Genomic DNA, 42,120 nt, shown 5'->3' with positions numbered 1-42,120 from the left:
GGTTTCAAGGCTTTACTGATAAGATTTGAAAAACTGGATATTACCTGGAAAAGCCTGCACTTTTTAGCATTTTCATTAAGACTAATCAAAAAATTAAAAGTTTAAACAACTTCAATAACATTTATATGAAATTTCTTTTTACTTTCTTATTCTTTATAATTTTTCTCGCCCAACAGTCACTGACTGCACAGACTACAAAATGGGCAGTCAGTATTGGCGACGTATATATAGATACAGCTTCAGATGTTGCGATAGATGCTACCGGTAATGTATATGCTGTCGGCTACTTTAAAGGTGTTGTTGATTTTAATCCAGGACCGATATACAATCCAATCAATACTTTAAATCCTAATCAGACTAAAGGAAATCTGTACTGTGTAAAACTGGATCCTAATGGAAACCTGATCTGGGTGAAACAGGTAGGCGGAGTATTTCAAAACGATGTAAGTGTAGTCGATCAGAATCTTGACCGATTTCCTAAAATAGCTTTAGACGGTGCTGGAAATGTTTATGTAAGCGGCATCTACGATTATCGCGTCAATTTTGACACCAGCTCAAACAGCTCGTTTTACCTGCCAAATACTTCAACAATGTATACATCATTCCAGTTTGTTTGCAAACTTACTTCTAATGGAGGTTTCGTTTGGGCAAAGCAGGTTGGTGGGAATGACATTTCCAATTGCAGGTTTAATAATATGAAAGTTGACACTGCCGGAAATGTTTATATGGCAGGAAATTTCATCACAACAATAGATTTTGATCCGGGAGCAGGTAGTTTTAATATGACCTCTGATAATTTGTCGGATATATTTTTTATGAAACTTGATACTAACGGTGACTTTGTCTATGCAAAACAGATTGGTAATACCGGAAATGAACAACGACTCGAAGATTTAAGCGTTGATGGTCAAAATCTATATCTCACTGGTGCTTACAGCGGAACGGTTGATTTTAACCCAGGAAGCGAAGTCAATAATTTAACTTCTTCAAGTGCAGCTAGTGATATTTTTGTAGCAAAATACAGCCTTGCCGACGGAAGCTACCAATGGGCCAAAACTTTTGGTTCTCCTACAGGTTGGGACTCTGGTTATGCGATTGATACAGACAGCAATGGCAATGTATACTGTACAGGTACTTTTAGAGAAACTGTAGATTTCAATCCAAATTCTGTTGCCGTTAACAATTTGACTTCAATCGGAGGTTTAAGCACCTATATTTTAAAATTAAACAGCAGTGGTGAATTTGTTTGGGTAAGGAATTTTGGAGCCAAGCAGGGAATCTACAATTATGAAGCAAAATCGAAAGATTTGTCAGTCAACGGAGACCGTGTTTTTGTTACAGGCTATTATTTAGTGCAAATGGTGGACGGCAACGAGCAACCCCTATTCTCATCAACCTCAGGCAATTACGACATTTCCATCATTGCACTTACAACAGATGGTGATTACTTCTGGGGGAAAGGTTTTGGCGGACAACTGGAAGATCGTGGCTTAGCAATCCGTTTTCGAAAAAATACCAACGATATGGTATTGGTAGGTCAGTATAAAGGTCTTACTGATTTCTCGGGAATAACGTTAGGATCAGGGATTATAAGTAATTATGACGGATTTATTTTAAAAATGAATTTTGATAATTTACTGGATGTGAATGAAACCAATAAGCAAAATAATATCACCGTATATCCTAATCCCACTTCTGATGTAATTAATATCAATTCTAAGTCTAAAATTTCAAAAATAGAAATACACTCCGCAGACGGTAAACTTATTTTATCAAAAGATATTCAGGGAATTTCAGCAAGTGTGAATATTAATACATTGCCAAGCGGCGTCTATTTTGTAAATACATTAACCGGCAAAGAGAATAACTACCAGAAAATAATTAAAAAGTAATATTTTATCTACAATAAACACATAGAAATTCATATCCAGCAGATATGAATTTTTTTTACCTAAATTTTTTGACATCATTTATTTTAACTAATTCATCATTTCCCCATCTAAAATTACGAACCATTGTAAAAAAATGAAAATGAAAGAAATGCTATCTGTTATTATGTTGAGTATTTTTACTTTAGGATGTGCTCAGGAAGTTCCTAGGGTCTCACAAACTGAGTTTTCAAAGGAAGCTCTTAGCCAGAAAATGGAAGATGAACAAGGAAAAAGCATATCTATCCAACAAGTCCTGGATCAGCATAAAGGAAAAATAGTCGTTCTTGATTTCTGGGCAGGCTGGTGTAGGGACTGTCTTAAAGCACTTCCCAAAGCAAAGGAACTTGAAGAACATAATAAAGGGATTGATTTTATATTTTTTTCCCTTGACCGTTCAAAAGAAGGGTTTGATAGAAGCCTGGAACGTTTTGATATGAAAGATAAAGAAAATTACTGGTTTTCTTCCGGATGGAAAAATGATTTCAATAATTACATTGATTTAAACTGGATTCCGAGATATATGGTCATCGATCAGAAATCCACTATTGCCAAGTACTACGCTATTTCTCCGGAAGACCCGGACATCCAGGCGACCATTGACCGTCTTTTGAAATAGGATTTGGTATTTGCAATTTAAGTGGTAAAGTCCATTACTTAGAATAACAGGTTAATATAAAAATTATGAATCCATATCTTTGCGGTATGGATTCTTCTTTTCCGATACGAAAAATTATTCACGTGGATATGGATGCATTTTATGCTTCTGTAGAACAGCATGATAATCCTTCTTTAAAAGGAAAAGCTATTGCCGTGGGCGGGCAGCACCGTGGCGTGGTAGCCGCAGCCAGCTATGAAGCGAGAAAATTCGGAGTGCGTTCTGCCATGCCCAGCAAAACGGCAAAAGAAAAATGCCCGCATCTTATTTTTGTATCTCCGCGCTTTCCGCGTTATAAAGAAATATCAAGGCAGATCCGTGAAATTTTTTACGAATATACCGATCTGGTAGAACCTTTGTCGTTAGATGAAGCCTATCTTGATGTTACAGAAAATAAGAAAGGAATAGAATCGGCCAACCAGATTGCAAAGGAAATCCGGCAAAAAATTTTCGAACAAACCGGCTTAACGGCTTCTGCAGGGATTTCCGTAAATAAATTCCTTGCGAAAGTAGCCTCAGACATTAATAAGCCGAACGGACAAAAAACCATCCATCCCGATAAGCTGGAAGGCTTCCTTGAAGAATTGCCCGTCGAAAAATTCTACGGCGTAGGAAAAGTAACGGCCAATAAAATGTTCAGTTTAGGTATTTACAAAGGAAAAGATCTTAAAAAAAGATCGATAGAAGATCTTACCACGCTATTTGGAAAATCAGGAGCCTACTATTATAATGTCGTCCGCGGCATCCATACTTCTGAAGTAAAACCTCACCGGATCCAGAAGAGTGTCGCAGTAGAAAGAACTTTTCTGGAAGATCTTTTTGACGAGCTGCAGATCAATGAAAAGCTGCAGAGCTTAAGCGAAGAACTCCATACCCGACTACAGAAAAACAACATTCAGGGAAGATCACTAACTTTAAAAATAAAGTACAAGGATTTCTCACTCTTTACCAGAAGCATAACAAAGGAAACTTATTTTTCATCACCGGAACAGTATTTCAATACCGGAAAAAAACTTTGGGAACTTAGGCCTTTCGATAAACCCGTCCGTTTACTGGGATTATCCCTTTCCCATCTGAATACGGAAGAAAAGAAACTTGTTTCCGTTCAGTTAAAAATCCCGTTTACCGAATTTGAGGACTGATGGTCTGATTTTTTCACTATATTGTAGAAACCAATTTACAATTTATGAATGAGACGATGATTCAGTATTTCCACTGGTATATAGAAGAAGGTGGAAAACTGTGGAAACAGGCAGAAAAAGAAGCAGATTATTTAGCCGAACTCGGAATTACTTCCATATGGTTCCCACCGGCTTATAAAGGCGCGGGCGGGGAACATTCTGTAGGATATGATACATATGACCTTTTTGACTTGGGGGAATTTGATCAGAAAGGAACAGTAGCTACAAAATATGGAACCAAGGATGATTACCTCAGCGCGATTAAAGCAATGAAAGAACGTAACATCAAGGTGATTGTAGACATTGTACTGAACCATAAAGGAGGTGGTGATGAATTGGAAACGTTTAAGGTCGTAAAAGTAGATGAAGAAGACCGGGAGAAAATTATTTCAGATGAATTTGATATTCAATCCTATACAAAATTTAACTTTCCTGCAAGGAATAAAAAATATTCTGATTTTGAATGGAACTTTACCTGTTTCAGCGGCGTAGATTATGCCGAAGGAATGGATTCCCATATTTATAAGATCAAATCCGAATACGGAGACGGCTGGGAAGAAATGATTGATGATGAAAAAGGAAATTATGATTACCTGATGTTCAATGATATCGAACACAGGAATCCTCATGTTCGGGAAGAACTTAACTATTGGGCCAAATGGTACTTCGACCAGACCGACTTTGACGGTGTAAGACTTGATGCCGTAAAGCATATTTCTTATGATTTCTATAAAGAATGGCTTACCCTGTTACGCTCCAATACAGGCAAAAATATTTTTGCCGTCGGAGAATATTGGGCTCCGGGCCGTTTGCCATTGCTTCAAAAGTACATTGATGTTACCGAAGGGTGTATGAGCCTTTTTGACAGCTCTTTACATCATAACTTCCATAACGCCTCTAATGAAGGAAGCTCTTATGACCTGAGAAGGATTTTTGATTCAACCTTAACAAAAGAGGATCCACTTCATTCAGTAACCTTGGTAGACAATCATGATACTCAGCCTTTGCAGGATTTGGAAGCTCCTGTGGAAAGTTGGTTTAAGCCGTTGGCCTATGCACTGATTCTATTGAGGCAGGACGGATATCCGTGTATATTTTACCCTGACCTGTACGGAGCCCATTATGTTGATAAAGACCGGGAAGGCAATGACCAGGAAATATTCCTGGATAAAGTGGACGGGATTGAAGAATTGATGAAAGCTCGTAAACATTATGCTTATGGTGAACAAAGAGACTATTTCGAAGATGCCAACTGCCTGGGATGGGTTCGTGAAGGAGATGAAGAGCATTCGGGATGTGCCATAGTACTGAGCAATAAAGACGCGTATGAAAAGCCTATGGAAATGGGTAAAAAATATATCGGAAAAACATTTTATGACCTGTTAGGCAGAATTGAAGATAAAGTGACTGTCGATGAAAACGGCTGGGGAAATTTCCCGGTTCCTGCCGGTAATGTAAGCGTTTGGATTGCTGAATAATATTCACTTTTCAAAGATTATAAAAGTTGTTATTCTGTAGTACTGGTAGTATTCGATACTACAGAATAATAAACTACTTTTATCGTTTAAAGATGCTGCTAAACTTTAAGAAGATTGAGAATCTCCGGTTTTTCAGAATGGTCTGAAATGTTTCCGTTTCTGGCAAACTCTGCCCAAAGGGCACGAATCTTTTTACCGTTTTCAAAAACATATTCCCACGGAACATCTTTTAAAAGTTCAGAATCTTTCCATGCAGATTCATTGGCAAAAATTAAAGGCAGGTCTACGCAGTGTGATGCCCCGATATAATTATTCTTAAGTTTTGAATGAATTCTGAAAAGATAAATATTTCCTCCTCCTTTTGCATAATTTTCCGAAAAAATCTGAGCCGGCTTTTCGTAGATTGATTTTGTAGTAGACCGGACAATAAAATTGAGTATCTTTTCATTTAAATAAGTATAGATTCCCTCTTGTGCCGTTTTTACATAAAATGAGGTCTCATCCTGATTTGAACCCATTAACACATCATATTTACCCGCGTTTTCCCTCCATTTTACGAGGCTGTCTTCTTCTTTACATAAAGGAGGGTAGCCATATTGGATACAAAACGGCATCGAAGTTTTTAAGCCATATTTTTTGAAAGAGGGTAAAAACTTCACATATCCTTCCACCATTTTTAAAGGATCAAGCTCGTTTTTGAGGCTTTCTGTTTTCAGGAAAAACTCGTAAGACATTTTCTGCCTTTTGTGCCTGAATCCCAATGGTGCACTGTGAATAATCGCCCGATGAAACAATCCTTCAACTCCTTCGGAAATCATGAGATGAGCAATGGCATCACCTCCTGAAGACTGCCCGAAAAGGGTAATATTACCAGGATTTCCTCCAAAAGACCGTATATTTCGCCTGATCCATTTCAAAGCTTCTATGATATCAAACAATCCCAGGTTTGCCGGCCTGTCATTGGTCCCACCCAAAAAACCGAACAATCCCAACCGATAAGAAACCGAAACGACTATGATATTCTGCTCCTTTACCCAAACCGATGGATCGGAAGTCGGAAGGTCGCCACATCCTATTTCATACGATCCTCCGTGAATCCAGACGATCACAGGCAGTTCTTCATTTTCATTAATATATTCAGGACGTGTTATCGTCAGAAACTGTGTCGATTCATCAGGCTCAAAATTTCCCAGCACTGTTTTTTGGATCAGCCTCTCCAGTAATGGACTTATATTTTGTGGACAAACAGGTATCTTATCTGCAATCCCTTCTGAATCAGCAGACTGAAGAGAGACAGGTTTTTTAAACCTCTCAGAACGTGCATACCGGATACTCCTGGCTCTTATAACACCATGTTCCTTCAATGCTGGAATTTTCCCGAAAGGCGTATTAAAAATATGTATTCCTGTATTCTGTTGTGCAGTCATACCTTATATCAAATTTATTCTTTAATAAATTTACTATTTTTCTATTTCAATACAACAGATTCAGGCTTATTATTATGTAAAGATGAGATTCCTAAAAGAAAATCCAGAAAACACTTGACTTTTACGACCAGTATATTATTATTTCTAAAATGGAAGGCACTAATTATGCCTATAAACACAATGATGAAAAGCGATGTGAAATACCCGTTTGTGGCTGATATAAAACCTTATCAGTATCCGAATCTCTTTAATGGAAAATCTCTAAATTGAACAGCCTTCTTAGTAGATGTACTTTATACAGCTACACCGGTTTCCAATGATGAGTCCCTTTCATATCTTCAAAAGCCCAGTCTGCCATTGCATCGATAACGGGTGCCAGTTTATTGCCTGCTTCACTTAATTCATAGGTCACATGGGGCGGAACAACAGGCCTTGCCGTTCTAATGATCAGTCCATCTGCCTCCAGCTGCTTTAAATGTTGAATCAACATTTTTTCAGTTACTTCCGGAATGGCTCTTTTTAGCTCACTATACCTCTTACTTCCTGTTGAAAGCTGGAATAAAATGATAGGTTTCCAAAAGCCGCCGATCCTTTCCATCACATACATAACAGGGCACTGGTCTAATATATTTCTTTTATTTTCCTGAATGGTAGAGCTCTCTTTAATTAATGTCATGATACATACTTTAGGGTAAGTACTTGTATAAAAGTAAGCACAAATATACCTTTGTTTACAGAAATAAAAAATATTTATATATGAAAATTGTCATCACAGGCTCATTAGGAAACGTAGCGAAACCATTAGCCCAACAATTAATTAAAGAAGGACATGAAGTTACTGTCATCAGCAGTAATCCATCTAAAAAAGTTGAAATAGAATCCTTAAGAGGAAAAGCTGCAATCGGCTCTATTACCGATCTGGATTTTTTAATGAGAACATTTAGAGGAGCAGATTCTGTTTTTGTCATGACACCTCCAAATATGGGCAACATAAACATTGTTGAAAATACAGTAAATGCAGGAAAAAATTATGCTGACGCCATTAAAAAAGCCCATGTTAAAAAAGTGGTTATGCTCAGCAGTGTAGGTGCAGAATCTCCTGTAGAGACCGGTCCGATCAAAGGTCTCCATCACATTGAAAAATTATATTCTGATTTAGAAAACGTATCAGTGACCTTTTTACGCGCCGGATATTTTTATATTAATTTTTTCAATGATATTCCGATGATTCAAAATGCCGGAATCATTGGCGGAAATTATCCGGAACATACAGGTATCCCACTGGTGCATCCGAATGATATTGCAAAAGCAGCAGCAGAAGAACTGTTAAAAATTTCTGAAGGTAAAAATATAAGGTATGCCGTAAGTGATATTCGTACCCCTTCTGAATTTGCTGCCATTCTGGGTGCAGCGATTGGTAAACCCGCCTTACCATGGATAGAATTTACAGATGAAGAATATATAAATGGTGCCCTCCAGGCAGGTCTTCCTCAGGAAATGGCTGAGCTGTATGCCGAAATGGGAAAAGGCATGAGAACAGGAATTGTACAGGCAGATTTTGTTGAGCATGGGTCACCGGTTATGACAGGCACTACATTAGAAGATTTTGCAACGGAATTTGCTTCCCGATTTAATTCTTAAATGAAAATTCATATTAGCTTTAAATATAGTTTCGGCGAGCCTTTGGCTCGCCGAAACTATATCATTTTAGCTTAAAGATGTAATTTTATTTTTGATCTTTTAATGTCTTTTTTAAAACTTTTAATTTCCCATCAATGGGCTGATCAATATTCAACCCTAAAATCTCAGCTACCAGAGGATAAACATTGACATTGCCAAATTCATCAATCACCAGATTATTTTTAAATTCTGGTCCCCAGGCGAAAAATGTGGCTTTCATTTCAGGAACAAGTTTGGGATCATACCCATGTTTTCCTATGGATGCTTTCTTTCCTTGTTCCAAAAATATTTTCGGGGCTTTCGGAACTAATAAAATCTGTCCGATCCTGCTGTATTGATCATCTCTTGTACTAAAATGAAGATAGCCGGGAAGCTTTCTATCCAGATAGACTTCGTAGTTTTCTGTTTTGCTGGTCTTTAATTCTTTAAAAACACGTTTAACCTCATCAGGGTTTTTAACGTACACCCTTAATAAAGTCTGTGAATTATAAAAATCAAATCTTTTTTTATCAAATAAAACAGCAGGAACTTCCAAGGGGTTTCCGCTGTCTATTTTTATCATGCCATGGTCTGAAACAAAAATAAAATTCACGTTTTTAAGTCCTGTATCATTTACTTTCCGAACCAGTTCCCCAATGGCCTGATCTACCAGATGAACGGCATTTTCAGTTTCTTTTGAATCCGGGCCGAAATGATGTCCGCTTCCATCAACTTCAGGAAAATATAAGGAAATAAAATGAGGTCTTTTATCAGCGGGTAATTTTAGCCAGTTCATTACTTTATCGATTTTCTCTGAAGGACTAAATTTTTCATGATAAGGATAATAATACGTCGGCCTTTTTCCACCTGCATCACTCGCAGAGCCTACCCACATTAAGGAAGCCGAAACCATTCCCTGCTTTTCAGCCAAGCCCCAAAGCGGAGTGCCGCCATACCAGCTTCCGTCTTCTGCATTTTTTCTGTCGCTCATGGCATAACTTTCTTTCTTCTTGTAATCATAGAAATAATTATCAATTAAACCATGGTGAGAAGGATAAAGGCCGGTGATTAATGTCCAGTGATTGGGGAACGTAATGCTGGGATAACTCGGAATCATGGCTTTTGCCTGAACGCCTTCATTTGCAAACTTCAGAAGATGCTCAGCATTATATTTTTTAGCATAATCATAGCGGAAACCATCTGTGGAAATCATGATTACGTAAGGTTTCGCCTGCGCTTCAATACTATTTATACGATCGGGAATGACTACCTGAGCAGTATCCGTATTCCCTTTTTGAGCAGAAACGGTTAATGAAAAGATGAACAGTAAAAATTGGAATCCCTGCTTCATTATGTAAAATTTATGCAAAGGTACCGGCCGAAATTGGGACAAAGAAATTTCATAGGTTAAAAAATCATTAAAACCATATGCTTTCTGTAATAAAAAAAGCCACTTTTCAGTGGCTCTTGCTTATTCTTTGATTAATTGCTCGAAAACTGTCGAACCATCTTTCAAAGTAATTTCGAAATAATAATTTCCGGATTTCAGGTCGGAAACATTGAGTTCTGTTCCTTCCATCTTCACGGTTTTGATTTTTCTTCCTGTCGATTCAAAAATATCAACCGATTTAATAGTATCGGCATTTTTGATGTTTACCGTTTCTTTTGCAGGATTAGGATACAGGACTACTTTTTTGCTTTGTGATGCCACTTCTCCGGTTGCTAAAACGGAAGTTCTTGACAATGTAGCATAATCTCTACTTGAGCTATGATATCCTAAATTGGTATTTCCTGCTCTTCTTGCATAAAAAATATTTATATTCGAATTCGAATTAGATATTGCAAAATCACCCGTTCCTCCTGCAAGGCTCCTTGTAGCAATAATTGTTCTTGTACTTCCTGAAACAGTATTAGAGGTTACTGTCCAATCTTGTGATGCATCCGCAATTGGTGCATTTCCTATTCCATCAAAAGTATAATCTCTACTTGCAGCAGAATTGTAAATAAATCCGTCCGCACCATCTGCCATTCCTGATGATCCAAAACCAATACCCAGCATTGAGTTGCTGTCTCCAGTTAAAGTCATGGTCACCGTAGTAGGATTAGTAACTATTTTTACGGTCATAGAAGCAGTGGGTAAATTCACTGTGCCTGTCGAAAAAAATTGTGCTCCGAGCGAAGTTGCCAGAACCATTGATGCTAATAGTAAAGCTTTTTTCATTTTTTTAATTTTTTAAAAGATTAATAATTTCTGTATTGTTTGTCTGTAAGGCATATTCAAAAGGGGTCATTCCCTGAGAATCTTTTACTGTTTTATCTGCTTTGTACTGAAGCAGCATTTCAGTCAATTCTTTATTTCCGGACTTTACGGCCCAGAACAGCGGTGTCGTTCCACTGGCATCTGCAACATTCGGATTTGCATTTTTCTTCAGAAGATATTCCACCAGTTCCTTATTATATCTGAAGGCAAGCCCTGACAAAGCAGTTCCTTCCTGGCTTTTATAATTTACGTCTTTTACGTTGTCGATCAGAAACTTAGCTACCTCAACATTTCCTCTGTAGCAAGCCAGGATAAGCGGTGAAAAACCGGCCTCATTGGTTTGGTTGATAATATCCGGATTCTGTTTCATCAGTTGCTTAACTTCTGAAACGGTTCCTGTACGGGCAATATCAAAAATTGATTTTGCTTTTTCCTGAGCATAAGTAAGTGTGAATCCAAGAAACACACTTACTATTATGATGAGATTTTTCATTGCTTAACTAAAACATAATTGTATTGAACATTTACACTTTCAGCCACTTTTTTCATTACCATTTTTGGAATGGTTACTTTATGATCAGCAGCCCTCACAACAAATCCTCCGCTGATGTAGATTTTTCCGTCTTTGGAAGAAACTGTTGCATTTGAGGTATATGCTTTTGCTACCCCATGAAAGTTGAGAGTACCCTGCACCGTATATTTCTGAGGCGATGCAGAAAGTTTTGACTTATCAAAATTTAAAATTTTACCAGTGAATGTGGTCTTCGGATATTTTGCCGTTTCTGCATAACTTTCATTGAAATGCTCCTCCATAAGCTTTGTCTTGAAATGAAAATTTTTAACAACAGAGACAGAGGCTATATCACCATTGTCAGCATTAAGAACAACAACATTGTTATCATCCTGTGCAAAGACATCTTCGAAAAGCGGTACAGATGCTTCAAATGTTACTTTTCCTGTTTTGGACATGTATTTCTGTGCAAAAATAAAATTGCCGGAAATCAACAAAACGATTAATACGATCAGCTTTTTCATATGAATGATTTTTAATTTTCAGTAAGCCCATCGGCTTTCCATTTTGTAATGATATTGATTTGTGCAGGTGAAAGGCTACCGCCCTGCGGCATTTTTCCGGGATCTCCGTTAGGTCTGTTGATCCTGTCGATAATATTATCGATGTTACTTTTAACCTGATTATAATTAGTCAGGGCCTGTGGTCCCGGAGAATGGCAAGCCACACAATTGGTCTCAATAATGGCTTTAACATCCTTATTATAGGTTATCTTTTCCGTAATAGGAGCAGTATCTGAGATTTCTTCATAAGTCCTGCTTTCACAAGCTGCCATTAATACTGCTGATGAAACGATATATATAAACTTTTTCATATTAAAAAACTCTATAAAGGTTAAACCCAAAGAAAATCTGTCCTTTTTCCCACTTACCGGTAGCATTCGTAAGATATCCGATATCTGAATTGATCTGGGAATTCGTAAATAATAGCTGGAATACGTGTCCGCCGGTTTCTATATCCATTCCTAATGACAAAGGATTTTTATAAAAACTGTGATTATCGAAATTCACAAAATATTCTGCATTAATAGATATTCTTTTTGAGATCTTATACCTTCCGCCAAGACCGGTCAGAAACTGGTTCTTGTCTTCTACTTTTGGATCATAGAGGTTTTTATGAACATAGGACGGCGTAAGCTGTAATGAAAAATCATCACTGAACCTTCTTGAAATTAAAGCCTGCGTCAGATAAGAAAGCCTGTCACCGAACTTAAGATGAGGATAATTGTCTTTGCGAAGGTCTGTATTTACTGCCATCACATTATACCCCACTACATCTACCGGGAAATTGTCGTTTTGTTTTAACAATCTGTATTTGGCTCCTCCTTCAAAAGTTTTTAAGTTCGTTTCTCTGGATAAATTAAGAGAGAGCCAGTCAGTAGCTCCATAAATTACCCCCAATTTAGTGGAAGCATCATCCAATCCGAAAAAATCTTTAAATCCTTTGCTTACATCGCCGAAACGGTGTGCCACAACAATATACCATTCATTTTTTGCAGAAAGTTTTGTAGATTGTCCGGTGACAATCTGCAATGCCTTAAAGGCAGGTTGGGAAGTCTCCGTATTTTTGGTCTGAATGGTGTCAATATCTTTTAATAGGTCTTCCTGTGAAAACATCAGGCCTGAAGCGAATACCGACAGGAATAAAAACATTTTTGTCATACGCATTACATTAGAATTTGTATGGCAAACTTATAGACTTATCGTTTTAAAATTGTGTGATAAAAGTCACCGAGGACTTTATTTTTATCAATGAAAGTAATAAAAATAAACAATACCACATTTTAGTATTGTTTAATGTTTTCATTTACAGGAACCTTTATACCTTCTTTAGTCTGAAAAATTTCTCCCTCGTTCTCGATTTTTTTAAGAACCCTGCTTACCACTTCTCTTGAAGTCCCTAGATTTCCGGCAATTTCTCTATGCGTAAGCTTAATGGGATTATTTCCCGTAAGTGAAATCTGCTGTTTTATATAGTTCAGAACCCTTTTGTCAAGCCTGTGGAAAACGGCATCATTGACCATACTCATCACATCTGAAAACCTTTTGTCATATTCGTGATAAAATACCCTGTTAATTTCAGGAAATCTGATCAGCCAATCATGAACCACGGAAATTGGAATCAGTATGACTTCGGAATCTTCTTCTGCCACCGCATAGACACGGCTTATACAATCTGTAAAGATCGATGAAAAAGTCATGAGACAGCTGTCGTTGGCTTTTATATAATAATAAATAAGCTCCCTTCCATCATTTAATGTAAAAACCCTGATCGAACCTTTTATCAAAAAAGGCACAAATTTGTTTTTTTGTCCGTCTCTTACAATTTCGGCCTTTGCTTTAATTTCAACAATTACAGCATGCTGATCAAATTCATTTAAAAAATCAACTCCCAGAAAACCGAATTTATTAAGAATAAACTCATTATTTACCATATCCTTTATATCATATTTAACAACAAAGATATAAAATTGTGAAGTCCGTATATTATTTTTTTATCTATTACCGATATTTGATCACGGATATTCATTTAAATCTATGTTCTATTATAAAGAACGCCTCAGTTTTCACTGAGGCGTTCTAATTTTATGTAAGATAAATCTTAAGCGTTTACGTTATTTCCTCCTAATACGAAAGGCTCAACTTCTTTGATTTCTCCGAATTGCTGCTCGTAATTAGTGATGTTTTGCTGAAGAGCGGTTAATACTCTTTTAGCGTGAAGCGGAGCAAGAATAACTCTTGAACGTACGTTTGCCTGCTGCACACCTGGCATTAACTGAATAAAATCTACTACAAACTCAGATGGAGAGTGGTTTACCAACGCAAGGTTACAGTAAACTCCTGATGCTACCATTTCGTTTAATTGAATGTTGATGTTGTTTGGATCGTTGTTTTGATTCTGGTTGTCCATTGTATAAATTATATTTTTTAAAAATGAAATTTGAGATTGTGAAAGTATAAAAATAATTCCGAACCTCAAATTTCAAATTATTAATTTTAGTTAAGATCTTCGAATTCTTTTTTAGAACCTACGATCACATTCTGGTATTCTTTAAGACCTGTACCTGCAGGGATTCTGTGCCCTACAATTACGTTTTCTTTAAGACCGTTCAGCTCATCAACTTTACCTGCCACTGCTGCTTCGTTAAGAACCTTGGTGGTTTCCTGGAACGATGCTGCAGACATGAATGATTTTGTTTGAAGAGCGGCTCTTGTAATCCCCTGAAGTACAGGTGTTGCAGTAGCCGGAAGAGCTTCTCTTACCTGAACCAAAGCCTGATCTTCACGCTTCAGTTTAGAATTTTCGTCTCTTAATTCTCTTGCTGTAATCATCTGACCCGGCTTGAAGATTTTAGAATCTCCGGCATCCATTACAACTTTAAGTCCGAATACCCTGTTGTTTTCTTCAAGGAAATCATATTTATGTTCAAGAGCTCCTTCAAGGAACTGAGTATCACCTCCGTCAACAATAGATACTTTGGTCATCATCTGTCTTACGATAATTTCAAAGTGCTTATCATCGATTTTTACCCCCTGAAGACGGTAAACTTCCTGAATTTCATTTACCAGATATTCCTGAACCGCCGTTGGACCTTTGATTCTTAAGATATCATCCGGTGTGATAGATCCGTCAGAAAGCGGTGAACCAGCTCTTACGAAGTCATTTTCCTGTACCAGGATCTGATTGGATAATTTAACTAAATAAATTTTTCTTTCACCAGTTTTCGCTTCTACAATCAATTCACGGTTACCTCTCTTGATTTTTCCGTAAGAAACCACCCCGTCGATTTCTGTAACCACTGCCGGGTTTGAAGGGTTTCTTGCTTCGAATAATTCGGTAACTCTCGGAAGACCTCCGGTGATATCCCCTGCTTTTGCAGATTTTCTCGGGATTTTAATTAAAACTTTACCGGCTTTAATTTTTTCACCATCGTTTACCATTAAGTGGGCTCCTACCGGTAAGTTGTATGCTCTTTGCTCAACTCCTTTAGAATCCACTACTTTCAGAGTAGGTACGGCTTTCTTATTTCTGGATTCAGAGATTACTTTCTCTTCAAATCCGGTCTGTTCGTCAATCTCAAGCTGGAATGAAATACCCTGGATGATATCCTCATATTCTACCTTACCGGCAGTTTCTGCAATGATAACCGCGTTGTACGGATCCCATCTACAGATCACATCTCCTTTGCTTACTTTATCTCCCGGTTTTACAGATAGTATGGAACCGTAAGGTACGTTAGCTACCATTAGTGGAGTTCTGGACTCATTATCAGCCACCAATCTGAATTCTGTTGAACGGGAAACCACAACTTCAGCCGTATTTCCGTTTTCGTCTTCAGAAGTAATGGTTCTTACTTCGTCCATTTCAACGATACCGTCTCTCCTTGCAACAATTGAAGGATTTTCTGAAACGTTACCCGCAGTACCCCCCTGGTGGAAAGTTCTCAATGTAAGCTGAGTTCCCGGTTCACCGATGGATTGTGCTGCAATAACACCTACCGCTTCACCCATATGGATTACTTTACCGGTGGCTAAGTTTCTACCGTAACATTTAGCACAGATTCCTTTCTTAGCTTCACAAGTCAATGGTGAACGAACTTCCACCGATTCTAATGCTGCTTCTTCAATTCTCTTAGCTAATGTTTCGTTAATTACCTGATCTGCTTCAGCAATTAACTCATCACTTTCAGGATCATAAATATTATGAAGAGATACTCTACCTAAGATTCTTTCAGAAATCTTTTCAACGATTTCGTCATTTTTCTTAAGTGCAGTAACTTCTGTTCCTCTTAATGTTCCACAGTCTGCTTCTGTAACAATAACATCCTGTGCCACATCTACCAATCTTCTCGTTAAGTAACCGGCATCGGCCGTTTTAAGAGCGGTATCCGCAAGACCTTTACGGGCACCGTGGGTAGAGATAAAGTATTCCAAGATGGAAAGACCTTCTTTAAAGTTCGCAAGGATCGGGTTTTCAATGATCTCCGCACCGGTAGAACCGGCTTTCTGCGGTTTTGCCATCAAACCTCTCATCCCTGATAACTGACGGATCTGTTCCTTAGAACCCCTTGCTCCTGAGTCAAGCATCATATATACAGAATTGAATCCACCCTGGTCAACTTTCATTCTGCTCATGATCATCTCAGTTAATCCTGCATTCGTGTTTGTCCAAACATCAATTACCTGGTTGTAACGTTCCGTATCTGTAATAAGACCCATGTTATAGTTGGCTCTGATTTCGTCTACTGTTTCAATCGAGGTAGCAATCATTTTCTTTTTCTCAACAGGAACCACAATGTCCCCTAATGAGAATGAAAGACCTCCTTTGAATGCGTTTGAATATCCTAAATCTTTCATGGCATCCAGGAACTTCACGGTGGTCGGGAAATCGGTGTCATCAAGAACTCTACCGATAATGTTTCTTAGCGATTTCTTAGTAAGCAGCTCATTGATATATCCTGACTGTTTAGGAACAATCTGGTTAAATAAGATTCTACCTACAGAAGTTTCTATCAATCTGGTTACGATCTCACCATCTTCTTTTACAGGAAGCCTGCATCTTACTTTAGCATTTAAAGATACTCTTCCTTCCGCATAAGCGATTTCGGCTTCTTCAGGAGAATAGAATACAAGGCCTTCACCCAATACTTTCATATCATCTGTAGAGCTCAATTCTTTGGTCATAAAATACAGACCCAAAACCATGTCCTGAGAAGGTACGGTAATCGGAGAACCGTTTGCCGGGTTCAGGATATTCTGAGAGCCTAGCATCAATAACTGAGCTTCCAGGATTGCTTCAGGGCCTAACGGTAAATGTACCGCCATCTGGTCACCATCGAAATCGGCGTTGAACGCTGTTGTTACCAATGGGTGTAACTGGATTGCCTTCCCTTCGATCATTTTAGGCTGGAATGCCTGGATTCCCAATCTGTGAAGCGTAGGTGCCCTGTTTAATAAAACCGGGTGACCTTTCATCACATTTTCAAGAATATCATATACTACCGGTTCTTTTCTGTCAATAATTCTTTTTGCAGATTTTACGGTTTTTACAATTCCTCTTTCAATCAGTTTTCTGATGATAAACGGTTTGTATAGTTCCGCAGCCATATCTTTAGGAATACCACATTCGTGAAGCTGTAAGTTCGGACCTACAACAATTACCGAACGCGCCGAGTAATCTACCCTTTTCCCTAATAAGTTCTGACGGAAACGACCCTGCTTTCCTTTCAATGAATCGGAAAGCGATTTCAACGGTCTGTTTGATTCAGATTTTACTGCAGAAGATTTTCTCGTATTATCAAATAATGAGTCTACAGATTCCTGAAGCATACGCTTCTCGTTTCTTAAGATTACTTCCGGAGCTTTGATCTCCAATAATCTCTTCAAACGGTTATTTCTGATGATTACTCTTCTGTAAAGGTCATTCAAATCGGAAGTAGCGAAACGTCCACCATCCAATGGAACCAATGGTCTTAGTTCCGGTGGGATAACTGGAAGTACACGCATAATCATCCACTCCGGTCTGTTGATCATTCTTGTATTGGCACCTCTTAATGCTTCTACAACATTTAATCTTTTCAGAGCTTCAGTTCTTCTTTGCTTTGAACCTTCGTTATGTGCTTTGTGTCTCAAGTCGAAAGACAAGGCATCAAGGTCAATTCTTTTTAACAATTCCTCAACCGCTTCAGCACCCATCTTAGCGATGAATTTGTTCGGATCGGAATCATCAAGATATTGGTTTTCAACAGGCAGAGTTTCCATGATATCAAGGTACTCTTCTTCTGTCAAGAATTCCATGTTATCGAAGTCAGAACCGTCTAATTTTTTAGCAATCCCCTGCTGAATCACTACGTATCTTTCGTAGTAGATGATCATATCTAATTTCTTAGAAGGAATTCCTAAAAGATAACCAATTTTGTTTGGTAAAGAACGGAAATACCATATGTGAGCAATAGGAACTACCAAATTGATATGCCCGATTCGCTCTCTTCTTACTTTCTTCTCTGTTACTTCTACTCCACAACGGTCACAAACGATCCCTTTGTAACGAATTCTCTTGTATTTACCACAAGCACATTCGTAATCTTTGATAGGACCGAAGATTTTTTCACAGAACAATCCGTCCCTTTCAGGCTTGTGTGTTCTGTAGTTAATGGTTTCCGGCTTTAAAACCTCTCCTCTTGAGTCCTGTAAAATGGACTCCGGAGAAGCTAAACCGATGGTTATTTTATTAAATCTACTTGATTTATTTTTATTTGACATAATTTAATTTTTGATTAAAAGATTGAAAGATTGAAAGATTAAAATTCTTTCGCCCTTATCATCTCAGAGTTAATTAATACTTTAATTTTTAAATAATTAAATCTTAAATTACTCTTCCAATCTTACGTCTAATCCAAGACCTTGCAGCTCGTGAAGCAATACGTTGAAAGATTCAGGGATACCAGGTTCCGGCATCGATTCACCTTTTGCTATCGCTTCATAAGTTTTCGCTCTACCAATCACGTCATCCGACTTCACGGTCAGGATTTCTCTCAGGATGTTGGATGCTCCGAATGCTTCAAGAGCCCAAACCTCCATCTCCCCGAATCTCTGTCCACCGAACTGAGCTTTACCTCCTAACGGCTGCTGGGTAATCAATGAGTAAGGTCCGATCGAACGGGCGTGCATCTTGTCATCAACCATGTGACCAAGTTTCAGCATGTAGATAATTCCTACGGTTGCTGCCTGCGTAAATCTTTCTCCGGTACCTCCGTCGTAAAGGTACGTGTGTCCGAATTTAGGAAGGCCTGCTTTCTCTGTATACTCAGTAATCTGATCAAGCGTTGCCCCGTCAAAGATCGGCGTAGCGAACTTCAATCCTAATTTTCTACCTGCCCATCCAAGAACAGTTTCATAAATCTGTCCGATGTTCATACGGGAAGGTACCCCAAGCGGATTCAATACGATATCTACCGGTGTCCCGTCTTCAAGGAAAGGCATATCTTCTTCACGAACGATTCTCGAAACGATACCCTTGTTTCCGTGACGACCTGCCATCTTATCCCCTACATTCAGTTTACGTTTCTTAGCGATGTATACTTTCGCCAGTTTCATAATTCCTGCAGGAAGCTCATCTCCGATAGAAATTGCGAATTTCTCACGGTTTTTAACTCCTTGGATATCGTTGAATTTAATTTTATAATTGTGAATCAACTGCTTGATTAATTCATTCTTATCATTATCAACCGTCCAGTCTGCACCGCTTACGTTAACGTAATCTTCAACGGATGTCAATAATTTGTGAGTGAATTTAATTCCTTTACCGATAATTTCTTCATCAAGGTCATTTTTCACCCCCTGAGAAGTTTTACCGCTAACCAGCGTGTTTAATTTCTCAATTAATGTATTTCTCAGCTCATCAAACTTTGCTTTGTACGTATTTTCAATCTCTTCAAGCTTAAGTTTTTCTTCGCTTCTTTTCTTTTTATCTTTGATGTTTCTGGAGAATAGCTTTTTGTTGATCACCACACCTCTTAATGAAGAATCCGCTTTCAGCGAAGCATCTTTTACGTCACCGGCTTTATCACCGAAGATCGCTCTCAAAAGTTTCTCTTCCGGAGTCGGATCAGATTCTCCTTTCGGTGTAATCTTACCGATCATGATATCACCAGGCTTCACTTCAGCACCGATTCTGATCATTCCGTTTTCATCAAGATCTTTAGTCGCTTCTTCAGAAACGTTAGGAATATCAGCTGTCAGTTCTTCCATCCCTAATTTGGTATCACGAACTTCAAGAGAATATTCATCTACGTGGATAGAAGTAAACCAGTCTTCACGAACCACTTTTTCATTGATTACGATTGCATCCTCGAAGTTGTATCCTTTCCAAGGCATGAACGCAACCACTAAGTTTCTACCAAGAGCCAATTCTCCTTTTTCAGTAGCATACCCGTCGCAAAGTACCTGTCCTTTTTCCACTACATCACCTACTCTCACGTTTGGTCTTAAGGTAATGGTTGTACTCTGGTTGGTTTTTCTGAACTTAGTTAAGTTATATGTTTTTGTAGCAGACTCGAATTGTACCAAATCTTCGTCTTCGCTTCTCTCATATTTAATAATGATCTTATCTGCATCTACATACTCTACAGTACCTGTACCTTCAGCATTGATCAAAATTCTTGAATCTCTCGCTACCTGCTGCTCAAGCCCTGTTCCGACAATCGGAGCCTGAGGCTTCAATAAAGGAACGGCCTGACGCATCATGTTGGATCCCATCAATGCACGGTTCGCATCATCATGTTCCAGGAATGGAATCAATGAAGCTGAAATACCGGAAATCTGGTTAGGTGCCACATCGATCAGGTTAACCTGCGACGGTTCCACAACAGGATAGTCACCATCAAGTCTTGCGATAATCCTGTCTGTTAAGAAATCACCGCTATCACTCAATTCAACGTTTGCCTGGGCAATTACTTTATCTTCTTCATCCTCTGCATTCAAGTAAATTGGATCAGCTGATAAATCAATCTTACCTTCTTCTACTTTTCTATAAGGAGTTTCAATGAAACCAAGTCTGTTGATTTTCGCATAAATCCCTAAAGATGAAATCAAACCGATGTTTGGTCCTTCCGGAGTTTCGATCGGACAAATTCTTCCGTAGTGCGTATGGTGAACGTCACGAACCTCGAACCCTGCTCTTTCTCTTGATAAACCACCAGGCCCTAGTGCAGAAAGTCTACGCTTGTGCGTGATTTCTGATAAAGGGTTGGTCTGGTCCATGAACTGAGAAAGCTGGTTGGTCCCAAAGAACGAGTTAATTACTGATGTTAACGTTTTCGCATTAACAAGATCAAGCGGAGTAAAGATTTCGTTATCTCTAACGTTCATTCTTTCCTTAATCGTTCTTGCAATTCTTGAAAGACCTACACCGAACTGTCCTGCTAATTGCTCACCAACCGTTTTAATTCTTCTGTTGGATAAGTGGTCGATATCATCAACTTCAGCTTTAGAGTTTACCAATTCGATCAAGTGTCTTACGATCGCAATGATATCTTCTTTGGTAAGAACTTCAGTTGTTGTCGGGATATTAAGACCTAATTTCTTGTTTAGCCTGTAACGTCCAACTTCACCAAGAGAATACCTCTGCTCGGAGAAGAATAGTTTTTCAATAATTCCTCTTGCCGTTTCCTCATCTGGCGGATCTGCATTTCTTAACTGACGGTAGATGTATTCTACCGCTTCTTTCTCAGAGTTGGTAGGGTCTTTCTGTAGTGTATTCTGGATGATAGAGAATTCGTTTGAATTTTCTTTGTGAATCAAGATTGACTTCACACCGGCATCCAAGATAAGATCTAAATGCTCTTTTTCAAGAATCGTCTCTCTGTCTAAGATGATTTCATTTCTTTCGATAGAAACAACCTCACCTGTATCTTCATCTACGAAATCTTCGAACCATGTGTTCAAAACTCTCGCAGCTAATGTTCTTCCTTCTACTTTTTTAAGCGCAGCTTTAGAAACTTTCACTTCTTCAGCAAGATCGAAGATCTGAAGGATATCCTTATCAGATTCGTAACCGATAGCTCTTAATAAAGTGGTTAACGGTAATTTTTTCTTACGGTCGATATATGCGTACATTACGCTGTTGATATCAGTTGTAAATTCCATCCAAGATCCTTTAAAAGGAATAATTCTTGAATAATATAATTTGGTTCCGTTTGCGTGGTACGTCTGTCCGAAGAACACACCAGGTGAACGGTGTAACTGGGTAACGATAACTCTCTCAGCACCGTTGATGATGAAAGATCCACTAGGCGTCATATAAGGAACCGGACCTAAATATACATCCTGAACCACAGTTTGGAAATCTTCGTGCTCAGGATCTGTACAATACAATTTAAGCCTTGCTTTAAGAGGAACTGAATAAGTCAATCCTCTTTCCACACACTCATCGATTGAATAACGCGGAGAATCTACCAGATAATCCAGGAACTCCAACACAAATTGGTTTCTGGAGTCTGTAATCGGGAAGTTTTCCTGAAAAGTCTTATAAAGACCTTCATCCGTTCTGTCTTCAGGAAGCGTATCCAGCTGGAAAAATTCTCTGAAAGACTCGATCTGGATATCCAGGAAGTCAGGAGTAATAATTTTTCCTTTTGCTGAAGAGAAGTTAATTCTCGGTGTTCCCTTAGTTGTTGCTGTTGTTTTACTCATAAAACTTTTAAGAAAGGGTTAAAAAATATTTTGTTTTACAAAAAAATATCAGGAAGAAGAAAGAGCATAATTGAAAGTAAAGATTTCATAATGTTTGGCGCTATTAGAAACATCCTTATTTCTCTTGATCCTCAGAGCCTTATTCCTAACTGCAACACTGGTATATCTTTTCACAGCGTAATGCAAAATATTTTTATTACTTTTGGGCAAGACTGCCACATTTATCCATAAACACGAAATCCCTTCCATTTCAATGAAAGAGTTGATGTTTAGTATGTTACAGATATATGTATAATTATTCGCGCCAAAAGAAAGGCAAAGATACAACAATTAATTTATAATTGCAAATAAATTGATTTATGATGAATGAGAAAATCTAAATTACAGATTTTTTTTACTTCTCTATTAAAAGAAAGAGAAAAGTCCATGTAGAAATTATTTAATATTAAAAGTCATTGAAAGATAACTTATTTTTTTACACAAAAAAGCCCGGGCAGTGCCCAGGCTTGTATGGTAAGGTAAAAAACCAGAATTATTTCAATTCTACTTCAGCACCAGCTTCTTCTAATTGCTTCTTAAGCGCTTCAGCTTCGTCTTTAGAGATCCCTTGCTTAATTGCAGCAGGAGCTCCGTCTACGATATCTTTAGCTTCTTTAAGACCAGCACCAGTTAAATCTTTTACCAATTTAACGATCGCTAATTTAGAAGCACCTGCAGACTTAAGAATAACGTCGAATTCTGTTTTTTCTTCAGCAGCTTCACCTGCACCTCCTGCAGCAACTACTACAGCAGCAGCAGCTGGCTCGATTCCGTACTCATCCTTAAGGATAGCAGCTAATTCATTTACGTCTTTTACGGTTAAGTTTACTAGCGTTTCAGCTAAATTTTTTAAATCTGACATTGTTGTAATGTTTTTGTTGATTATTTATTTAATTTTTTGAGTGTAATTATTCAGCAGCCGGCGTTTCGTCAGTGCTTTCTGCAGCAGGAGCTTCCGGAGCTTCTTCAGCTGCTTTTTCTTCAACAGCAGGAGCCGCTTCTTCAGCGTTTGCCTCTACTGATTCAGATTTGTTTTGAAGAGCAGAAACCACTCTCTGGATAGGAGACTGAAGCAATCCGATGATTTCACCGATCATTTCTTCTCTTGACTTAATGCTTACTAAAGCATCAAGATTGTTGTCACCTACATAGAATGTTTCCTGTACAAAAGCAGATTTCAAGGCCGGCTTTTCTTCTTTCTTTCTGAAGTCTTTTATTAATTTTGCAGGAGCGTTAGCTGTTTCAGCAATCATTAATGCAGAGTTCCCTTTGAACGTTTCGAACATTTCAGAGAAGTTTACTCCGTCAATCTGCTCCATTGCCTTTTGTAAAAGTGTATTTTTCACCACTTTCACTTTGATATTCTGCTTGAAAGCCTGTCTTCTGAATTCAGAAGATTTAGCAGCATTCAAACCGTCTAGATCTGCTACATAAACTACTTTAGCATCCTGAAGCAAATCTTTGATCTCTTGTATTGCTACAACTTTTTGGTCTTTTGTCATTGTCTTAAGGAATTTATATTAGTTAACAGATTTAGTATCGATTGCAATACCAGGACTCATTGTAGAAGACAAATAAATAGACTTTACATAAGTACCTTTAGCAGCCGTTGGCTTCATTTTGATCAAAGTAGAGATCAGTTCCTGAGCATTTTCCTTGATTTTGGCAGCATCGAAAGATACTTTACCAATACCAGCGTGGATAATACCGTATTTGTCTACTTTAAAATCAATTTTACCAGCTTTTACTTCAGCTACCGCTTTACCGATTTCCATCGTTACAGTACCTGATTTAGGGTTTGGCATCAAACCTCTTGGTCCTAATACTCTACCCAATGGTCCTAATTTACCCATAACAGCCGGCATGGTAACGATAACGTCAACATCTGTCCAGCCTTCTTTTATTTTTTGTAAATATTCGTCAAGACCTACATAGTCAGCACCAGCTTCTTTAGCTTCTGCTTCTTTGTCCGGTGTTACCAAAGCCAAAACTTTGATATCTTTACCTGTACCGTGAGGAAGAGATACAACACCTCTTACCATTTGGTTGGCTTTTCTTGGATCTACTCCTAATCGTACAGCGATATCTACAGAAGCATCAAACTTAGCTGTGTTCACTTCTTTTACAAGAGCTGAACCTTCTTCCAGGTTATAAATTCTTCCTTTTTCTACTTTGCTTAAAGCTTCCTTTTGCTTTTTAGTCAATTTTGCCATTTCTAATAGTTTTAAGCGTTAAAAGTTGGTTTAGTTCCTGTTACTCTTAATCCCATAGATCTTGCAGTACCTGCAACCATAGAAACAGCAGAATCCATTGTAAAGCAGTTAAGGTCAGTCATCTTGTCTTCAGCGATTTTTTTCACCTGATCCCAAGACACAGCACCTACTTTGTTTCTGTTTGGTTCTCCGGAACCTCCTTTGATCTTAGCTGCATCCATTAACTGGATCGCTGCAGGTGGAGTTTTAATTACGAATTCAAAAGATTTGTCTTCGTATACTGTAATTACTACAGGTAAAACTTGCCCTGGCTTATCTTGGGTTCTTCCGTTAAATTGCTTACAAAACTCCATGATGTTCACACCTGCAGAACCTAATGCCGGACCTACTGGTGGAGAAGGGTTGGCAGCGCCACCTTTCACCTGAAGTTTTACCATTTTAAAGACTTTTTTAGCCATTTTTTATTTTTTAAATTTGAATAATTAATGAGTTTGGAAGCATTTATTATTCAGCAGGTTATCCATTCTCACATTAGATAAACCTACTTTTCGGATTGCAAAAGTATAAAATATTTTTGAAATAGCAAAGATTTATTAATTAAATACTTGCGTAAAAATCAAATCTTCAATTTATTATTCAGAAATTACGCTACAAAGAAAATTTCAATCTTTAAATCATCATTATATGTCCATGTAGGAAAAGACTTAATTTACTGTTATTTCAATAAATGCTTTCCAAAATAAAAAGCCACCCAGCATCTGGATGGCTTTTAAATTTATCTGAGAAGTATACTATACTTTTTCTACCTGCATGTAGCTTAGCTCCATTGGAGTTTTTCTTCCGAAGATCAAAACAGAAACTTCAATTTTCTTTTTATCTTCAAGAATTTTTTCAACAGTTCCGTTAAATCCGTTGAACGGTCCGTCAATCACTTTAACGTTCTCGCCCACGATATAAGGGATTTCAATATCACTGGCAAATTCTGAAAGCTCATCCATTCTTCCCAACATTCTGTTCACTTCAGATTTTCTCATTGGAACAGGATCTCCTCCTTTCGTTAAACTTAAAAAGGAAATAACGCCGGGGATATTTTTGATAGCATGAGGAATTTCTCCCATCAAATCAGCTTCTATCATTAAGTATCCAGGATAGTAAGGTCTTTCTTTAGGAACTTTTTTACCGTTTCTGATCTGAATTACCTTTTCCATAGGAATAACCACCTGAGTTACATACTGCTCAAACCCTAAACGTTTGATTTCTGTCTCAATATAGTTTTTCACTTTATTTTCCTGTCCGCTGATTGCTTTCAGCACATACCATTTCAATTCGCTCATTGTGGAAAATACTTTATTGTTAATTGAACAAGTTGATAAGCATTCCTATGATGTTGCTGATTGCTTTGGAAAACAATTCGTCAACGCCAAAGGTAAACAATGCTAAAATTACTGTAGCAATCGTAACTACAATCGTAGAAGACTGCAGATCAGACCATTTCGGCCATTCAACTTTATGTCTGAATTCGTTATAAGAACCTTTTAAAAAATCGATTAATGAACTCATAATTATTATTTGCACGGGCACAAGGATTCGAACCCTGATCAACGGTTTTGGAGACCGGTATCCTACCATTGGACGATGCCCGTAGTTAAAAAAGCTTCCGTAAAGAATTTCCTTACGGAAGCTTTAATATGTTTTAAAGTCGATGATTAGTCGATGATTTCAGTTACCTGACCTGAACCAACTGTTCTACCTCCTTCTCTGATCGCAAATCTAAGACCTACGTTAAGAGCGATTGGCTGTAACAATTCTACAGAGATTTCTAAGTTATCACCAGGCATTACCATTTCTACACCCTCTGGTAAGAAAATTTCACCTGTAACGTCAGTAGTTCTTACATAGAACTGAGGACGGTATTTGTTGTGGAATGGAGTGTGACGTCCACCTTCTTCTTTAGAAAGGATATAAACAGATGCTTTGAATTTTTTGTGCGGCTTCACAGAATCTTTCTTAGCGATTACCATACCTCTCTTGATGTCAGTTTTTTCAATACCTCTCAACAATAGACCTACGTTATCACCAGCTTCACCTCTGTCTAGGATTTTTCTGAACATCTCAACTCCTGTAATAGTAGAAGTTAATTTTTCATCACCCATACCAACGATATCAACAGGATCTCCTGTATTAATGATACCAGCTTCGATTCTACCAGTTGCTACAGTACCTCTACCTGTAATAGAGAATACGTCTTCGATTGGCATCAAGAATGGCTTATCAGTGTCTCTTACCGGCTCTTCGATCCAAGTATCAACAGCATCCATTAATTCTTCAACACTCTTAAACCACTGATCATCAGTATTTACCGGAGAAGCAGTAGCAGCAGTAAGAGCACCAAGTGCAGAACCTTGAATTACCGGAGAGTTATCACCGTCGAAATCATAAGTAGACAATAAGTCTCTCAATTCCATTTCAACAAGCTCTAACAATTCAGCATCGTCAACCATGTCAACTTTGTTCATGAAAACAACGATTCTAGGTACGTTTACCTGACGGCAAAGTAGAATGTGCTCTCTAGTTTGAGGCATAGGACCGTCAGTCGCAGCACACACAACGATAGCACCGTCCATCTGAGCAGCACCAGTTACCATGTTCTTAACATAATCCGCGTGACCTGGGCAGTCAACGTGAGCATAGTGTCTTTTTTCAGTTTCGTACTCGATGTGAGCAGTATTGATAGTAATCCCTCTTTCTTTTTCTTCTGGAGCAGAGTCAATCGCAGAGAAATCTTTTTTCTCAGCAAGACCTTTGCTAGCTAATACAGCAGAAATAGCAGCTGTAAGCGTAGTTTTACCATGGTCAACGTGACCAATAGTACCAATGTTCAAGTGTGGTTTGTTACGATTAAACGTTTCCTTTGCCATGATGTAAATTATTTATTTTATTTAATTTTCAAATTTTCGGTGTGCAAATATAATGATTTTTTAAATACCATAACCTTTTTCCTAAAAAAAGTTTGAATATTCAAAATCAATATTGGCACAGACTTTATATCTCATGTATTGAGATTGCAAATTTACACAAATTTCTCGATTGAAAAAATCCTTAACATTCCTTTTCATTAAATTTTGGGCTATCTTATTAATTATAAATCATATAGAATCAAGCAATGATTAAATCCGGTATAAATTCTTAGATAGAATCCAGACCTTACGCTTTTAGATGTTAGATATAAAAAGCCCGGAACTACTTAGATCTAGGCTTTAATGCTCAATTTTATATCTAATGTATTTTTAAAACACATCAATCAGATCTGCTGGGACTTTTTTGTCCTGTTGAAAATCCAGAAGATAATCGGGAAAATTAATAACGTTAGTACCGTAGCGGAAATTAAGCCTCCGATAATCACAATGGCCAGCGGTTTTTGTGATTCAGATCCGATGCCTGTTGATAATGCAGCCGGCATGAGTCCGATAGAAGCCATTAAAGCAGTCATAATAACAGGCCGTGTTCTGGATTTCACTCCCTGGAAAATAGCTTCATCCAATCCCAATCCATTCCTGACATTCTGATGGAATTCCGTAATAAGAATAACACCATTCTGAATACAGATTCCCAATAGTGCAATCATCCCTACTCCTGCGGAAATTCCGAAATTAATTCCTGTAATATGCAATGCAATGATTCCACCGATAAGGGCAAACGGAACATTAGCCAATACCAGAAGTGAATCTTTCATATTTCCGAAAAGAATAAACAGCAAAAAGAAAATACCTAAAATACTTATAGGAACTACCTGTGTCAATCTTTTTGAAGCCCGCTGCTGATTTTCAAACTGGCCGGTCCAGCCTATGGAATATCCGTCAGGAATATCAATTTTTGCCACTGCTTGCTGGGCATCTGCAATCGTTCCGCCCAAGTCCCGGTCGCGAATGGAGAATTTCACTCCGATATATCTTTTAATATCATCCCGGTAAATAAATGCCGCCCCATTATCTTTTTCAATTGTACTGATTTCTTTCAGCGGAATTTTTGTACCGTCCTGCGTGGGAACCATCAGGGCGGCAATATCATTTTCGTCTTTTCTGTAATCCTGTGCATACCGGAGACGAATCGGGAATTTTCTTTCTCCGTCAAACATTTCGGAAGCAGTTTTCCCTCCAAAGGCCATTTCCAGGACAGACTGCGCATCATCCGGCATAACACCATATGCAGCCATTTTATCACGGTCGAGCACTACACTTACTTCCGGCTGCCCTACATTTTTAATAATTCCGGCATCTTTTACGCCTTTAATATCTTTCACCTGTTTTAATACTTCTTCAGCCAGCCTGTCCAGTGTCTGAAGATTGTCACCGTATATTTTTATCCCGTTTTCCGCTTTGAATCCGGCCACGGCTTCAGCAACATTATCAGAAATCGGCTGGGAATAATTAAATGTAATCCCCTGATAGGTTCTCAGTTTTCTATCAATTTCTTCTATCAATTCCTCGTAGGTGATCTTTCGTTTCCAGTCTTCTTTCGCTTTAAGATTCACTGCGAACTGCACAAATCCGAAACCGTTCGGGTCGGTGCCATCGTTACTTCTTCCCGTCTGAGCCAAAACATCCGTGACCTCCGGAAAACTCATAATGTCTTTCTTTAAAAGATCTGCTGTTTTTAAAGATTCTTTTAATGAGGAACTCATCGGCATCTCTGCCGTGATCCAGAGTGAACCTTCATTGAGCTGTGGCAGGAATTCCGTGCCTAAAAATTTCCCTGAAAACAAAGTAACAGCCATCAATGAAACGGCTACCATCAAACTTACCCTTTTATGCTTAAAAGTATAATTAAAGCCTTTTAAGACGATTCTGTCCCAAAAATTAACGAAAGGGTTATTTTTTTCCCTGACATTTTTATTTAATAAAATATGCGAAAGAACAGGAACCAGGGTGAGTGTAAAAATCAAAGCACCCATTAATGCAAAACCTAAGGTAAAAGCAAGGGGTGAAAACATTTTACCTTCTACTTTCTGAAATGAGAAGATAGGAATTAAAGAAGTGATGATAATTAACTTTGAAAAGAAAATCGCTTTCCCCAATCCTGTACCGGTTTGCTTGATCCAGCCGGCCTTTGCCATTTTATTAAACTTTTCATGTCCGTATTTAAGGGCTTTGTGATCGAGCATAACAAAGAGTCCTTCTACCATAACGACCGCCCCATCGATAATGATTCCGAAATCAACAGCCCCGAGTGACAGCAAATTGGCACTCATTCCCGCCAGCTTTAAACATAGAAAAGCAAACAATAAAGATAAAGGGATGATAATGGAAACAATGAGCGTAGTTCTCCAGTCAGCCATAAAGATCAGAACAATTACCGTTACCAAGATGATTCCTTCCAGCAAGTTGTGCATGACAGTTTCTGTGGTAAAGTCCATCAGATTATCACGGTCGTAGAAAGTCACCATTTTTACATCTTTCGGAAGGATCTTTTCATTAAGTTCTTTGATTTTAGCTTTTACGCCTACCAATACTTCACGTGGGTTCTCCCCTTTCCTCATCACCACAATTCCTTCTACCGTATCTTCCTGATTGTTTAATCCTGCCTGTCCTACTCTCGGCATCGAACTTTCGTGTACGTCCGCCACATTTTTAACCAAAACAGGGTTTCCGCTTTCATTCTGTATGGTAATATTCCCGATATCGGCAACCGATTTCACCAAACCTATTCCTCTTACCACATAAGCCTGTCCGTTTTTTTCGATCACATCACCGCCAACATTCAGGTTGCTTTTTGTAACCGCATCATACACCTGGAGCGGCGTTAAATTATACTTATCCAAAGCCCTGGGATCAATGCTTAATTCAAAAACTTTGTCCTGTCCTCCAAAAACATTGATATCCGCAACACCAGGAACCCCTCTCAGTGCACGGTCAATGACCCAGTTCTGTACAGTCAGCAATTCGCGGGAATCTTTTGTTTTGCTTTGTAATGTATAGCGGAAGATTTCTCCCGTCGGTCCGTAGGGTGGCTGTACTTCGGGATCTACCTTATCAGGAAGGCTAACAGTTCTTAATTGGTTATTAACCTGATTTCTGGCAAAAGTATCATCCACGCCGTCGTCAAAAAGAATTTTCACAATGGAAAGCCCGAACATTGTCGTACTTCTCACACTGGTTTTCTTCTGAACCGGACTCATGGCCAGCTCAACAGGTGTGGTTACAAAGCGTTCTACTTCTTCTGCGCTCCGCCCGTTCCATTGGGTAATAATAACAATCTGGGTATTGGTAACATCAGGGAATGCTTCAATGGGCATATTCCTGAAGCTGATAAATCCTGCAACTGCCAGAATAGCAACCCAGATAAAAGTAAATGCTTTATTCTTTAATGAAAAAGCAATAATATTTTTAATGAATTTATTCATGATTAATTTTTTGGTGACCTAAAAAAGTCATTGAAAGAAAGTTTATTTTCTCTTGAGAACTCAGAAGTAAAATTGTTAAGAAATCCGCAGGCAACGAGACAGGATAAAATACTTAAAGATACTTTGGCACTTTTCTTACTTATCTATTAAAAATAACTCATGATTTAATTATTCAAAGATCGGTAAATCAGCAGCTGATTATTCGTGATCACCTGCTCGCCTTCGGATAAGCCTTCGGAAACATACGTAATATCTCCAACCTGTTTAAGTACTTTTATCTCTTTAATTTTAATATCAGTTCTGGATTTATACGCAACGACAAAACTTCTGTTATCATCAAAAATCATGGCTTTAGAAGGAACTGTCAGTGCCGATGCATTTTCTGAGCTTGTCACTTTAATAGTGGCCTTACTTTCGGGGATCAGCAGTCCGTCCTGATTATCCAGCACCACCCTCGCCTGCATAGCATTGGTTTCAGGATCGATAATTTTAAAAATCTTATCAATTTTACCGTTGAAAACCTTATTGGGATAAGACAGTGTAGAAACCTGAGCCTTCATTCCCAAACTGATTTTATCAATATCAGATTCATTCACGTTCATGATGGCCCAGACATTAGTTGTATTTGCAACATCGAAAATATTTTCACTCCTGTCATTCCTCAGCTGCATATCCTTATTAATATTTTTCTGAACGATGTATCCACTGATCGGTGCCACAACACTGTAAATATTCCCTTTCTTCACATTATAAACCGTGCTTACCGCACCTGCGCGCTGCATCTGGTCCCGGGCCTTCTGAAGCTGGCTTTTGGCTTCAAGCACATCCCTTTCGGTATTCAGCTTTCCTTCATACATTTCTTTCGCAACACGAAGATTGTTCTGCGCAACCACCAGGTCTGTTTTTGCATCGCTCACGTCTTTCTGAACGTCGGCCAGCTCCGCACTTCTTATCGTTGCCAATACCTGCCCCTTCCTGACATAGTCTCCTAGTTCAACATTCACACTCAGAACATTTCCGCCAACCAAAGGATATACATCAATATAACTGTTTTTATCAGCGGAAATTTTTCCGTAAAAGCTGTAATCGTCTTCTATATTTTTTTTCTCAACTTTTGTCAGTTCAATAGATTTCAGCATCGTATTGCTCAGCTCGAAACCCTTTTTTGCCTGTGGCTGCACTTCCTCCTTCTTAGAGCAGGATAAAACCGACAAAGCAATAAGTATAGAAATGATATATTTTTTCATAATTAATAGAAGATTTTTGTTTGTACCAGTTGATTTAGTTGTTCTGCTGCCTGGATGACGCCGTTCTTCATGTCATAGATCTGAAGAGATGCTTCCCTGTAACTGTCCATAAAATCAGCAAATTCTATAAGACTGATATTTCCTTTCCTGAAATTATTTAACATGCCGTTGTATACCAGTTCCCTGTTATTGAGATCTTCAGATTTGATTTCAGATAACTGTCCATATTGTATTTTCCAGGTTCTGTAGGCAGCCTGCACCTGTGTTTCAAGATTGAGTTTCTGGAAATCCACATTTTTCTGGTTCTGCTGAATGGCAAAACTGGCTTTCTCAACATTTCCTTTATTGGATTTCCACAAAGGCAACGGAATTCCTACCAGCAGATTGACTTCATTTTTAAACGTCCCTCCGTTCTGGTCCCAGCCGGCTCCGAGATTCAGGTCCGGGACATTCAATGACTTCTGCCATTGGGCATACAGTCTGCTGTTGTCGATTAATTTTATGGTATACCGGTAATCGGCATTGTTCTCCAAAGCTTTTTTCTGCAGTTCTGCTTCATCCCCGAAAGGCTGGGCAGCCAGCATATCCTTTACGTCAGATTCCGAAAGCTGCGGCTCGATATCGTCTGCAACACCGGTGAGAACCTTAAGATCCTGTTCGTAATCAAAAATATTTTTATTGATGCCCGCCTTATCATTGTTCAGCTGGATAACAATATTCTGTAACCGGACTTCATCTTTCAGGGATACATTCCCCTTGGCCGACTGTACTTTGTAAGCCGCCAGCAGATCATTCATATAGCCTAGCTGCCGGTTGGTGTTTTCAAGCTTAAGTCTTTCGTAATACAGGTTGTAATACGTGGTATGAAGCTGTGCTTTCAGGTCTACCAGAAGCTGGGAAAACTGAAGCTGGGCCAGCTCTTTATTGGATTTTGCAAAGGCAATCTCATTCTTCTTTTTGCCGCCCATGTAGATCAACTGGGTAACCTGTGCCCCTTTCGCATGGCCGACATCAAAAACTTTACGGTCCTGAGGATTATAAACATTAATTTGCCCACTCAATTGCGGAAGATCCCAGATTTTAGCCTGCAGGATATCGGCATCTGCCATGTTAATGCTGTACTGTTCGGCGAGAAGTTGTAGATTATTCTTCTGGAAAGCATCTTCGCATTCCAAAAGCGACAGTCTCTGTTGCGCGGTCATTAAAGAAGAAATGATAATAAAAAGCCCGGCAATTTTGTTCATTTTTTTGATTTGATACAAAAATGCCCTTACGATATTAAAATACTCTTAAAGAATCCTTAAAAAAAAATTAAATTTGGTTTTTAAAATCGCACCAAGTAGGCTTTAAATACCTGATATAAAGAGTTTTATTAATTTTAACTTATAACTTTATCATGTTTTAATTAATAACCTTTTATCTAAGAAAGAATGGAACAGAACGCATATTTTGTTGTTCTTGTATTCTGGTTACTTATTAAAAACCACACTAAATTTATTTAACATGTTTCCCGGGGAAGTGTAGATAATTCCGGCTCCATGATATTCTAGGATTCTCTTAACAATTCGCAGGCCTAGACCGGAACCGGAAATGTTTTGAGAGTTTATTCCTCTTTTAAAGGCTTCAAACAATTTAGGCTGCTCTTCTGGTGAAATTGTTTCTCCATGAGAGATCACATCTACGATAAGATGTTCATCTGTTTCCGTAATGAGGACATCCACTTCCATATTGTCAGAGTATACAGCTGCATTTTTAAACAGGTTGATGAAGACAATATCCAGTAAAGACTGAATCCCTTTAATAGTCAGCAATGCATCTTCGGAAGTGTTTTCGGAAATTAGAAAATCCATTTTAAGATGGGGATAACTTTTTTCAATTGCTTCAAAAGATTCAAAAATAACTTCATCGATCCTTACTTCTTCATAAATGCTTCTGATATTTTCCTTGTCGAATTTCGTTAAGAGCAATAATGAGTTGGTAAGATCAGACAGCTGGTAGACATCTCTCTGAATCTGCTGCAAAGAAGATAACGTTTCCGGAGTATGCTGCCCGAATTTAATCAGGTTTTCCAGCTGAAAAGCCATTCGTGTAATCGGTGTCCTGATCTCATGGGAAGCACTGGCTGTAAAATCTTTCTGTGACTGGAATACATCATCCAATCTTGTAATCATCGTATTAAAAGACCTGGCGAGAACATTAATCTCGTCATTTGAATTCCTCACCGGAATCTGTGTCGTGAGTTTATGTGCGGTGACTTCTGAAATTTCCTGATTCAGGTCTTCCAGAGGACGCAGGAATTGCCCAATGAAATAATAACTGAAGAAGCCGATCAGAAAAGTACTCATCACACAGGCTGTAATCAACAGGTATTTCAGGTATTCCAGTTTAGAGGTTCCGTTGGTATCAAACGCACTGGTAAGAATATAATAATTTTCCCCATTGATCGTCCGGAGCGCAGCATAAATTTCAGGAACGCTTTTTTCAGAATAAATAACTTTTTTACTGTCAAGTTCCTTAAGCAAGGCATTGTCCCAGGTAACATTCCGGTCTTTGATCGTACTGTAGATAAGTTCTTTCTTTGCGTTGAAAATAAGGATGGTCTCGTTAAGAAGAATATTATCCGAATTCTCATTAAAAAATACTGGAGCCTCTTCTTCGAAATCTTTTGATTTGGCAATAAAGTGCGATGTAAATTCCAGCCTCTGCCTGAAACGCTCTTTGAATTCATCTCTCCTGAAATCATTAAAGGAGATATAAATAACGGCCATCACAATGCCGAAAAGCAGTGAAAAGGCAATGCTGAGATTGAGTGCAATCTTCCTTTTTAAAGACATCTTCTATAACGGACTTAAATAATACCCGAACCCGGAACGTGTATGAATCAGCTTCATCTTGAAATCTTTATCAACTTTCTTCCTTAAAAAGTTGATGTATACTTCTACCGTATTGGTATTGGTATTAAAATTATGTTCCCATACATGTTCGGTAATCTGCTGCTTGGAAACGGTTCTTCCCTGTGCTTCTGCCAGATAAACCAGCAGCTGAAATTCTTTTAAGGTCAGAGCGATTTCGTTTCCGCCGCGGTATACTTTCTGTTCGGTTTTGTTGATGATCAGGTCATCGACCCTGATGATTTCCTGGTCATTGTTTTCCGAAGGAGCTTTTCTCCGCAACAGGGAATTCATGCGCAACAGCAGCTCTTCAAACTGAAAAGGCTTTACGAGATAATCGTCTGCCAGCCTCGTAAAGGCATCTTTTTTATCGGAAAGATCTCCATAGGCCGAAATAATGATAATCGGGGTGGTTTTATCGAAAGAACGGACGATCTGGCAGACGTCAAGACCGTTGATTTTGGGAACATTGATGTCCAGAAGGTAAAAATCGTACGTATTGTTTTTAATCTGCCGGAGGAATGTTTCCCCGTCATAAATTTTATCACACGTAAAATGATTGGATTCTAAAAACTTGCAAAGTTCCGCTGACAGGATAAGGTCGTCTTCCAACAAAAGAATATTCATCACTATTTATTTTATACGAATGTAAAGAAAATTTTATGATTTAAGAGAATGTATAAAGAAGCGGTAAATAGTTTTAATTAATTTTTAAGAACCGCCCATCCATGATAAGGATCTGTAATAGGGCGATGCATTAGAGGTCTGTTGATAAAAACAGGATTCCTGATCCATCAAAAGCTGGTATAATTTAAGTGTCAGGCAAAAAAAATCCCGAAGAATTTCGGGATAATAACGAGAGCCAACTACGGGACTTGAACCCGTGACCTCTTCCTTACCAAGGAAGCACTCTACCGCTGAGCTAAGTCGGCATGAAGCAAAAAAATCACACCGTGCAGTATGATTTTTTTTTGAGCGGAAGACGGGGGTCGAACCCGCGACATTCAGCTTGGAAGGCTGACGCTCTACCAACTGAGCTACTTCCGCAATTTTGTTTCCAAAATTATTGGTAACGCTGTGCAAACTTAGGAAAAATCCTTTAGCTGTGCAACTTTTTATTTAATATAAAACGTGGGGAGAGCAGGATTCGAACCTACGAAGCCGAAGCAACTGAGTTACAGTCAGTCCCATTTAGCCACTCTGGAATCTCCCCAGATATTTTATATTAAATTGAGCCTTCAGAGGGATTCGAACCCACGACCCCGAGATTACAAATCACGTGCTCTGGCCAACTGAGCTATGAAGGCAATTTAATGCGATGGACTGAACGCTGTGAGAAACTCTACTCTACACCGTTTCAGTAGTAAAAAAAATCACCCTTTTTAAAGTGTGATATTCTGAGCGGAAGACGGGGGTCGAACCCGCGACATTCAGCTTGGAAGGCTGACGCTCTACCAACTGAGCTACTTCCGCAATTTTGTTTCCAAAATTATTGGTAACGCTGTGCAAACTTAGGAAAAATCCTTTAGCTGTGCAACTTTTTATTTAATATAAAACGTGGGGAGAGCAGGATTCGAACCTACGAAGCCGAAGCAACTGAGTTACAGTCAGTCCCATTTAGCCACTCTGGAATCTCCCCAGATATTTTACATTAAATTGAGCCTCCAGAGGGATTCGAACCCACGACCCCGAGATTACAAATCACGTGCTCTGGCCAACTGAGCTATGGAGGCAAATAAAAAAAGAATTCAAAAGATCGCAGTTCCTTTTTGCGAGTGCAAATATAGAACGGATTTTTTGAATTCTCAAATTTTTTATTAACTTTTTTAGCTTTTTTTACTAAGCCAATTCTTTTTTCTTGATTAATAGCTTTTTAGCCGTATCAACACAAAGATCCAAACTTTCTTCAAAGGTTGCACAGGTCTTTTTTACAACAATATCATCACCCGGAACAACCAGAATAATTTCGGTGGTTTTGTTGTTCCTGTCTGCATTGTTCTCTACTTTTAAAAACACTTTACAGTCCTGGATCTTGTCATAAAACGTTCCCAGCTTGCTTACTTTTTTTTCAATGTGTGATTCTAGTGGTTCGTGTGGAGTTAAACCAATTGATTGTACTGTGATCTTCATAACTCTTCATTTTTTGAAGCTCTTGGATGAGCCTGATTAAATACTTTTTTCAATTGTTCGATATTTGCATTCGTATACACCTGGGTACTCGCCAAGCTGGAATGCCCTAATATTTTCTTTACTTTCGAGATCTCTGCCCCGTTATCCAGAACATGAGTAGCAAAACTGTGCCGAAGAATGTGTGGGCTTCTTTTCTCCTTCGTTGTTACCATACTAAGGTACTTATTAACGACAAGATAAACAAATTTTTCCGTCAGTTTTTTACCTTTCTTATTGACAAAGAAATAAGATCTGTACTCTGCCGCCGGCTGCCTGATATCCATATAACTTCTTAACAGATCAGCCAGTTCTGAAGCAATAGGAATAATTCTCTGCTTATTTCCCTTTCCTGTTATTTTCAGCTCATTTCCGCTTAGGTTAACACTTTCAAACATTATACCACAAAGCTCAGCTTTACGGATTCCCGTTTGGTAAAGCACTTCCATAATGCACTTCTCCAACACATCAGTTACCTGGCTGAAGACCGAATTGCTGAGCGTCTGCATTTCTTCTTCAGACATAGGAATCTGTTTATCAGCATAAAATTTAAGGGATGGAATGTTTTCGGCAGGAGAAACGCTTATTTCCCCGATTTTCATCAGAAACAGGTAAAAGCTGCGCAGTGAAGAAAGCTTTCTGTTAATGCTCCTTTTAGCTATGTCATTTTCGCTGAGGTCAACGATGAAATTGCGGATAATCTTTTTGTCGGCTTTGGAAATATCCTTCATAGCTTCTGTCTTAAGGCAGAACCGGAAAAAGTCTTCGAGATCTTTTCTGTAGCTGGTCACCGTATGAGGGGAACACCTTTTCTCAAACTGCAAATATTCTAAAAACTTATCGACCATGATGAAAGGTATAAAAACAAAAATTCACTCTTCAAATATAACTATTTAAAGAGTGAATTCGTATGTGGATTAAGAAAAATTCTTAAGCCTGCTCTTCTTTGCTAAGATTTCTTTGCTTGTGAGCCGCTTTTAATCTTGCTTGTCTAAGAGTTACAGAAGGCTTAATAAACGCTTGTCTAGCTCTCAATTGACGAACTGTACCCGTTTTATCAAATTTTCTTTTGTATTTTTTTAATGCTCTGTCGATGGATTCACCATCTTTTACTGGAATTATTAACATATATTACATCTCATTTTGGATGGCAAAAATAGACATTTTTAATTAAAACACAAAATTTTACCCATAAAATGATATCCGTCTGTAAATTTTACTGGATATTACCTGGATCGACATTAAATGTTTACACGTCTTAAAAGCTTACGCAACCCTATTACAATTATACAATTTACATGAGATCAATAGTATGATTAACGGTCACAGCAAACTGCCTGACTTAACAGAAAGCCATTACCCTTTCCGAAGATCTTGTTTCTAAAAAGGCAGGCATAATAGTTAGCATCTCTAAAAAATTTCGTATCTTTGCTTTCACTTTATTTATGGGGTTGACTGGTTTCGACAGCAAGGTCAATGGGTAAGTAAGCATGCAGAGAACCGTAGCGCGATCTCTATAATCCCTTGCTACAAAATTTTAACTGGCAACGAAGAGTTCGCTCTTGCAGCTTAATATCGAAGTATAGTAGATCAAGCGTTTTCCCGAAGATTTCAGTAGGGAAGCAAGATATTCCACAAATGCTCTGTTCTGCGGCGTTTGATCCTGGGATATAGGAATGCAGGAATAAGGCTTTAGACGCTTCAGCTAAAGCTCGAAAACCTCAGAAGATAAGCTGGAAGTTGGGCGTCTGCTCTCTGCCTCCAGTCGAAAACCAATAGCAGAATAAGCATGTAGAAGTCTTATGTATTGCTTGTTTGGACGAGGGTTCGAATCCCTCCAACTCCACTGATCAAAAAAGAGAAAACATTATGTTTTCTCTTTTTTGATTTTGAAATTCTTTTTATCTGCTACATTCAGCTTATCTGCTGGCGCTAGCATTTTGCTCGTGACTGATTAAGACGGACCTGCTTTATTCGTTGCTTCTTGTTTGTCTTGATATGAACAAATGGACGCTTTTGGTCGCGAAGAGCATCCCTAATTTACGGTCTGGATAACTTGGTTTTGCTACTCAATAAATTATAAATTTTCTTTGTGTTTTGTGATACTTTGTCCCATGCTCCAACAGAATTATAGGTACAGCTCAAAGTGGTACCTCTATCAATGTACTTCAACTCTACGTTTCCTACATAATCAGTAGCATATAGATCAGTAAATTGAGGGTTGAGTATGGAAGACCTGATCCAATTTTTTAAGCTGTCTTTTTCAATCCTGCTGAGATAAATTTTTGTTGTTACAGTGTCTGCAACAATATATTTGGGCGGAATATTATAAATCTCCTTGTTCCAGATTATATTTACAACTTCTGCACTGTCAGAATGACGGTCAATGGTAATTTTCTGAAAATCAGTATTCACCTGTAATTTTTCCCAGGGATCGTTCCTTATCTTCATTTCCGGTTGTTTTGTACATGAAAGCAAAAAACCCAGCATGAGTACCAAATGTATTTTCATCTCTTTTTATCCTAATTTTTCCTGTATTTCCTTGAGCAACAATTGCTGCTCTGGTTCGGTAAGGTCATTCTTATTTCCATTACATGAATACTGAATCCGGTGTCGCTCTTTTTTAGACAATTGTATCATTTCCTTAATCCCTGCCATACTTATGATCCCTTCGTTATCTTCAAATACGGGAGGTGATGACAGATGAACCAGTTTGGTGTAATTTTCCCATGCCAGTACCAATTTCCGATCATCCGGTTCTTGTTGCAATCCATATTTTATAAAATGGGTCTGATCAGAGCAGATCGCCTTTATTTGTATGCCGTCAAATTCGGTCTGGTCATATTCATCAAATACCCACCACAGGTACTCCTTATTATCCACAGAAACCCTGCGTTTATTTTTACTGCGTATTGCCATACTTTATCATAAATCCTGAATGATCAAAATGATCCTATTGATGTAACCGTTTTCTATCTTACCATTCAACAGGATATCCCAGACATGCAGCAATGTAATAAAAACAAGCAGATAAAAACTGTTTTTTTTAAAAGTTATATTCCTTTTGGATCCGGAAAAAAACTATTGCCTGATGAAGATCTGTGTTTGCTATAATACAACGAAGAACTTCACAAGCTTTATACCTGCAACGGTAAAGCTCGAAAACCTCAGAAGATAAGCTGGAAGTTGGGCACCTATGCTCTTCTTCCAACCGAAAACCAACAGCAGGATAAGCATGTAGAAATCTTATGTAGGGCTCATTTGGACGAGGGTTCGAATCCACCCAATTCCACTGATATTAAAAAAGAGGAAATTATGACATTCTCAACAACTTCAGTAATCTTCATCAACACTATCAGATTTGTTATGTGAAAGTTATCTTATTTCTCTTAAAGGTGCAAGTATCTGTAAACGATAAGAGACAGCCGTAGCTTTACATAATTTGCACGAGCCTTGGCTCGCATTAGCAAAGGGATTCCACTTAATGAAATAAAAAATAATTTGTTGATTTATAATAAATTATTTTTTTATATAATAAATGTGAATTTATATATTTAATACTAATACAATGCATATATTTAAGCGTTAGCAGAAATTGAAAAAAAATGACCACAAAAAATCAGGATGAAATATTTGTTGAAAATGCTTTCAAGAATATAATGGAAATCTATTTTAATCCAGAAATTGAAAGAAGAAAAAAAAATAAAACGTTAGATGAAAATTTTGAACTATATGCTGCGCAAGCTTTAATATTTCCAGATGAAAGACAAAATATTATTAGAATTAATGATGAAGTTAATGCTAAAGTGAAAATAAAAAAAGGAGTTGACAAATCTGTTAAAGGCTTTTTTCCAAATTCTGAAGATGTTGAAGCAATTGATATTAATGAAGAAGAATATTTAGACTGTGGACACGTCATAATAATTCGTTTAACAGATTGTTACCAATTAAAATTTGATTTTATATACAATAAAAAGTCTTGTAAAAAATTACTTGATAATTCAATACAATTTCTAAAAACAGCTGATTATGCGTTAAATAATGATTTTCATAATGCATATATAGATAATGCTTTCAGTGCATTTGAGTTAATGGCCAAAGCTAATCTTTTGTTTGAAGCAAACGAAAATATCGGTGTAAAATCAAATCATAAAGCAATTAATCAATCGTTTAATTTAAGATATAAGAATTCTAGCCATGAAGATGAATTAGAAGTAAGACGAGTTTTCAACAAACTATCTAATGAACGTAGAAATGCAAGATATTTAGATAATGAGGTAAACTTAAATAGAGAAGAGTTAATTTCTAGTTTAGAAAAAATAAATAATTTTTATTCGAACCTTATAAATAGAATAAATAAATTTGAATAAAACAGATATAAAATTATAAAAAATTAAAAGTTTAATCAAATAGAATATATAACTAGTGGAAGAAATTTACAAAGGAATAATCAAATATAATAAAGATTTAAATGATTATGGATATTTTAATTTATTTACTAATAATGAAGAAATTTATTTAAAAATATTGCATAAGGGAATTGGTGTATTTTCAAATGATTCAAATTTTGATAATGAAAAATTTGAATTTAAATTGTCGGAACAAATTAAAGAAAAGGAAAAACAAAATTTCATTATAAAATTTCCTAGTGAGAAACCAGAACATTTTTATAAATTAGAAATTGAAAAAGACTTAGAAAGTATTTCAATTTTATTATTTATTTCAGGTTATCCTGGTAGTGTCTCACTAACTGTGTAAGTTAAAAAGTTATTCTGGAAAATTTTGAGCCCTTACAGCTCAAAAAATTTTT

General features: G+C 37.8%; 36 protein-coding genes, 8 tRNA genes and 1 other RNA gene. 8 read left to right on the top strand and 37 right to left on the bottom strand.

Annotation, left to right across the window (positions count from 1 at the left end):
- Positions 1–125 precede the first annotated feature (125 nt).
- The 4 genes from MKJ01_RS16785 to MKJ01_RS16770 all read left to right on the top strand — a co-directional run bounded on the left by MKJ01_RS16785 (position 126) and on the right by MKJ01_RS16770 (position 5,245).
- Complete coding sequence (locus MKJ01_RS16785; RefSeq protein ID WP_241615319.1) at positions 126–1,892, top strand: T9SS type A sorting domain-containing protein; 1,767 nt, start codon at positions 126–128, stop codon at positions 1,890–1,892.
- A 139-nt stretch (positions 1,893–2,031) separates the two neighbouring features.
- Positions 2,032–2,547: a thioredoxin family protein gene (locus MKJ01_RS16780; RefSeq protein ID WP_241615318.1), complete on the top strand. Its 516-nt coding sequence runs from the start codon at positions 2,032–2,034 to the stop codon at positions 2,545–2,547.
- Between the two features lie 86 nt (positions 2,548–2,633).
- Complete coding sequence (gene dinB, locus MKJ01_RS16775; protein WP_241632703.1) at positions 2,634–3,728, top strand: DNA polymerase IV; 1,095 nt, start codon at positions 2,634–2,636, stop codon at positions 3,726–3,728.
- 44 nt (positions 3,729–3,772) lie between these two features.
- A complete protein-coding gene (locus MKJ01_RS16770; protein WP_241615316.1) occupies positions 3,773–5,245 on the top strand; it encodes an alpha-amylase in 1,473 nt (490 codons plus the stop codon).
- Between the two features lie 98 nt (positions 5,246–5,343).
- Here MKJ01_RS16770 and MKJ01_RS16765 read toward each other — a convergent pair whose 3' ends face one another.
- Together MKJ01_RS16765 and MKJ01_RS16760 are read right to left on the bottom strand one after the other, a co-directional pair.
- Complete coding sequence (locus tag MKJ01_RS16765) at positions 5,344–6,672, bottom strand: carboxylesterase family protein (RefSeq protein ID WP_241615315.1); 1,329 nt, start codon at positions 6,670–6,672, stop codon at positions 5,344–5,346.
- Positions 6,673–6,973: 301 nt separating this feature from the next.
- A complete protein-coding gene (locus MKJ01_RS16760) occupies positions 6,974–7,348 on the bottom strand; it encodes a helix-turn-helix domain-containing protein (protein WP_241615314.1) in 375 nt (124 codons plus the stop codon).
- 80 nt (positions 7,349–7,428) lie between these two features.
- Between MKJ01_RS16760 and MKJ01_RS16755 the strand changes: the two genes are divergently transcribed.
- Positions 7,429–8,313, top strand: coding sequence for an NAD(P)H-binding protein (locus MKJ01_RS16755; protein ID WP_241615313.1), 885 nt, complete (start codon positions 7,429–7,431; stop codon positions 8,311–8,313).
- An 85-nt stretch (positions 8,314–8,398) separates the two neighbouring features.
- Here MKJ01_RS16755 and MKJ01_RS16750 read toward each other — a convergent pair whose 3' ends face one another.
- The 33 genes from MKJ01_RS16750 to rpsU form a co-directional block, all read right to left on the bottom strand.
- Positions 8,399–9,682, bottom strand: coding sequence for an ectonucleotide pyrophosphatase/phosphodiesterase (locus tag MKJ01_RS16750; RefSeq protein ID WP_241615312.1), 1,284 nt, complete (start codon positions 9,680–9,682; stop codon positions 8,399–8,401).
- 120 nt (positions 9,683–9,802) lie between these two features.
- Positions 9,803–10,552: a T9SS type A sorting domain-containing protein gene (locus MKJ01_RS16745; protein WP_241615311.1), complete on the bottom strand. Its 750-nt coding sequence runs from the start codon at positions 10,550–10,552 to the stop codon at positions 9,803–9,805.
- Between the two features lie 4 nt (positions 10,553–10,556).
- Complete coding sequence (locus tag MKJ01_RS16740) at positions 10,557–11,084, bottom strand: ankyrin repeat domain-containing protein (protein WP_241615310.1); 528 nt, start codon at positions 11,082–11,084, stop codon at positions 10,557–10,559.
- Positions 11,081–11,626: a YceI family protein gene (locus tag MKJ01_RS16735; protein WP_241615309.1), complete on the bottom strand. Its 546-nt coding sequence runs from the start codon at positions 11,624–11,626 to the stop codon at positions 11,081–11,083. Before MKJ01_RS16735 ends, MKJ01_RS16740 begins: the two co-directional genes overlap by 4 nt.
- A gap of 11 nt (positions 11,627–11,637) precedes the next feature.
- Positions 11,638–11,976, bottom strand: a complete 339-nt coding sequence (locus tag MKJ01_RS16730) for a cytochrome c (RefSeq protein ID WP_241615308.1) — start codon at positions 11,974–11,976, stop codon at positions 11,638–11,640.
- A gap of 1 nt (position 11,977) precedes the next feature.
- On the bottom strand, positions 11,978–12,823 hold the full coding sequence (locus MKJ01_RS16725) for a DUF5777 family beta-barrel protein (RefSeq protein ID WP_241632702.1): 846 nt from the start codon (positions 12,821–12,823) through the stop codon (positions 11,978–11,980).
- A gap of 122 nt (positions 12,824–12,945) precedes the next feature.
- Complete coding sequence (locus MKJ01_RS16720; protein ID WP_241615306.1) at positions 12,946–13,596, bottom strand: Crp/Fnr family transcriptional regulator; 651 nt, start codon at positions 13,594–13,596, stop codon at positions 12,946–12,948.
- Positions 13,597–13,763: 167 nt separating this feature from the next.
- Positions 13,764–14,072, bottom strand: coding sequence for a DUF3467 domain-containing protein (locus MKJ01_RS16715; protein ID WP_027388013.1), 309 nt, complete (start codon positions 14,070–14,072; stop codon positions 13,764–13,766).
- An 86-nt stretch (positions 14,073–14,158) separates the two neighbouring features.
- A complete protein-coding gene (gene rpoC / locus MKJ01_RS16710; protein ID WP_241615305.1) occupies positions 14,159–18,424 on the bottom strand; it encodes a DNA-directed RNA polymerase subunit beta' in 4,266 nt (1,421 codons plus the stop codon).
- Positions 18,425–18,532: 108 nt separating this feature from the next.
- Positions 18,533–22,354: a DNA-directed RNA polymerase subunit beta gene (gene rpoB / locus MKJ01_RS16705; protein ID WP_241615304.1), complete on the bottom strand. Its 3,822-nt coding sequence runs from the start codon at positions 22,352–22,354 to the stop codon at positions 18,533–18,535.
- Between the two features lie 532 nt (positions 22,355–22,886).
- Positions 22,887–23,255: a 50S ribosomal protein L7/L12 gene (gene rplL / locus MKJ01_RS16700; protein ID WP_241615303.1), complete on the bottom strand. Its 369-nt coding sequence runs from the start codon at positions 23,253–23,255 to the stop codon at positions 22,887–22,889.
- 46 nt (positions 23,256–23,301) lie between these two features.
- Positions 23,302–23,895, bottom strand: a complete 594-nt coding sequence (rplJ, locus tag MKJ01_RS16695) for a 50S ribosomal protein L10 (protein ID WP_241615302.1) — start codon at positions 23,893–23,895, stop codon at positions 23,302–23,304.
- Positions 23,896–23,913: 18 nt separating this feature from the next.
- Positions 23,914–24,606, bottom strand: coding sequence for a 50S ribosomal protein L1 (rplA, locus tag MKJ01_RS16690; RefSeq protein WP_241615301.1), 693 nt, complete (start codon positions 24,604–24,606; stop codon positions 23,914–23,916).
- Between the two features lie 11 nt (positions 24,607–24,617).
- The gene (gene rplK / locus MKJ01_RS16685; protein ID WP_047399346.1) at positions 24,618–25,064 is read right to left on the bottom strand and encodes a 50S ribosomal protein L11; all 447 of its coding nucleotides are present in this window, start codon (positions 25,062–25,064) and stop codon (positions 24,618–24,620) included.
- A gap of 333 nt (positions 25,065–25,397) precedes the next feature.
- Positions 25,398–25,940 (bottom strand): transcription termination/antitermination protein NusG, encoded by a 543-nt coding sequence (gene nusG / locus MKJ01_RS16680; protein ID WP_241615300.1) that lies wholly within the window; start codon positions 25,938–25,940, stop codon positions 25,398–25,400.
- A 19-nt stretch (positions 25,941–25,959) separates the two neighbouring features.
- The gene (secE, locus tag MKJ01_RS16675; RefSeq protein WP_056220690.1) at positions 25,960–26,166 is read right to left on the bottom strand and encodes a preprotein translocase subunit SecE; all 207 of its coding nucleotides are present in this window, start codon (positions 26,164–26,166) and stop codon (positions 25,960–25,962) included.
- Between the two features lie 12 nt (positions 26,167–26,178).
- A tRNA-Trp gene (locus tag MKJ01_RS16670) sits at positions 26,179–26,249 on the bottom strand.
- Between the two features lie 63 nt (positions 26,250–26,312).
- Entirely contained in the window at positions 26,313–27,524 is a 1,212-nt protein-coding gene (tuf, locus tag MKJ01_RS16665) for an elongation factor Tu (protein ID WP_241615299.1), read from the bottom strand.
- Positions 27,525–27,907: 383 nt separating this feature from the next.
- Positions 27,908–31,006, bottom strand: a complete 3,099-nt coding sequence (locus MKJ01_RS16660) for an efflux RND transporter permease subunit (protein ID WP_241615298.1) — start codon at positions 31,004–31,006, stop codon at positions 27,908–27,910.
- Between the two features lie 164 nt (positions 31,007–31,170).
- Positions 31,171–32,253 carry an efflux RND transporter periplasmic adaptor subunit gene (locus MKJ01_RS16655; protein WP_241615297.1) on the bottom strand — a complete coding sequence of 361 codons (1,083 nt, stop codon included), beginning with the start codon at positions 32,251–32,253 and terminating at the stop codon, positions 31,171–31,173.
- Between the two features lie 2 nt (positions 32,254–32,255).
- Entirely contained in the window at positions 32,256–33,497 is a 1,242-nt protein-coding gene (locus MKJ01_RS16650) for a TolC family protein (RefSeq protein WP_241615296.1), read from the bottom strand.
- Positions 33,498–33,722: 225 nt separating this feature from the next.
- Positions 33,723–35,087, bottom strand: coding sequence for an ATP-binding protein (locus MKJ01_RS16645; RefSeq protein ID WP_241615295.1), 1,365 nt, complete (start codon positions 35,085–35,087; stop codon positions 33,723–33,725).
- 3 nt (positions 35,088–35,090) lie between these two features.
- The gene (locus MKJ01_RS16640) at positions 35,091–35,771 is read right to left on the bottom strand and encodes a response regulator transcription factor (protein WP_241615294.1); all 681 of its coding nucleotides are present in this window, start codon (positions 35,769–35,771) and stop codon (positions 35,091–35,093) included.
- 233 nt (positions 35,772–36,004) lie between these two features.
- Positions 36,005–36,076, bottom strand: a tRNA-Thr gene (locus tag MKJ01_RS16635).
- A gap of 42 nt (positions 36,077–36,118) precedes the next feature.
- Positions 36,119–36,191 (bottom strand) — tRNA-Gly (locus MKJ01_RS16630).
- An 85-nt stretch (positions 36,192–36,276) separates the two neighbouring features.
- Positions 36,277–36,357 (bottom strand) — tRNA-Tyr (locus MKJ01_RS16625).
- Positions 36,358–36,377: 20 nt separating this feature from the next.
- Positions 36,378–36,451, bottom strand: a tRNA-Thr gene (locus MKJ01_RS16620).
- 93 nt (positions 36,452–36,544) lie between these two features.
- Positions 36,545–36,617 (bottom strand) — tRNA-Gly (locus MKJ01_RS16615).
- Positions 36,618–36,702: 85 nt separating this feature from the next.
- A tRNA-Tyr gene (locus MKJ01_RS16610) sits at positions 36,703–36,783 on the bottom strand.
- A 20-nt stretch (positions 36,784–36,803) separates the two neighbouring features.
- Positions 36,804–36,877, bottom strand: a tRNA-Thr gene (locus tag MKJ01_RS16605).
- A gap of 106 nt (positions 36,878–36,983) precedes the next feature.
- Positions 36,984–37,274 carry an HPF/RaiA family ribosome-associated protein gene (locus tag MKJ01_RS16600; protein WP_241615293.1) on the bottom strand — a complete coding sequence of 97 codons (291 nt, stop codon included), beginning with the start codon at positions 37,272–37,274 and terminating at the stop codon, positions 36,984–36,986.
- On the bottom strand, positions 37,271–38,158 hold the full coding sequence (locus tag MKJ01_RS16595; RefSeq protein ID WP_241615292.1) for a tyrosine-type recombinase/integrase: 888 nt from the start codon (positions 38,156–38,158) through the stop codon (positions 37,271–37,273). Before MKJ01_RS16595 ends, MKJ01_RS16600 begins: the two co-directional genes overlap by 4 nt.
- Before the next feature lie 82 nt (positions 38,159–38,240).
- Entirely contained in the window at positions 38,241–38,438 is a 198-nt protein-coding gene (gene rpsU, locus MKJ01_RS16590) for a 30S ribosomal protein S21 (protein WP_039365233.1), read from the bottom strand.
- A gap of 319 nt (positions 38,439–38,757) precedes the next feature.
- Here rpsU and ssrA point away from each other — a divergent pair.
- Positions 38,758–39,159: a transfer-messenger RNA gene (gene ssrA, locus MKJ01_RS16585) on the top strand.
- A 191-nt stretch (positions 39,160–39,350) separates the two neighbouring features.
- Here the strand turns inward: ssrA and MKJ01_RS16580 are convergent.
- Both MKJ01_RS16580 and MKJ01_RS16575 read right to left on the bottom strand, forming a co-directional pair.
- Positions 39,351–39,761 carry a hypothetical protein gene (locus tag MKJ01_RS16580; protein WP_241615290.1) on the bottom strand — a complete coding sequence of 137 codons (411 nt, stop codon included), beginning with the start codon at positions 39,759–39,761 and terminating at the stop codon, positions 39,351–39,353.
- A 66-nt stretch (positions 39,762–39,827) separates the two neighbouring features.
- Positions 39,828–40,229 (bottom strand): hypothetical protein, encoded by a 402-nt coding sequence (locus MKJ01_RS16575; protein ID WP_241615289.1) that lies wholly within the window; start codon positions 40,227–40,229, stop codon positions 39,828–39,830.
- 686 nt (positions 40,230–40,915) lie between these two features.
- Here MKJ01_RS16575 and MKJ01_RS16570 point away from each other — a divergent pair.
- Positions 40,916–41,680, top strand: a complete 765-nt coding sequence (locus tag MKJ01_RS16570; protein ID WP_241615288.1) for a HEPN domain-containing protein — start codon at positions 40,916–40,918, stop codon at positions 41,678–41,680.
- 55 nt (positions 41,681–41,735) lie between these two features.
- The gene (locus MKJ01_RS16565; protein ID WP_241615287.1) at positions 41,736–42,068 is read left to right on the top strand and encodes a hypothetical protein; all 333 of its coding nucleotides are present in this window, start codon (positions 41,736–41,738) and stop codon (positions 42,066–42,068) included.
- Positions 42,069–42,120: the final 52 nt, after the last annotated feature.

Origin of the sequence: Chryseobacterium sp. SSA4.19, from assembly GCF_022601875.1 — a bacterium.
Lineage (GTDB): Bacteria > Bacteroidota > Bacteroidia > Flavobacteriales > Weeksellaceae > Chryseobacterium.
The sequence above is the reverse complement of the archived record's forward strand: the minus strand, read 5'-3'. Positions and strand labels throughout refer to the sequence as shown.

Excerpts from the sequence above, each read along its gene's own strand:
- MKJ01_RS16785 (WP_241615319.1), top strand. The coding sequence starts at position 126 with ATGAAATTTCTTTTTACTTTCTTATTCTTTATAATTTTTCTCGCCCAA.
- MKJ01_RS16780 (WP_241615318.1), top strand. The coding sequence starts at position 2,032 with ATGAAAGAAATGCTATCTGTTATTATGTTGAGTATTTTTACTTTAGGA.
- dinB (WP_241632703.1), top strand. The coding sequence starts at position 2,634 with ATGGATTCTTCTTTTCCGATACGAAAAATTATTCACGTGGATATGGAT.
- MKJ01_RS16770 (WP_241615316.1), top strand. The coding sequence starts at position 3,773 with ATGAATGAGACGATGATTCAGTATTTCCACTGGTATATAGAAGAAGGT.
- MKJ01_RS16765 (WP_241615315.1), bottom strand. The coding sequence starts at position 6,672 with ATGACTGCACAACAGAATACAGGAATACATATTTTTAATACGCCTTTC.
- MKJ01_RS16760 (WP_241615314.1), bottom strand. The coding sequence starts at position 7,348 with ATGACATTAATTAAAGAGAGCTCTACCATTCAGGAAAATAAAAGAAAT.
- MKJ01_RS16755 (WP_241615313.1), top strand. The coding sequence starts at position 7,429 with ATGAAAATTGTCATCACAGGCTCATTAGGAAACGTAGCGAAACCATTA.
- MKJ01_RS16750 (WP_241615312.1), bottom strand. The coding sequence starts at position 9,682 with ATGAAGCAGGGATTCCAATTTTTACTGTTCATCTTTTCATTAACCGTT.
- MKJ01_RS16745 (WP_241615311.1), bottom strand. The coding sequence starts at position 10,552 with ATGAAAAAAGCTTTACTATTAGCATCAATGGTTCTGGCAACTTCGCTC.
- MKJ01_RS16740 (WP_241615310.1), bottom strand. The coding sequence starts at position 11,084 with ATGAAAAATCTCATCATAATAGTAAGTGTGTTTCTTGGATTCACACTT.
- MKJ01_RS16735 (WP_241615309.1), bottom strand. The coding sequence starts at position 11,626 with ATGAAAAAGCTGATCGTATTAATCGTTTTGTTGATTTCCGGCAATTTT.
- MKJ01_RS16730 (WP_241615308.1), bottom strand. The coding sequence starts at position 11,976 with ATGAAAAAGTTTATATATATCGTTTCATCAGCAGTATTAATGGCAGCT.
- MKJ01_RS16725 (WP_241632702.1), bottom strand. The coding sequence starts at position 12,823 with ATGACAAAAATGTTTTTATTCCTGTCGGTATTCGCTTCAGGCCTGATG.
- MKJ01_RS16720 (WP_241615306.1), bottom strand. The coding sequence starts at position 13,596 with ATGGTAAATAATGAGTTTATTCTTAATAAATTCGGTTTTCTGGGAGTT.
- MKJ01_RS16715 (WP_027388013.1), bottom strand. The coding sequence starts at position 14,072 with ATGGACAACCAGAATCAAAACAACGATCCAAACAACATCAACATTCAA.
- rpoC (WP_241615305.1), bottom strand. The coding sequence starts at position 18,424 with ATGTCAAATAAAAATAAATCAAGTAGATTTAATAAAATAACCATCGGT.
- rpoB (WP_241615304.1), bottom strand. The coding sequence starts at position 22,354 with ATGAGTAAAACAACAGCAACAACTAAGGGAACACCGAGAATTAACTTC.
- rplL (WP_241615303.1), bottom strand. The coding sequence starts at position 23,255 with ATGTCAGATTTAAAAAATTTAGCTGAAACGCTAGTAAACTTAACCGTA.
- rplJ (WP_241615302.1), bottom strand. The coding sequence starts at position 23,895 with ATGACAAAAGACCAAAAAGTTGTAGCAATACAAGAGATCAAAGATTTG.
- rplA (WP_241615301.1), bottom strand. The coding sequence starts at position 24,606 with ATGGCAAAATTGACTAAAAAGCAAAAGGAAGCTTTAAGCAAAGTAGAA.
- rplK (WP_047399346.1), bottom strand. The coding sequence starts at position 25,064 with ATGGCTAAAAAAGTCTTTAAAATGGTAAAACTTCAGGTGAAAGGTGGC.
- nusG (WP_241615300.1), bottom strand. The coding sequence starts at position 25,940 with ATGAGCGAATTGAAATGGTATGTGCTGAAAGCAATCAGCGGACAGGAA.
- secE (WP_056220690.1), bottom strand. The coding sequence starts at position 26,166 with ATGAGTTCATTAATCGATTTTTTAAAAGGTTCTTATAACGAATTCAGA.
- tuf (WP_241615299.1), bottom strand. The coding sequence starts at position 27,524 with ATGGCAAAGGAAACGTTTAATCGTAACAAACCACACTTGAACATTGGT.
- MKJ01_RS16660 (WP_241615298.1), bottom strand. The coding sequence starts at position 31,006 with ATGAATAAATTCATTAAAAATATTATTGCTTTTTCATTAAAGAATAAA.
- MKJ01_RS16655 (WP_241615297.1), bottom strand. The coding sequence starts at position 32,253 with ATGAAAAAATATATCATTTCTATACTTATTGCTTTGTCGGTTTTATCC.
- MKJ01_RS16650 (WP_241615296.1), bottom strand. The coding sequence starts at position 33,497 with ATGAACAAAATTGCCGGGCTTTTTATTATCATTTCTTCTTTAATGACC.
- MKJ01_RS16645 (WP_241615295.1), bottom strand. The coding sequence starts at position 35,087 with ATGTCTTTAAAAAGGAAGATTGCACTCAATCTCAGCATTGCCTTTTCA.
- MKJ01_RS16640 (WP_241615294.1), bottom strand. The coding sequence starts at position 35,771 with ATGAATATTCTTTTGTTGGAAGACGACCTTATCCTGTCAGCGGAACTT.
- MKJ01_RS16600 (WP_241615293.1), bottom strand. The coding sequence starts at position 37,274 with ATGAAGATCACAGTACAATCAATTGGTTTAACTCCACACGAACCACTA.
- MKJ01_RS16595 (WP_241615292.1), bottom strand. The coding sequence starts at position 38,158 with ATGGTCGATAAGTTTTTAGAATATTTGCAGTTTGAGAAAAGGTGTTCC.
- rpsU (WP_039365233.1), bottom strand. The coding sequence starts at position 38,438 with ATGTTAATAATTCCAGTAAAAGATGGTGAATCCATCGACAGAGCATTA.
- MKJ01_RS16580 (WP_241615290.1), bottom strand. The coding sequence starts at position 39,761 with ATGAAGATAAGGAACGATCCCTGGGAAAAATTACAGGTGAATACTGAT.
- MKJ01_RS16575 (WP_241615289.1), bottom strand. The coding sequence starts at position 40,229 with ATGGCAATACGCAGTAAAAATAAACGCAGGGTTTCTGTGGATAATAAG.
- MKJ01_RS16570 (WP_241615288.1), top strand. The coding sequence starts at position 40,916 with ATGACCACAAAAAATCAGGATGAAATATTTGTTGAAAATGCTTTCAAG.